This window comes from Paraburkholderia sp. BR10872 (assembly GCF_040965835.1).
In the GTDB taxonomy this organism is placed as follows: Bacteria; Pseudomonadota; Gammaproteobacteria; order Burkholderiales; family Burkholderiaceae; genus Paraburkholderia; species Paraburkholderia nodosa_A.
The window spans coordinates 56,599-114,269 of sequence record NZ_JBFRCN010000017.1 but is presented as its reverse complement, the minus strand read 5'-3'; the positions used below and the strand labels follow the sequence as shown (position 1 = coordinate 114,269).

The 57,671-nt window shown below is 63.2% G+C and carries 48 protein-coding genes, 1 tRNA gene and 1 pseudogene (1 of these 50 running past the window's edge); 33 read left to right on the top strand and 17 right to left on the bottom strand.

Translation table 11 applies throughout. The annotated features are described in order from the left end of the window. The first annotated feature begins 21 nt into the window (after positions 1-21). From rpsU to dnaG, 3 genes are all read left to right on the top strand, one after another. On the top strand, positions 22-234 hold the full coding sequence (gene rpsU / locus AB4Y43_RS15875) for a 30S ribosomal protein S21 (RefSeq protein ID WP_013434742.1): 213 nt from the start codon (positions 22-24) through the stop codon (positions 232-234). 225 nt (positions 235-459) lie between these two features. Then, positions 460-906, top strand: coding sequence for a GatB/YqeY domain-containing protein (locus AB4Y43_RS15870; RefSeq protein WP_069261329.1), 447 nt, complete (start codon positions 460-462; stop codon positions 904-906). Positions 907-1,039: 133 nt separating this feature from the next. Further along, the gene (gene dnaG, locus AB4Y43_RS15865; protein ID WP_069261328.1) at positions 1,040-2,920 is read left to right on the top strand and encodes a DNA primase; all 1,881 of its coding nucleotides are present in this window, start codon (positions 1,040-1,042) and stop codon (positions 2,918-2,920) included. Positions 2,921-2,956: 36 nt separating this feature from the next. Here the strand turns inward: dnaG and AB4Y43_RS15860 are convergent, their stop codons facing one another. After that, the gene (locus tag AB4Y43_RS15860) at positions 2,957-3,181 is read right to left on the bottom strand and encodes a hypothetical protein (RefSeq protein ID WP_256094439.1); all 225 of its coding nucleotides are present in this window, start codon (positions 3,179-3,181) and stop codon (positions 2,957-2,959) included. A 34-nt stretch (positions 3,182-3,215) separates the two neighbouring features. Between AB4Y43_RS15860 and rpoD the strand changes: the two genes are divergently transcribed. Together rpoD and AB4Y43_RS15850 are read left to right on the top strand one after the other, a co-directional pair. Then, entirely contained in the window at positions 3,216-5,471 is a 2,256-nt protein-coding gene (gene rpoD / locus AB4Y43_RS15855; RefSeq protein WP_256094438.1) for an RNA polymerase sigma factor RpoD, read from the top strand. Positions 5,472-5,637: 166 nt separating this feature from the next. Further along, positions 5,638-5,725, top strand: a tRNA-Ile gene (locus AB4Y43_RS15850). A gap of 569 nt (positions 5,726-6,294) precedes the next feature. Here AB4Y43_RS15850 and AB4Y43_RS15845 read toward each other — a convergent pair. After that, positions 6,295-6,936 (bottom strand): alpha/beta fold hydrolase, encoded by a 642-nt coding sequence (locus AB4Y43_RS15845; protein WP_256094437.1) that lies wholly within the window; start codon positions 6,934-6,936, stop codon positions 6,295-6,297. Between the two features lie 320 nt (positions 6,937-7,256). Next, positions 7,257-8,387, bottom strand: a complete 1,131-nt coding sequence (locus AB4Y43_RS15840) for an alpha/beta fold hydrolase (protein WP_368728206.1) — start codon at positions 8,385-8,387, stop codon at positions 7,257-7,259. A 324-nt stretch (positions 8,388-8,711) separates the two neighbouring features. Between AB4Y43_RS15840 and AB4Y43_RS15835 the strand changes: the two genes are divergently transcribed. Together AB4Y43_RS15835 and AB4Y43_RS15830 are read left to right on the top strand one after the other, a co-directional pair. Beyond that, entirely contained in the window at positions 8,712-9,341 is a 630-nt protein-coding gene (locus AB4Y43_RS15835; RefSeq protein WP_069261327.1) for a TetR/AcrR family transcriptional regulator, read from the top strand. A 165-nt stretch (positions 9,342-9,506) separates the two neighbouring features. Next, positions 9,507-10,107: pseudogene (locus AB4Y43_RS15830) on the top strand (DUF2867 domain-containing protein). A gap of 240 nt (positions 10,108-10,347) precedes the next feature. Here the strand turns inward: AB4Y43_RS15830 and AB4Y43_RS15825 are convergent. Further along, entirely contained in the window at positions 10,348-11,322 is a 975-nt protein-coding gene (locus AB4Y43_RS15825; protein ID WP_342947006.1) for a DMT family transporter, read from the bottom strand. Positions 11,323-11,411: 89 nt separating this feature from the next. After that, the gene (locus tag AB4Y43_RS15820; RefSeq protein ID WP_368728194.1) at positions 11,412-12,053 is read right to left on the bottom strand and encodes a TetR/AcrR family transcriptional regulator; all 642 of its coding nucleotides are present in this window, start codon (positions 12,051-12,053) and stop codon (positions 11,412-11,414) included. 1,533 nt (positions 12,054-13,586) lie between these two features. On the opposite strand from AB4Y43_RS15820, the gene AB4Y43_RS15815 reads away from it, so the two are divergent. From AB4Y43_RS15815 to AB4Y43_RS15745, 15 genes are all read left to right on the top strand, one after another. After that, positions 13,587-14,282 carry an energy transducer TonB gene (locus AB4Y43_RS15815; protein WP_368610352.1) on the top strand — a complete coding sequence of 232 codons (696 nt, stop codon included), beginning with the start codon at positions 13,587-13,589 and terminating at the stop codon, positions 14,280-14,282. Between the two features lie 75 nt (positions 14,283-14,357). Beyond that, positions 14,358-15,269: a MotA/TolQ/ExbB proton channel family protein gene (locus tag AB4Y43_RS15810; RefSeq protein ID WP_069261322.1), complete on the top strand. Its 912-nt coding sequence runs from the start codon at positions 14,358-14,360 to the stop codon at positions 15,267-15,269. 14 nt (positions 15,270-15,283) lie between these two features. Then, complete coding sequence (locus tag AB4Y43_RS15805; RefSeq protein WP_069261321.1) at positions 15,284-15,709, top strand: biopolymer transporter ExbD; 426 nt, start codon at positions 15,284-15,286, stop codon at positions 15,707-15,709. Between the two features lie 9 nt (positions 15,710-15,718). Beyond that, complete coding sequence (locus AB4Y43_RS15800) at positions 15,719-16,150, top strand: biopolymer transporter ExbD (protein WP_069261320.1); 432 nt, start codon at positions 15,719-15,721, stop codon at positions 16,148-16,150. Between the two features lie 83 nt (positions 16,151-16,233). Further along, positions 16,234-17,370, top strand: coding sequence for a tetratricopeptide repeat protein (locus AB4Y43_RS15795; protein ID WP_368728205.1), 1,137 nt, complete (start codon positions 16,234-16,236; stop codon positions 17,368-17,370). A 293-nt stretch (positions 17,371-17,663) separates the two neighbouring features. Next, positions 17,664-20,420 carry a TonB-dependent receptor plug domain-containing protein gene (locus tag AB4Y43_RS15790; RefSeq protein WP_368603336.1) on the top strand — a complete coding sequence of 919 codons (2,757 nt, stop codon included), beginning with the start codon at positions 17,664-17,666 and terminating at the stop codon, positions 20,418-20,420. Between the two features lie 232 nt (positions 20,421-20,652). Further along, a complete protein-coding gene (locus AB4Y43_RS15785) occupies positions 20,653-22,482 on the top strand; it encodes an extracellular solute-binding protein (protein WP_368728193.1) in 1,830 nt (609 codons plus the stop codon). 8 nt (positions 22,483-22,490) lie between these two features. Then, the gene (locus AB4Y43_RS15780; protein ID WP_368728192.1) at positions 22,491-23,546 is read left to right on the top strand and encodes a microcin C ABC transporter permease YejB; all 1,056 of its coding nucleotides are present in this window, start codon (positions 22,491-22,493) and stop codon (positions 23,544-23,546) included. Further along, on the top strand, positions 23,500-24,612 hold the full coding sequence (locus AB4Y43_RS15775; RefSeq protein ID WP_069261315.1) for an ABC transporter permease: 1,113 nt from the start codon (positions 23,500-23,502) through the stop codon (positions 24,610-24,612). Before AB4Y43_RS15780 ends, AB4Y43_RS15775 begins: the two co-directional genes overlap by 47 nt. Beyond that, positions 24,612-26,243 (top strand): ABC transporter ATP-binding protein, encoded by a 1,632-nt coding sequence (locus AB4Y43_RS15770; RefSeq protein ID WP_368728191.1) that lies wholly within the window; start codon positions 24,612-24,614, stop codon positions 26,241-26,243. Before AB4Y43_RS15775 ends, AB4Y43_RS15770 begins: the two co-directional genes overlap by 1 nt. Beyond that, positions 26,240-27,676: a TldD/PmbA family protein gene (locus tag AB4Y43_RS15765; RefSeq protein WP_368728190.1), complete on the top strand. Its 1,437-nt coding sequence runs from the start codon at positions 26,240-26,242 to the stop codon at positions 27,674-27,676. The genes AB4Y43_RS15770 and AB4Y43_RS15765 overlap by 4 nt, the downstream gene beginning before the upstream one ends. Next, positions 27,676-29,037 carry a metallopeptidase TldD-related protein gene (locus AB4Y43_RS15760; protein WP_368728189.1) on the top strand — a complete coding sequence of 454 codons (1,362 nt, stop codon included), beginning with the start codon at positions 27,676-27,678 and terminating at the stop codon, positions 29,035-29,037. The genes AB4Y43_RS15765 and AB4Y43_RS15760 overlap by 1 nt, the downstream gene beginning before the upstream one ends. Positions 29,038-29,081: 44 nt before the next feature. After that, positions 29,082-29,609, top strand: coding sequence for a GNAT family N-acetyltransferase (locus AB4Y43_RS15755; RefSeq protein ID WP_069261311.1), 528 nt, complete (start codon positions 29,082-29,084; stop codon positions 29,607-29,609). Between the two features lie 5 nt (positions 29,610-29,614). After that, positions 29,615-30,172 carry a GNAT family N-acetyltransferase gene (locus AB4Y43_RS15750; protein ID WP_069261310.1) on the top strand — a complete coding sequence of 186 codons (558 nt, stop codon included), beginning with the start codon at positions 29,615-29,617 and terminating at the stop codon, positions 30,170-30,172. A 16-nt stretch (positions 30,173-30,188) separates the two neighbouring features. After that, entirely contained in the window at positions 30,189-33,341 is a 3,153-nt protein-coding gene (locus AB4Y43_RS15745; protein ID WP_368728188.1) for a multidrug efflux RND transporter permease subunit, read from the top strand. Between the two features lie 71 nt (positions 33,342-33,412). Here the strand turns inward: AB4Y43_RS15745 and AB4Y43_RS15740 are convergent, their stop codons facing one another. After that, positions 33,413-33,985 carry a cupin domain-containing protein gene (locus tag AB4Y43_RS15740; protein ID WP_342947017.1) on the bottom strand — a complete coding sequence of 191 codons (573 nt, stop codon included), beginning with the start codon at positions 33,983-33,985 and terminating at the stop codon, positions 33,413-33,415. A 1,044-nt stretch (positions 33,986-35,029) separates the two neighbouring features. Here AB4Y43_RS15740 and AB4Y43_RS15735 point away from each other — a divergent pair. From AB4Y43_RS15735 to AB4Y43_RS15710, 6 genes are all read left to right on the top strand, one after another. Continuing rightward, a complete protein-coding gene (locus AB4Y43_RS15735) occupies positions 35,030-35,284 on the top strand; it encodes a hypothetical protein (protein WP_368728187.1) in 255 nt (84 codons plus the stop codon). Between the two features lie 51 nt (positions 35,285-35,335). Further along, complete coding sequence (locus AB4Y43_RS15730; RefSeq protein ID WP_368728186.1) at positions 35,336-36,334, top strand: succinylglutamate desuccinylase/aspartoacylase family protein; 999 nt, start codon at positions 35,336-35,338, stop codon at positions 36,332-36,334. Positions 36,335-36,493: 159 nt separating this feature from the next. Continuing rightward, positions 36,494-37,045 (top strand): GNAT family N-acetyltransferase, encoded by a 552-nt coding sequence (locus AB4Y43_RS15725; protein WP_368728185.1) that lies wholly within the window; start codon positions 36,494-36,496, stop codon positions 37,043-37,045. Between the two features lie 82 nt (positions 37,046-37,127). Continuing rightward, positions 37,128-38,450 (top strand): LLM class flavin-dependent oxidoreductase, encoded by a 1,323-nt coding sequence (locus AB4Y43_RS15720; protein WP_368728184.1) that lies wholly within the window; start codon positions 37,128-37,130, stop codon positions 38,448-38,450. Between the two features lie 102 nt (positions 38,451-38,552). Beyond that, on the top strand, positions 38,553-38,897 hold the full coding sequence (locus AB4Y43_RS15715) for a DUF3088 domain-containing protein (protein ID WP_069261305.1): 345 nt from the start codon (positions 38,553-38,555) through the stop codon (positions 38,895-38,897). Between the two features lie 24 nt (positions 38,898-38,921). Then, on the top strand, positions 38,922-40,574 hold the full coding sequence (locus AB4Y43_RS15710) for an ABC transporter substrate-binding protein (protein WP_368728183.1): 1,653 nt from the start codon (positions 38,922-38,924) through the stop codon (positions 40,572-40,574). Positions 40,575-40,650: 76 nt separating this feature from the next. On the opposite strand, the gene AB4Y43_RS15705 is transcribed toward AB4Y43_RS15710, so the two are convergent. From AB4Y43_RS15705 to AB4Y43_RS15660, 10 genes are all read right to left on the bottom strand, one after another. Further along, positions 40,651-41,520, bottom strand: coding sequence for a CmcJ/NvfI family oxidoreductase (locus AB4Y43_RS15705; RefSeq protein ID WP_342947023.1), 870 nt, complete (start codon positions 41,518-41,520; stop codon positions 40,651-40,653). A gap of 12 nt (positions 41,521-41,532) precedes the next feature. Continuing rightward, positions 41,533-42,306, bottom strand: a complete 774-nt coding sequence (locus AB4Y43_RS15700) for an SDR family NAD(P)-dependent oxidoreductase (RefSeq protein ID WP_368728182.1) — start codon at positions 42,304-42,306, stop codon at positions 41,533-41,535. Between the two features lie 61 nt (positions 42,307-42,367). Continuing rightward, on the bottom strand, positions 42,368-43,702 hold the full coding sequence (locus AB4Y43_RS15695; protein ID WP_368728181.1) for an LLM class flavin-dependent oxidoreductase: 1,335 nt from the start codon (positions 43,700-43,702) through the stop codon (positions 42,368-42,370). Between the two features lie 29 nt (positions 43,703-43,731). Then, positions 43,732-45,516 carry a dipeptide ABC transporter ATP-binding protein gene (locus AB4Y43_RS15690; RefSeq protein ID WP_368728180.1) on the bottom strand — a complete coding sequence of 595 codons (1,785 nt, stop codon included), beginning with the start codon at positions 45,514-45,516 and terminating at the stop codon, positions 43,732-43,734. Further along, complete coding sequence (locus tag AB4Y43_RS15685) at positions 45,513-46,382, bottom strand: ABC transporter permease (protein ID WP_368728179.1); 870 nt, start codon at positions 46,380-46,382, stop codon at positions 45,513-45,515. The genes AB4Y43_RS15690 and AB4Y43_RS15685 overlap by 4 nt, the downstream gene beginning before the upstream one ends. 15 nt (positions 46,383-46,397) lie before the next feature. After that, the gene (locus AB4Y43_RS15680; RefSeq protein ID WP_368728178.1) at positions 46,398-47,411 is read right to left on the bottom strand and encodes an ABC transporter permease; all 1,014 of its coding nucleotides are present in this window, start codon (positions 47,409-47,411) and stop codon (positions 46,398-46,400) included. Between the two features lie 50 nt (positions 47,412-47,461). Further along, positions 47,462-49,102 carry an ABC transporter substrate-binding protein gene (locus AB4Y43_RS15675; RefSeq protein ID WP_368728177.1) on the bottom strand — a complete coding sequence of 547 codons (1,641 nt, stop codon included), beginning with the start codon at positions 49,100-49,102 and terminating at the stop codon, positions 47,462-47,464. A gap of 14 nt (positions 49,103-49,116) precedes the next feature. After that, the gene (locus AB4Y43_RS15670) at positions 49,117-50,757 is read right to left on the bottom strand and encodes an ABC transporter substrate-binding protein (RefSeq protein ID WP_368728176.1); all 1,641 of its coding nucleotides are present in this window, start codon (positions 50,755-50,757) and stop codon (positions 49,117-49,119) included. Positions 50,758-50,816: 59 nt separating this feature from the next. After that, on the bottom strand, positions 50,817-51,377 hold the full coding sequence (locus AB4Y43_RS15665; RefSeq protein ID WP_368728175.1) for a GNAT family N-acetyltransferase: 561 nt from the start codon (positions 51,375-51,377) through the stop codon (positions 50,817-50,819). After that, on the bottom strand, positions 51,374-52,504 hold the full coding sequence (locus AB4Y43_RS15660; RefSeq protein WP_342947031.1) for an LLM class flavin-dependent oxidoreductase: 1,131 nt from the start codon (positions 52,502-52,504) through the stop codon (positions 51,374-51,376). Before AB4Y43_RS15660 ends, AB4Y43_RS15665 begins: the two co-directional genes overlap by 4 nt. A 229-nt stretch (positions 52,505-52,733) precedes the next feature. Between AB4Y43_RS15660 and AB4Y43_RS15655 the strand changes: the two genes are divergently transcribed. The 5 genes from AB4Y43_RS15655 (at position 52,734) to AB4Y43_RS15635 (ending at position 57,225) form a co-directional block, all read left to right on the top strand. Continuing rightward, complete coding sequence (locus AB4Y43_RS15655) at positions 52,734-54,065, top strand: NtaA/DmoA family FMN-dependent monooxygenase (RefSeq protein WP_368728174.1); 1,332 nt, start codon at positions 52,734-52,736, stop codon at positions 54,063-54,065. 144 nt (positions 54,066-54,209) lie between these two features. Beyond that, positions 54,210-54,863: a peroxiredoxin gene (locus AB4Y43_RS15650; protein ID WP_069261297.1), complete on the top strand. Its 654-nt coding sequence runs from the start codon at positions 54,210-54,212 to the stop codon at positions 54,861-54,863. 229 nt (positions 54,864-55,092) lie between these two features. Further along, entirely contained in the window at positions 55,093-55,368 is a 276-nt protein-coding gene (locus tag AB4Y43_RS15645; protein WP_368728204.1) for an ArsR/SmtB family transcription factor, read from the top strand. Between the two features lie 204 nt (positions 55,369-55,572). Next, the gene (locus AB4Y43_RS15640) at positions 55,573-56,823 is read left to right on the top strand and encodes an acyl-CoA dehydrogenase family protein (protein ID WP_069261296.1); all 1,251 of its coding nucleotides are present in this window, start codon (positions 55,573-55,575) and stop codon (positions 56,821-56,823) included. 111 nt (positions 56,824-56,934) lie between these two features. Then, positions 56,935-57,225 (top strand): LLM class flavin-dependent oxidoreductase, encoded by a 291-nt coding sequence (locus tag AB4Y43_RS15635; protein ID WP_069261295.1) that lies wholly within the window; start codon positions 56,935-56,937, stop codon positions 57,223-57,225. 299 nt (positions 57,226-57,524) lie between these two features. Here AB4Y43_RS15635 and AB4Y43_RS15630 read toward each other — a convergent pair whose 3' ends face one another. Then, positions 57,525-57,671, bottom strand: the 3' portion of a protein-coding gene (locus AB4Y43_RS15630) for a porin (RefSeq protein ID WP_368728173.1). It continues 1,083 nt past the right edge of the window; 147 of the gene's 1,230 nt are visible here — the last part of the coding sequence; its start codon lies off the right edge, out of view; it ends in the stop codon at positions 57,525-57,527.

Here is a 57,671-nt window from a genome sequence, read left to right as displayed (position 1 = left end):
CCCCCGATCCGTTATTGGAAAATGACGACCATCCGCGTAAAAGAAAACGAACCCTTTGAAGTTGCCATGCGCCGCTTCAAGCGCACGATCGAGAAGAACGGTCTCTTGACCGAGCTTCGCGCGCGCGAGTTCTACGAGAAGCCTACGGCTGAACGCAAGCGCAAGAAGGCGGCGGCGGTGAAGCGCCACTTCAAGCGTCTGCGCAGCCAGATGTTGCCGAAAAAGCTGTACTGATTCCGGCGTAGCCGTGACGCGTGCCCGCGCAGTTCCAGCGTGGGCCTCGCATCAATGTCACGGCGACGTGGACAGCCGGTCCGCGGTCTCTGGTTTCATCGCGCAACGCGGCCGCCGCTGTCCTCTGGTGTGGTCGCAACCATGTCGAATTTGCGCCAACCCGCCTGGAAGCGTTTCCAGGCGGGTTTTTGCATTCCAGCAACCCCAACGTATTTCAGGTGAGTGATGAGTCTCAAAGACCAGATCAACGACGACATGAAAACCGCGATGCGCGCGCGCGAAAGCGAGCGCCTCGCCACGATTCGTCTGCTGCTCGCCGCTATCAAGCAACGTGAAGTCGACGATCGCGTGACGCTCGACGACGCGGGCATCACGGCCGTCATCGACAAGATGATCAAGCAGCGCAAGGACTCGATCAGCCAGTTCGAGGCCGCGGGCCGCACCGATCTCGTCGAGAAGGAAGCCGCCGAGCTGGTCGTCCTGACCGCCTACATGCCCGCGCAGCTCTCGGACGCCGAGATCGCCGCCGAAGTGCAGGCCGCCGTCGCCCAGGTGGGCGCAGCCGGCCCGCAGGACATGGGCAAGGTGATGGGTGTGCTTAAGCCGAAGCTGGCCGGGCGCGCCGACATGACGGCCGTTTCCGGGCTCGTCAAAGCCGCGCTCTCGAAGTAAGCGCAACCGGCTCGCACGCGGCGCCGGCCCGGCCCAAGGGCGGACGCCGTGAGGCCCGTACGTCACGCGTATGCCGCGCGTATGTCACGTATAGGGCCGCGCGAGCCCCGGCTGCCCAAGCGCGCTCGCTTCGATGATTCCGCATTCGTTCCTGCAAGACCTGCTGAACCGCGTCGATATCGTCGACGTGGTGGGTCGCTACGTGCAGCTCAAGAAGGGCGGCGCGAACTTCATGGGCTTGTGTCCGTTCCACAACGAGAAGAGCCCTTCGTTCACGGTTAGTCCAACCAAGCAGTTTTATCACTGCTTCGGCTGTGGCGCGCACGGCACCGCCATCGGCTTCCTCATGGAGCACGCGGGACTGACGTTCCCTGAAGCCGTCGAGCAACTCGCCCAGTCGGTCGGCCTGACCGTGCCGCAAGAGCCTTCGCCCATGCGTGGCGGCGGCGGTGGGGCTGGCGCGGCGGGCGGCTATGCTCCGGCAGCCTCGAAGGCCGTCACCACCGCGCTTTCCGACGTCATGCAGACTGCCTGCGACTACTACCGCAAGCAGCTGCGCAGCGCGACCAACGCCATCCAGTACCTCAAGAAGCGCGGCCTCACCGGCGAAATCGCCGCGCGCTTCGGCCTCGGCTACGCGCCCGATGGATGGCAGAACCTCGAATCTGCGTTTACCAACTATCGCGACGATGCGCTCGTCGAGGCGGGTCTCGTCATCGTCAGCGAAAAGCAGGACGCGCAAGGCCAGTCGCGCCGCTACGACCGTTTCCGCGACCGCGTGATGTTCCCGATCCGCAACGTGAAGGGTCAGGTCATCGGCTTTGGTGGCCGTGTGCTGGATGGCGGCGAGCCCAAATATTTGAATTCCCCGGAAACGCCGCTATTTAACAAGGGCAGCGAACTGTACGGGTTGTTCGAGGCCCGCCTCGCGATCCGGGAACAGCGCTACGTTCTGGTGGTCGAGGGGTATATGGATGTCGTCGCGCTCGCTCAGCTGGGTTTCCAGAATGCCGTGGCGACGCTTGGCACCGCGTGCACGCCGATCCACGTGCAGAAGCTCATGCGTCAGACCGACACGGTGATTTTCAGCTTCGACGGCGACTCGGCGGGCCGCCGCGCGGCGCGCCGTGCGCTCGACGCTTGCCTGCCGCACGCGGCCGACAATCGCACGATCCGCTTCCTGTTCCTGCCCCAGGAGCACGACCCGGACAGCTACGTGCGCGAATTCGGCACCGAGGCGTTCTCGGAGCAGGTCGAGCGGGCCATGCCGCTGTCCCAGTTCATGCTCAACGAGGTGCTGGCGGACAAGGAACTGGACCAGCCGGAAGGGCGCGCCCGGGCGCTGTTCGACGCGAAGCCGCTGCTGCAGCAGCTGCCGGCGAACGCCCTGCGGGCGCAGATCATGCACATGTTCGCGGACCGCCTCGACGTGCCGTTCGAAGAAGTGGCGGCGCTGTGCGAAGTCGACGCGCGCATTGCCCGGGCGGCGCGCCAGGCGCCCGCACGCAAGGACCGGCACCTCGTGACCGGGATCGAGCGCAAGGCGCTGCGCAACCTCGTGATGCACCCGCGCATCGTGCTGCAACTGGAGGAAGAGGCCGAAAAGGCGTTGATCGGACTGACGCGCCACGGCGAGCTGTTCGAGGAAGTAACCACTCACGCGCGGGCGCTGGGCGAGTCGGCGGAATTTCAGCTCCTTTCGGACCTGCTGAGAAATGGGGCCAATGCTCCAACCTTCGAGGAGATTTTTCGCGAAATTCTGGACTATGATGAAAACGTTCGGGATTTGCTGATGAAAAATCCGGAAGATGGCGCTGCAGTGGAGGAGCGCCGCGAGCAGGAGCGGCTCGTGAGCGAAGAATTGACGGCGGCAATCCTGAAAATGCGGTACGACGCCTGTTGCGATCGCCTGGACGCGCTTTCGCGGCAGTCGCGACATACGCCTGAGGAACTTGCCGAATTGATGTCACTGAATCAGACGCGGGCTGACATGAAACGTCAGCTCGGTTTGTAAGGGAAGGACCGCACAGGGGGATTATTGCCCTGCGTGCTAAAATAACAGGTTTTCAGCGGTTTGTTTTTGTTTTTTCCGGGTGGGCATAATGGGTTGGGGTAATCCGTGAATGTCCAGTTTTCCAGCAAGGGGCGGAATGGCAATGGCAAAGACTACAGGCGGAAAAAAGGCAACAGGCAAGGGCTCGACGGAGCCGACCAGCAAGGTCACAACGGCCACAGTTGCCAGTTCTTCCGCCCGGTCGTCGGGCAGTGGGTCCACCAACCGTTCTGAACCGGCTACCCGGAAGAGGTCGATGACTGTTTCGGCTGCGCGAGCAGCGCCTGTCCGTGCGGCGAAAGCCGCTACGCAGCCGGCAACGAAGCGGTCCGGTTCGAGAAGTGCAAGGGAAGTGCCTGCCGTCGAGGACGATGCGGCAGAGCGCGAGGCTCAAGCATCCACGGTTCAAGAGGCTGTTGTCCAGCAGCCGCGAGTCGAGACACTAGCCGGTACGGCGAACTCCATGACGAAAAAGCTGAATGAAGTACCCGTCGATGACGACGCAAACCAGAGCGAAGACAGCACCCCCGCCGCGGGCAAGGTCGAAAAGACCACCCGTGCGCGCGACCGGCGAGCGAAGGAGAAGGCGCTGCTGAAAGACGCGTTCGCGTCGTCGCAGCCCGGCACCGTCGAGGAGCTCGAGGAGCGCCGCACGAAGCTGCGTGCGCTCATCAAGCTCGGCAAGGAGCGCGGCTTCCTCACCTATGCGGAAATCAACGATCACCTCCCGGACAACTTCACGGAAACCGAGGCGATCGAAGGCATCATCAGCACGTTCAACGACATGGGCGTGGCCGTCTACGAGCAGGCCCCCGACGCCGAAACGCTGCTGCTCAACGACAACGCGCCCAACGCTTCTTCGGACGACGAAGTGGAAGAGGAAGCGGAAGTCGCGCTTTCCACCGTCGACTCCGAATTTGGCCGCACGACCGATCCGGTGCGTATGTACATGCGCGAAATGGGCACGGTCGAGCTCCTCACGCGCGAGGGCGAAATCGAGATCGCCAAGCGCATTGAAGACGGCCTCAAGCACATGGTCATGGCGATCTCCGCCTGCCCGACCACCATTGCCGACATCCTCGCCATGGCCGAGCGCGTGGCGAACGACGAGATTCGCGTGGACGAGCTCGTCGACGGCCTGATCGATCCGAACGCCGAAGACACCGACGGCTTCAACGCGAAGGAAGCGGAAGAGATCGAAAACGAGGACGAAGAGGAAGAGGCCGAAGAGGAAGAAGAAGAGGAGGAGGAAGAGGACGACGGCGCGGCGCAGGCGACGGCCAACGCGGCGCAGCTCGAAGCCCTCAAGCGTGCCTCGCTCGAAAAGTTCGCGCTCATCAGCGAATGGTTCGACAAGATGCGCCGTGCGTTCGAGAAGGAAGGCTACAAGTCGAAGTCTTACCTCAAGGCGCAGGAAACCATCCAGAACGAGCTGATGTCGATCCGCTTCACGGCGCGTACCGTCGAGCGTCTGTGCGACACGCTGCGTGCACAGGTGGACGAAGTGCGCCAGGTCGAACGCCAGATTCTTCACACGGTCGTGGACAAGTGCGGCATGCCGCGCTCGGAGTTCATCGCGCGTTTCCCGGGCAATGAAACCGACCTCGAGTGGTCGGAGAAGATCGTCGGCGAGAGCCATGCGTATAGCGGCATCCTTTCGCGCAACATTCCGGCCATCCGCGAACAGCAGCAGCGCCTGCTCGATCTGCAGGCGCGCGTGGTGCTGCCGCTCAAGGACCTGAAGGAAACCAACCGCCAGATGGCGGCCGGCGAACTCAAGGCTCGCCAGGCGAAGCGCGAGATGACCGAGGCGAACCTGCGTCTCGTGATCTCGATTGCGAAGAAGTACACGAACCGTGGCCTGCAGTTTCTCGACCTGATCCAGGAAGGCAACATCGGCCTGATGAAGGCGGTGGACAAGTTCGAATATCGGCGCGGCTACAAGTTCTCGACCTACGCGACGTGGTGGATCCGTCAGGCCATCACGCGCTCGATCGCGGACCAGGCGCGCACGATCCGCATTCCGGTTCACATGATCGAAACGATCAACAAGATGAACCGCATTTCGCGGCAGATCCTGCAGGAAACCGGTCTCGAGCCGGATCCGGCAACGCTCGCCGAGAAGATGGAAATGCCGGAGGACAAGATCCGCAAGATCATGAAGATCGCGAAGGAGCCGATCTCCATGGAAACGCCGATCGGCGACGACGACGATTCGCATCTGGGCGACTTCATCGAGGACAACAACACGGTGGCGCCTGCCGACGCCGCGCTGCATGCCTCGATGCGCGATGTCGTGAAGGACGTGCTCGACTCGCTTACGCCGCGCGAGGCGAAGGTGCTGCGCATGCGCTTCGGCATCGAAATGAGCACCGATCACACGCTCGAAGAAGTGGGCAAGCAGTTCGACGTGACGCGCGAGCGCATTCGCCAGATCGAAGCGAAGGCGCTGCGCAAGCTGCGCCACCCGAGCCGTTCGGACAAGCTCAAGTCGTTCCTTGAAGGGAATTGAGATTGGTTGGTTTTAATGCACAGAAGTCATGTGCAAGATGGCCAGGCCGACCCGCTTTCGTGTAGTATGTCGGCCTGTCGTCGAAAAGCCCGGCCTTTGGGTAGACCGGGCTTTTTTGTTGACACGTCATCGTTGTTTCGTTTGTCGCTACGCTTCGTAGCTTCGTGGGCCGGACGCCGTGTTGGTTGCAGGCAGCGGACTCATAATCCGCCTCCGAAAGGACGTCGTGGGTTCGAACCCCACCCGGCCCACCATTCGCTATTCCATAGAACTCCAACATATTCCGATGGAGTAGCCGAAACCCTTACTGGGTGGGCTTCTCAGGCCGTCGGCTGTTCCGCTGTTTGCTGGCTTGGTCCGTTGACTCCCGCTGGTTGGTGGGGGTCACACGGTGAACGCGACGAGGTTCGGAGCGCTTACAAATTTGCTGAATACCTGCCCGCACGTCGGAAAATGATGCAGGCTTGGGCCGATCATCTCGATAAATTGGAACGTGGCGCAAGGACGACCCCAAAAGAGCACACGCGGATTTCCTTCAAGATCTCGTGACCTGACTTTGAATGACACTGCGTGAGTGGAAGGCCTGGGCACGATCATCAGCGTCGAGACGCAAGGTGGGTATGTTCTATTCGTGTAAGTTTAAATAGTATCCACACGGTTTTAATAGGAATACTTACCACATAGGTCGATTCCGCTTCGATTTCTTCGAGAAAACTTCAACCGCTCACGCAGCGCGGAGAGAGAAGCGGTGCCGTGGATTCATTTGGCCGATGACCTACCGAAGCACGCTGGGCGACGCCCGGCTGCCTGAGCAATATGGAATTCAGCCGAGGGCTGACTCGACCAGCCAACGACGTGCAAGCTCGGTGCAGAGCGACGGCCGCTCGAGGGTTGGGAAGTGTCCGCAACCTTCGAGCGACACAAAGCGGGCGTGCGGAATCAACGTGGCAATGCGACGGCCGACGCTGACTGGAACGAAACGGTCAGCGTCCCCCCATACGAGCAGTGTTGGTATCCTGCTCGCTGCAAGCGTCGGCCAATGATCTGAACGAGTCAACGTAGCATCCGACTGGCGTGCGAATACTTCGGCCCCCGTGTCGCGGGCCATCTGAACGAACGCAGCCCTCGAAACAACGTCCTGAGAAGGAATCGCATGCTCGGCGAACTCCGCGATTACGCGCTCATGTTCGCCGGAACGAATTCTCTGGCTTGTTGCACGAGCCACATCCGGATTCGGGTGAACGCCTGGTTGGCAGTTCATTAGCCAGATTCCGTGGACACGATCTGGACACCGTGCCAGCACCTCCATTGCAAGGCACCCACCATAGGCTGTGCCAGCGAGGATGAATGGGCCTTTTGTGGAAGCCAAAAGGCTCTCCGCACTTTCGGCAAAAGTCGATTGCGTGAGTACGCAAACAGACGCTGATACAAGATCCTTTAGTCCGTGGACCTGTTCGGCGTACATCCGCCCGTCGCACGGCATCGCGGGGAGAAAAATCAGCGGTAGCGGCATAGAGGGAAGACAGGTGTTTTCAGGCCCAGCGGGCGGCGCGCGTGCCGACTAGGCAGCAAAGCGATTGTCCGCGTTTTTGATCAACCTTCCAATTAGAGCAGACGCTCGCGACGGGCTGTTGCAATGACGATCTCATTGACCGTCAACGATCTATAGGTTGATGGCGAACTGCCGTTCTCGGCCGCGGCAGTTCGCCGACCGACTGTCGGCAAGCAAATGGGCGACCCGCGACCGCGGTGCGCAAAGGGCCCAGGCGGTAGCCATTCCCCAACCTAATCGCTGATGTGACCTGGCTCGCCCACTTCCTTGATGAAGGCAAGGAGGAGCTCGCTGAGCCGAACCGGCTGCTCCTGTTGGATCCAGTGACCGGCGCCGTCGATCAACTCGATGCCCCCCATTCTCGTCGCCGCCTTCGTCCTCATGAGATCGAGCGCGCCAGGCGCTGAATAGGTGCCCCAATCGCTCTTCCCGCCAATGAAAACCGACGGGACATCGATCGTCTTGCCCGAGAACAGGCGCAACTCAGCGTTCAGGTCAGAGTCGGAAAAGACGCGATAGGCCTGCAGGGCGCCTTGAAACCCCGTGCGGCCATACTCCTCCGTGTACACCCCAAGTTCCGGCTCGGTGAGCCATTTGCAGGCCATGACATCGGCGGAGGAAGGTTGGAATGGAGCGACGGTCTCGGGCATCGTCTTGCCGAGATCCATGACGTAATAGGTGGGCATCTGTGCAAGTTCTGTGGCGGTCAGCGCCTTCAACGGATGCGGCTTGTTTCCCGGCCAGTCGGCGCTTTTGACGTAGAAAAATGCTCGAAGAAACGCGTGTAAGCCCTGAGGGGGGTGCCACATGTCATGGTTCGCCTCTCGTGAACTCAGGTATTGCTGGTAATGCTCTCTCGGCGGGTCGAGTGCCGCCAGCGCGGCTGCTAACTTTTGATTGGCCGTGTTCGGTTGAACCGGCGATACCTCGCTTTCCGCAATGTCGAACGGAAGCGCCGGCGGGCCGGGGAACGGTGCGCTCATCAGCGCCACCGAGGGGAAAACATCAGGTCTGGCTAGCGCACAATAGGCCGCCACGGGCGAGCCGAGGTCGTGCCCGACAAGCATTGCCGTACGCCGATATCCCAATGCCAAAACCAGTCCGAGGGCGTCGCGAGTCATATTCAGAAGGCTGAAGGGCGCTAGCTCGGCGTCGTACTCGTTCACCCAACCGGTGGTGCGGCCAAAGCCTCGCTGGTCAGGCGCTACGACGTGGTAGCCGGCGTCAGCCAGAATTGGAATCAGGTGTCGCCAGCCGTAAGCCAGATCAGGAAAACCGTGCAGAAGCAGTGCGAGCGGCCGGCCGGGTTTGTCGTAACCGGCCTCGAGAATATGGACATCGAGGCCATTTACCCCGTGGATCATGCGCGAGCGGACCGTCTTCGGGAGCGTTCCCTCGGCATATGTCGATGTGGACAAGTCAATTCCTCCAATGGGGTTTGCGCGGGCGGGCCGAATTAAAGAGGCCGCCAGGCTGACCGCGCCCATCGCCAGGACAGCTCGTCGGGAAGGCATAAAGCCACGTGGATGCCTCATGTCGGAACGCCCCGTCCGCATGCAAGCGCTGGGTTCAGTTCCAGCGAGCGCGCCGCCGCAATCTGGGCAGGCGGCGCATGATTGAACGAGCCTTCTTGACTTGCGATTGGGTCGGGAGGCATCGGCAACTCCTGGTATGGTGATCGCCATAGTATGGCAATCACCATAGAATCAGCAAGCGAAACGTGCTATGTTCTCGGCATGCCACGTAAGACTGACGCCCGCGCCCGTGCGATTGCCACGGCCCAACGACTGTTTCGCATCCAGGGCTACACTGCGACGGGATTGACCCAGCTCCTTGAAGAAAGCGGTGCGCCTAAAGGATCGTTCTACTTTCACTTTCCACGCGGCAAGGCACAACTCGCGGAAGAAGCAATCGATGAGTACGTTGCGAATCGAATTGCTGTGTTACGGGACATCTCGGCGAATACGACGGGTGATGCCCTGAATTTTGTTCATCAGATTTTCAGGACCTTTGCGGCCGAAATGGTCGCCTCTGATTTCCAGTACGGATGTCTAATGCAAAATCTGGCGAATGAGCTGCCCGCGCTCGACGCTGACCTGACCAAACGGGTAGCGCGCGGATTTGCTGAGTCGACTGGGCTTATTGCGGAGCATTTCAGGGGATGCGGCTTCGCTCCCGAGCGCGCGTCCGCTACGGCAGCCGCATTGGTTGCAGCCCTCGAAGGCGCGCGGACGATCGCCCGGCTTGAACGCACGCCGGCTATATTCGAGGCGCTGGCAGAGGTCAGTGCCCAAAGGTGGGCTGGGCCGGAGGGGTGATCCGGTCCAGTGTTCTCGGTCGGACAAAATCGGCACCGAGCATCCTGTGAAGACCGTCGGTCTTTCGCCAATGTCCGTTCGCAGACGAGCAGCCACCGCAGGAACGTCTTGGCATTGTCCATTGCCGGACCGCACAACCGGTTTGGCTTCGGCTTAAGCAGGCATATGCCGTGCCAATTTTCTCGACTGTGTTCGCTTGGGACGTGCAGCGGCAGCCGGGGCAATTTGAACGCCTGGAGAATGGCCATGCAGACGAATTCGAAGAAGGCCGAACAGGTCGGCCTCCCGGCGACCTCACGGCTGAGCCGGTCGTACGGCAAGGCTGATTTTGCCGACGCATTTTCGGTGGACTTGCCAGGGACTGCCTGCAACGACGCAGAGTCTCTCGCTCGACACATCTTTGCCGAGCAACCCGAGTGGATCGCGACGCTGCAGGGAGTTCGCGACATTGCCGTATGGCCATTCGGACTTAAAAGAACGGTCGATCTGAAAATCGCGAAGGGAGACCGGCTTAGTATTTTCCGTGTTCGAACGGCACAAAGACGAGATCATTCTGGGCGAGAACGACACGCATCTTGATTTCCGTGTGTCGGTTCTCGTGCAGCCTGCATCTGAGGGCCGGCCCCAGCGGCTGATAGTCACTACGCTTGTCTTCTACAATCGTTTGCTGGGTCGGGCCTATCTCGGCCTTATCGCTCCTTTCCACCGCCTCGTCGTGCGAGCCTCGCTCGACCGGGCACAGCGGATCGGATGGCCCGGCCGGTAGCGGCGATTCACCAACGCCCTTCCAGCGGGCCGTAGATGACCAGATCTCAAAGTGGCGGGCTCCTGAGAGCGGTCAGGACCAGGCGTAGCTGTCCATTTTGACCTGTTCAGTCACGCTATCGCACCTTCACTTGCAGCCACTCATGCCCGACAGGGCCGCCGAGGCTGTTCCAGACGCAGTACCAGCTAAATACGCCATTGATCCGTTCTGCCGTCGCCATGTGCATCGTGGAGTATCCGATCATGCTGCAGCCGACGCCGTCATCCTTAACGAGCGGTGACGCAAATAAACGTTGTTCATGATTAGCGCGACGGCAGTCAATGTTGCGCCCCCGATCTGGGCCGACATCGGCACTACTCCGGTCAGCGCGGACACGACGAATGCGGTAATCGGTACGACGTCCATGAACAGCACGCCGTTCATCGGACCCAGGATCCGGTTTCCGGAGACCCAGAACAAGATCGCGCCGAACCCAGCGACGGGCCCCATGTAGAGCAGATGCGGCGCAATGGAACGCAGCATCGACAACGTCGGCGCGGGCACCGCGTGCAGTGCAATCAAGATCGCGTTGACGGTAACGATCGTGGTAAGACCTAGCCAGGTCGTCATCGTCGTGTACTTCAATGCTGACCAGCGTGCGAACCGCGCCGAGCCGAACGTGTATACCACCCAACAAAACGCTCCGATCACGATCAGCCCGCTGGCAGCGTAGTGCTGGGGTCCGTGAATGGCGGCCAGCAAATCGCCGTTCGTAATCACCAGCGACACGCCTGAGAACGATGCCGCGACGAACAGAAGCGAGAGCACTGGTGGTGCGCTGCGTCGTAGCCACGAGCTAAGAAGCAAGCCCATCATCGGTTGCGTTGCCATCATGATCGACGCATCGAGCGCGCCGTCCGGCCCGGCAAGTTGCTGCCCGAGAAAAACGAACGAGCCGAAGCCGCAAAAGCCGACAGAGCCGAGCAACCACGCAGTCCCGAGCGAGTGGCCGTGGGCGGCAAACGCGCCAGCACCTTCGCGATACCGTAGCAGCATAGCGAAAGCGACCCCGGCTATCAGATAGCGCAGGGACGTAAACGTGAATGGATCGACGTGTGTCAACGCGTCAGTCATTATGGGAAACATCGCGCCCATCAGCACCGTACCCACCAGGCACAGTGCAACGCCCTTCCAGTAACGTATCGAAGATGCAGATGAAGCTGAGATTGATTTCATGACTGATCGTTCTCAAAATAGGTTAAAAAAATGCCAGCGGCCGCCGACATCCCCACAATCACCGACTCGTGCCGATGGAAACGTTCATCTCAGACCAGCGCTCGCATCGTCATGTCCACAATCGACGTGAGCGCGGATTTGTCCAAGTCGGTCTTGCCGAGCACTCGCATCCCCTGAACGATGCAGAGCAGAAACCGACCAACCTCCTCTGCGTCCAAGCGTTTATCGAATTGGCCAGCCTGCTGGCCGCGCGCGATCGCAAGACTGAACTGCGTCGCGATGCGGTGCAGCGTCGATTCGATGTGGGAACGCATGTCCTGGTCGTCCGGTAGCAACTCGATCGCCGCATTGGTGATCAAGCAGCCGTGCCGATCGAGCAGATTCGCGCTGACCAACGTGTAATGCAGCAGCGCCGCGCGCAACGCGTCAGCCGGCGGCATGTCGGCGGCCAGCCGCTCCTTCAGCCGCGCGACTGCACCTTCCGCATAGCGATCGAACGCCGCGACAAGCAAACCGTGCTTGTCGCCGAAGGTCCGGTAAAGACTGCCGCGGAACACGCCTGTAGCGTCGCACAGCGCCTCGACAGGCGTCGCGTGATAACCATGCGCCCAAAATATTCGGGCAGCAGCGTCGATCGCCTGGTCGACATCGAATTCCCGCGGTCGGCCGCGTTCCGCAGAACGTTCGGGACGGGAGCGAGCGCGAGTTCGGGAACTGTCGAAGGTAGTCATGGAGTAGATATTAGAACCAATCGTTCTCAAAATCAACCTGCAGACTCTATTCCGAAACGCTCGCTGGGCGATTGAGGATATTCAGTTTTCTGGATGAAACCTTGATCGCCGCAATCGGAAATAAGAGAGGGATACTGATGCCGGAATTGAACGGCCGAGTGCACCAGTCGTCTGGGACGCGCCTGATGCAACAGGCATAGTCGACCCGCAGCGGTCCTATAGAAACGTAGAGAGGATTGTCGCGTCCTCGCGCGAGAGCCATTCAGCTGCGGCGAAATGGGTGCTTTTGCTTACCACCCCTCCCAAAACGACTAGTTCGATTTGGAAGTCAATGCAACGTTCGCTCGACCTGTTGCAGGCGGCGCTTCCGTCTCGTCGAGATGGCATTCGAAATAGAGGAGGTGATGCCACTCGCCATGGATGGGCGAGTTACGCTGACAAGATTGACTCTACCGACGATCGTATCGTCGAGCCAAACGAGGTACTGATAGGCTCGATCTCCGACTCTATCGCTAGTTGCTGCTCTTATCGCTTCGCGAACCGCGGAAGCGCTGTAGTAGTCGCAAGGGCGAGCGTTAATCCATTGCTCGAAGTAGGCCCGGTTTTCGACCTCGAACGCAAGTAGCGCGTCGGCATCGCTCGACGTCGGGGGAGTCATCGTTGTCGTCCAACGGCTCGGGTGTGCACAAGCAGGAAATCACTCTCGGGACTAAAGCGCGGATCTGATCTTGTGCAGCGAGCTGTTGCAGGGCCCTCGGAAGTCGACGGCCTTCCGCCAGGGATAAGCCGAAATCCGCAGGCGTCGCGCCTTCAACCGGTCGTCGCACAGCGCCGACAGTGACCCTTTCTCCCGTTCCTTCGCTCCAGATAGATTTTCCAATGCAGTTCCATGACCGTCTCTCCCCAGCGGCTCAAGAACTCCAGTGTAGTCGTTGCGGTCGACTCCCCCCGATCTCGTGCGCTCCCGTGGACGCCGCTAGCGGAAATCAGAGCCGCCTGAATTAACGCTGTAAACGTGAAATGATTAAATAATGATTTTGTAATTAATGGATATTTGCACCATTGCGATGATCGACAGAAAGCGCTTGAACCACGTTGGTGCCGGAATTCGCAATTAGAGAGCAAATACTTAAACATGATATTGCTCCATCAAAAAAAGTTTTCTCACTGGCATTTTTTTTTGCTATCTTCGACTCGCTTCAACAAAACTGACACATAGATCTGGCGGTCCGAGACCCCTGATGGCGTCCAGGCGGAGGGCAAATGACGGATAGTCGGCCGCGTTGGTGCCGAAGCGAAATGTATTGGGTTAGTACAACTATCGATTGTCGATAAGCACAAGAAGCATTGCGGGTTCATGAGCGGCCAGGAAATTGCCGCGTGGGCTGCATTTTCTAATTCGTAGTGCGAATGTAATTTCGCACAAGTCGGTTTCTGCCACGCGCGACTTGTGGTCATGGCGTGACGAGGGTTTTCTGCGGCAGGATTGGGGCGTACTGCGCCGAGGGAGCGAAGGTGGTGATGAAAGTGCAAATGGGAGCGCCAGCCGAAGGCGTGCGCTCGGGCGGACCAGGCCGCCCACGCGAATTCGGGCGTAGGCAGCAGAACCCTGTGCGCCGCTACGGCGGAATTGGCGCGGTAATCGTATTGCACATTGTGCTCATCTACGCGTTGGTCAATGGTCTTGCAAACAAGGTCGTGCAGGTGATTCAGCATCCGATTGAAACGAAGATCATCCAGCCCGTAGCACCGCCGCCCCCCCCCCCGCTGCCTACCGTGCAGCTGCCGCCGCCGAAGTTCGCGCCTCCGCCGCCGCCTTTCGTGCCGCCTCCCGAAGTGCCGGTGCAGGCGCCACCGCAGCAGTCGATCGTGCATCAGGCTGCGCCCGTGGTCAGCGCGCCTGTCACCGCACCGCCTGCACCACCCGCGCCGCCTGCACCCGTGCAGAAGCCGGTGAGCCACGAAGTGGGCGTCGTGTGTCCAAACTCGGATGAGATCCGTTCGTCGATCCGCTATCCGAAAGAGGCACAGGACAACGGTGTGACCGGCGACGTGCTCATCGAATTCGTGGTGGATCCGCAAGGTCATGTTACGAATGAGCGAGTGGCGCAGTCGGCCAATGACGACAGTCTGGATGCCGCTGCATTCAACGCAGTCAAGAAGTTCAACTGCATTTCGCAAGGCCAGCCGGTACGCGTGCAGGTTCCGTTCTCGTTCAGTCTCAACTGACGCTCGGGCTGCATGTATCGGGTGGCGACTCATTACCCGGATTTTTAGATGTTCAACGGATGAATTGGAGCAGGCATGAAAAAGCGTTCCTACGCCGCACTCGCGGCAAGCATGTTGATCGCGGTAGCCACGGTCGATACCTTTGTCGCGCCGCAGCTTGCCAACGCGCAGGCTAGCGTCCCTGCGGCAGTCGCGTCGGCGCCCGCCACCGCAGCCGTCGCCGCACCGTCACCCGCCGCGAGCGCGGACCAGCCGGCGCCGCCCCCCGCACCGGCCACCTCGGAGACGGTCACGAACCCATACGGTCTCGGCGCGCTCTGGAAGAACGGCGACTTCGTCGCGCGCTTCGTCCTGTTGCTGCTCGTGGTGATGTCGATGGGCAGCTGGTACATCATGATCACCAAGTTCTTCGAGCAGTTCCGCGCAAACCGTCGTGCGAAGAGCGCTGACGAGCAGCTCTGGAGCGCGCCGTCGCTAGCAGAAGGCGCAAAGCAGCTCGAGGAGTCGTCGCCGTTCCGGTTCATCGCGGAAACCGCGATCGAGGCCGGCGAGCATCACGACGAAGCGCTGCTCGAGGCCGTCGATCGAAACACGTGGATCGACGTTTCGGTCGAGCGCGCCATCACCAGCGTGTCGAATCGCCTGCAGGACGGCCTGGCATTCCTCGGCACAGTGGGCTCGACCGCGCCGTTCGTCGGCCTGTTCGGTACGGTGTGGGGCATCTATCACGCGCTGACGGCCATCGGTATTGCAGGTCAAGCTTCGATCGACAAGGTCGCGGGTCCGGTCGGTGAGGCGCTCATCATGACCGCCATCGGTCTGGGCGTGGCCGTGCCGGCGGTGCTCGGCTACAACTTCCTCGTGCGACGCAACAAGGCTGTGATGGAGCGTGTCCGCGGCTTCGGCGCGCAACTGCATACGGTTTTGCTGGCTGGCGGCAAGCGCGTCGCGCGCTCCGCGCCGCGCGCCGCCGTCATGGCCGACTGAGCGAGGAGTACGCCATGGCCATGAGCGTTGGAGGCGAGGGCGATGACGACGAGGTCATCTCGTCCATTAACACGACGCCGCTCGTCGATGTGATGCTGGTATTGCTGATCATCTTTCTGATCACGATTCCCGTGGTGACGCATACAGTGCAGCTCCAGCTACCGAAGCAGACGGTGACGCCGCTGCAGACGCAGCCGAAGAGCGTCGAGATCGCGGTCAATCGCGATGGCGACTTCTTCTGGTACGAGCAGCACGTCGATGCGCCGACGCTGCTGGCACGGCTGAAGACAGTGTCCGTGCAGACGCCGCAGCCGGAAGTGCATATCCGCGGCGACCAGGCGACGCGCTATGAGGCCATCGGGCGCGTGATCACGTCGTGCGAGCGGGCGGGAATCGCCAAGGTGTCATTCATTACGGAGCCGCCGGCGCGCGGCGGTTAAGGGGCGGTTATGGGCATGAACGTATCGTCGGGCGGTGGAGCAAGCGAACCCGAAGTGATGGTGGACATCAACACGACGCCGCTGATCGACGTGATGCTGGTGTTGCTGATCATGCTGATCATCACCATTCCGATCCAGATGCACGCGGTGAAGATGAACTTGCCGGTGGGCAATCCGCCGCCGCCGGCCGTGCAGCCGGAGGTGGTGCAAATCGACATCGACTTCGACGGCGCCATGACCTGGAACGGCACACCGGTGCCCGATCAGGAGACGCTGGAGCGCAGGTTCGCGCAGGTCGCGGCCGAACCGGAGCAGGCAGAAATTCATTTGCGTCCGAACCGGCTCGCGCCATACAAGGACGTGGCCGAAGTGATGGCCGCGGCCCAGCGCGAAGGCGCAACGAAGATCGGCTTGATCGGCAACGAACAGTACATGCAGTGAGGCATTCGAAAGCGATGAGCATTTCTTATCGATTCAAGAGGACGGCGCTTGCGCTCGCGGTGAGCGCATTGTCGACGCTGGCCATGGTGCCGACAGCGGCGCGGGCGGCGGACACGCTACGTCCCGACGTGGCGAAGCCGCTGAACGATGCGCAGAACCTGTACCGCGCGCACCACTACGAGGACGCGCTCAACAAGATTGCGCAGGCCGCGGCCGTACCGAACAAGACGCCGTACGAAACGTACATGGTCGAGGAGATGCGCGGCGCCGCCGCCATGGCGGCGGGCCAGAACGGCGTTGCCGCGCAGGCGTATGAATCGCTGCTCGCGAGCGGGCAGCTCAAGGGCGAGGACGCCCAGCGCACGACGGCGGCGCTTGCGGGCATCTACTTCCAGCAGAAGAACTATGCCCAGGCGATCAAGGTCGCGCAGCGCTACCAGAAGGCTGGCGGCGGCGATCCCCAGATGGCCACGCTGCTGGTCGAGTCGTACTACCTCTCCGGCGACTACGCCAGCGCGACGCGTCTGCTGAGCGCGAGCGTCGAAGCTCAGGTGCGCGGCGGTCATACGCCGGAGGAGGCGCAACTGCAGCTGCTCGGTACCTGCGCTCAGCATGCGAACGACCAGGAAGCTTATCGCAGTGCGCTCGAAAAGCTCGTGGCTTATCACCCAAAGCAGTCATATTGGGACGACCTGCTGCACGCGATTCGCAGCAAGCCCGGCTATCTCGGCGCACTGGATCTGGACACGTATCGCCTGCGCCGCGCGACGGCCTCGCTTTCCAGCGCCGATGACTACATGGAGATGACGCAACTGGCGATCGTTGCCGGGTCTACGGCCGAAGGCAAGCAGATCATCGATCAGGGCTTTGCGTCTGGCGTGCTGGGTCACGATGCTGGAGCCGATCGCGAACGTCGCCTGCAGGCACTAGCGGCAAAGCGCGCCAATGCTGCGCCCGACCCGGCCAATCCCGTCGCACCGTTCGATGCGGCATTCAATCAGGTGTATGCGGGGCAGGCGAAGCAGGGTCTCGCGACCATGGAATCGCTCATTGTGAAGGGCGGCCTTGATCACCAGGATCTAGCGCGACTGCGCCTCGGCGAGGCTTATTTTGCCTCGGGGCAGAAAGCGCGAGCCATCCAGGCTTTCAATGCAGTACGGGGCAACGATGGCAGCGCCGATCTGGCGCAGCTCTGGGTGCTGGTGGCATCGAAGCCGTGAGTGGTTGAGCGAACCGCAACAACGCATCAAAGTTCGGTAGTTAATTAGGTATACGTAAGAAAAAAGGGGTGGCGTGGCCCGGTTTGGCTCGGCAGGGGTGGATGTGACAGAAGTGAAGCAGCACGAGGTTTTGGGGGCAAGTGGTCGGCTGTAAATGGAAGAGCCCTGGGGAGGGCGAATCCAGGTAAAAAGTGGCGCGATGCGACAGCGTCGTCAAATCTAATGCGGGGGTTCACGAGACCTTGCTTCGCATAACGAAGTAGACGTGACCGACGAGAGAGAAGGGGGAAACTGTGAAACAAAGAGCATTGGCTGTTGCCATTCGAAGAATAATCTGGGCGGAATTGGCGTTTTCAGCGGCGTTTGCGGTACCGGCGTTCGCGCAGAGCCAGCCCGTGACCAACGGCGGCGCGGCGATCGCGGCGGATAATGCAACCGCGCCAGCGTCCGCGCAGCAGTCGGGCGCGAGCGCGCAGACGGGTGCCGACAGCACGGGCGGCGCAGCCGCCACGACTGGTGACAAAGCCACCGTCAAGCAGCTGAAGAAGTTCGAAGTGACCGGTTCGCTGATCCGGCAATCGGACAAGACGGGCTTCCAGCAGGTGCAAACGATCACCACGAAGGACATTCAGAATAGCGGCGCGACGACCGTGGCCGACTATCTGCGCTCGGTTTCGGCCAACTCTGCCAATAGCTGGAGCGAAGGCCAGGCGGGCAACTTCGCGGCCGGCGCGGCGGGTATCGCGCTGCGCGGCTTGAGCGAGAAGTACACCCTCGTGCTCGTCGACGGCCAGCGCGTTGCGCCGTTCGCCTTCTATTCGAACAGCACCGACAATTTCTTCGACCTCAATACCATCCCGCTCAACGCCATCGATCGCATCGAGATCGTGAAAACCGGCGCTGTGTCGCAGTACGGCTCGGACGCCATTGCGGGCGTGGTCAACATCATCACGAAGCACGATTTCCGCGGCCTTCAACTCGACGGCAGCTACGGCAGTTCGGTGAGCGACGGTGGCGGCAACGGCACGACGAAGTTCGGCGTTCTGGCGGGCTTCGGCGACCTCAATGCGGACCGCTTCAACGTAACCGCATCGGCGAGCGTCTATCACTCGGCGGGCTCGACGCTGGCCGACCGCGATTCCACGTCGGCGCAGGACTTCACGAACAAGCCGGGCGGCCTCTCGCTGCTCGCGCCGTCCTATTGGCAAACGGGGCCCAACACCGCACAGGCGTTGAGCGGGTGCCCATACGGCGGCTCCGTCCATCCTGCCGGCAGCAATTTCCTGGGCGCGGCTGCTGGGCTGGGCGGCACGGTGTGCGCGTTCAACACCGCCAACGGCATGTCGATCGCGCCGGAGACGACGCGCGCGAGCGCAAAGGTCCACGCCGACTTCAAGGTCGACGACACGACCACCGCCTTTGCCGATCTGTGGGAAAGCTACACCCAGACGACCACGAACGACGGTCTCTGGAACAACATCGTCGGCAGCCCGCAAACGCCGACGCTCACCTATACTCCGGGCGTCGGTCTGACGCCGTTCAACAACGTCGTTCCCGCAAGCAACCCGTACAACCCGTATGGCGTGGACACGCCGCTCACCTATTCGTTTCCGCGTACCGTGGCAGAAGAGACGTACGCGAACTTCTGGCGTGCGTCCACGGGCATTCGCGGTTCGTTCTCGGTGCCGAAGTATGGGGACTGGGACTGGTCGACTGCTTATAGCCACTCGCAGAGCAACGTTTCGAACACCTACACGAATCAGCTCAACGCTGCGACGCTCAATAACATCTACCAGAACGGCACATTCAACTTTGCCAATCCGTCGTCGACGCCGAACGGCCTGAACGGCCTGTACATGGATGCGAACAACCAGGGCATATCGAAGCTCGATACGGTTGACGCAACGCTCGCCACGCCGAATCTGTACCATCTGCCAACGGGCGATATCGGTGTCGGCTTCGGCGCCCAGTTCCTGCACCAGAGCGAAGTCATCAACCCGGGCGCGGAGTTTTCCCAGGGCCTCGTGGCGAACCCGATGCTGCAGACCGTCAACGGCCAGCGCAATGTCGCGGCGGTGTACTACCAGGTCGACGTGCCCATCGTCCACAACCTGACGTTCAGTCAGTCGGGCCGCTACGACCACTACAGCGACTTCGGGGGCGCGTTCTCGCCGCGCTTCGCCCTGCGCTATCAGCCCGTCAAGGAGCTGACGATGTACGGCTCCTATAACCGCGGCTTCCGCGCGCCGACATTCGTCGAAAACAGCACTTCGCAGACGCTCGGTATCCAGCAGTCGGCCACCGGCACGGTCACCACGATCACCGAGGGCAATCCGAACCTGCAGCCTGAACGCACGCGCAACATCAACCTCGGCTTCCAGACTTCGCCCACGCGCACGACCGATTTCGGCTTCGACTGGTACAAGATCCGTGTCGATCACGTCATCGGCGAGGCGGCTTCGCCGTCGCAGGTCGTGACGAATGCGCAAGGCCAGGTGGTTTATGAAGTGTTCCCGTACGAGAACCTCGGCTACCTCGACACAAACGGCTTCGAAGGCACCTTCCGCCAGGCGTTGCCGACGAAGGCGGGCACGTTCACGCTGACGGCCGACTGGGCGTACGTGAAGGACTTCACGCTCGGGCAGTCCACGGGTCCCATCAACGGTGCGGGCAACAACTTCACGATCACGCAGCCGTTCGGCGGCAGCTTCCCGCGCTGGAAGGGCAATACGACGCTCGACTGGGCCTATCACGGCTGGAATGCGGCGCTCACGTGGATGTACACGGGACCGTACGCACAGACGCTTTCGGTGGCTGCGCCCACGCCGGTTGCCGACAAGGTAGGTTCGTATAGCCAGTTCAACCTGATGGTCACCTACACGGGCATCAAGCACTGGACGATCTACGGCGGCATCAACAACATCTTCAACCGCACGCCTCCGTTCGATCCGATCTTTGCCAGCAGCGCGCTCGACCAGACGGGCTACGACACGTCGCTGTACAACTATATCGGCCGTTTCGCGCAGATCGGAGCGACGTACAAGTTCTGAGCGATCGGTGCAACGTAGTGAGTAGTCGATGAGGCAGGCGGCCAAGGCCGCCGGCCTCGAATGTTTCCTGTAGTGGCGAGCGACGGCGGCAAACCCCTGCCACGTCGGACAGACGAACCGTGCATCGGCCAGACGCCGGTGTGCGTCCTCATGCAGACAGACGATGAGATTGAAGAAGTTGAGCTTGTCACGATTGTCGCCGCATTGGTCAGGTGCGGTTTGCGCACTGGTCATGGCAGTGGGAGTGGGTGCGCTTGCCGGGGTGCCGGCACGAGCGGCTACGGCGCTCGCGCAGTACGATCAGCCGAAGTATCCCGCCGGCTTCACCCATTTTGACTACGCGGATCCCGATGCGCCGTCGAACGGCGTCCTGAGTTTCGAAAACTACAATGAGTACCAAAGTTACGATTCGCTGAATCCTTTCCTCGTGCGAGGCGCACCCGCGCCGGACATCCAGAATCTGATGTTCGACACGCTGATGCAGCGCAGCTGGGACGAACTGGCGTCCGAATATCCGCTGATCGCCGATCGCGTTGACGTCGCGGCCGACCAGGCTTCGGCGACGTTCCATATCAACCCGGCTGCGCGCTTCTCGAACGGCGATCCAATAACGGCCACCGATGTCAAATACTCGTTCGATACGCTCACGAGCCCTCAGGCTTCGCCGCTCTTCAATGCGCAGTTTTCGGTGATCAAGAAGGCGGTCGTGGTGAGCGCCTCGACAATCCGTTTCGAGTTCCGTCGAGCGGAGCGTGACGCGCCGCTCATTGCAGGCGACTTGCCTATCTTCTCGCCCAAGTGGGGGATGAAACCGGACGGCACGCGCGTTCCGTTCGACCAGTTGTCGAACGAACCGCCCATTGCGAGCGGCGCGTATCTGATCGCCGAACGCAAGAACGACAAGCAGATTGCGTATCGCCGCAATCCCGCGTATTGGGCGGTCAATCTGCCCACGCGCCGCGGCATGCACCACTTCGAGCGCATCACGTTCAAACTCTACCTCGACCTGTACACGCAACTCGAGGCGTTCAAGGCCGGCGATGCCGATGTGCACGTGGAAGACAGCGCGACCCAATGGGCGCGCAAGTACGTGGGCAAGAACTTCCGTAACGGCACGCTCAAGCAGACCAATTTCCCGGACGGTCCCGCACAGATGCAGGGCATGCTATTCAATCTGCGCAAGCCGATGTTCCAGGACGTACGCGTGCGCCATGCGCTTTCTCTCGCGTTCGACTACGACTGGATGAACCGCATGATGTTCTACGGTCAGTACCTGCGCCTGCACAGCTATTTCGAGGCGAGCCCGTTCGGCGCGACCGGCACGCCGGGCGAGAAGGAGTTGAAGCTGCTCGAACCGTGGCGCGCGAGCCTGCCGCCGGAAGTGTTCGGGCCGATGATCAAGCAGCCAACGACGCTGCCGCCCGATTCGCTGCGCGGCAATCTGCGTGAGGCGCGCGATCTCCTTGCGCAGGCGGGTTGGCATTATCGTGACGGCGCGCTGCGCAATGCCGCGGGCGAGCCCATGAACATCGAAATCCTGGACGACCAGCCGGGCATGGACCGCGTGATCCTCCCCTACACGCAGGCCCTCGCGACGCTCGGCATCAGTGCGCATCTGCGCGAAATCGACAGTGCGCTGTACCAGAAGCGCCTGGACAATTTCGACTACGACATGACCACCTGGCTCTACAGCCCGGTGACGATTCCCGGCGCGGAGCTTGAACGCCGCTTTGGCAGCGCGGCTGCCTCGCAGGTGGGCTCGGAGAACTATCCGGGCGTGCGCTCGCCGGCCGTCGACGCGCTCGTGAAGGCGGTGCAAGCCGCGAACACGCTCGACGATCTCGAAGCGGCAACGCGTGCCCTCGATCGTGTGTTGCTGAACGAGTACTACCTCGTGACGGAGTACTACCCACCTAACGCGCGCATCGCATACAAGACGTCGCTCGGTTATCCGTCAGTCGTGCCCGTATCGTTCGGGTCCCAGGACTGGATCATCGACTACTGGTATCGCAAGCCGCAAAACGCGCAGGTCGCCCGGACCGCGCAAGCGACCGCCCACTGAGGACCACCATGTTCGCCTACATTTTTCGACGTCTATTGCTGATGGTGCCGACGCTGATCGGCGTCGTCACGCTCACGTTCGTCGTCACGCAGTTCGTGCCCGGCGGCCCGGTCGAGCAGATCATGGCGCAACTGCGCCATGGCAATGCGACGCGCGGCGGCGAGACCGGCGCTGGAGGAGGCGGCTATCACGGCAGCCAGGGCGTGGATCCGCAACAGATCGAGCAGATCAAGAAGGAGTTCGGCTTCGACAAGCCTCCGCTCACGCGCTATTTCCTCATGCTCAAGGACTACGCCACGTTGGATCTTGGCCAGTCGTACTACCAGCACGACAGCGTCTGGAACGTGATCCGCTCGAAGTTGCCCGTTTCGATCACGCTTGGCCTGTGGACAGTACTGCTAACTTACGTGATATCCGTGCCGCTCGGCATCGCAAAGGCGGTGCGCAACGGGTCGCGATTCGACACTGTGACGAGCGTACTCGTGCTCACCGGCTATGCCGTGCCCGGCTTCGTGCTCGGCGTGCTGCTGCTGATGCTGTTCGGTGGCGGCTCGTTCTGGCAGGTGTTCCCCATGCGGGGTCTCACGTCCGATGACTTCGCTGACCTGAGCCTCGCGGGCAAGGTGCTCGACTACCTGTGGCACATCGTCCTGCCGGTAACGGCCTCCGTGGTCGGCAACTTCGCGATCGTCACGATTCTCACGAAGAACACCTTCCTCGAAGAGATTGGCCGCCAGTATGTGCTGACCGCGCGGGCAAAGGGCGCGCCCGAGCGCGATGTGCTGTGGAAGCACGTATTGCGCAACGCGGCCATTCCGCTCGTCACGGGCTTGCCCGCCGCGTTCATTGGCGCTTTTCTCAACGGCAATCTGCTGATCGAAACGCTGTTCTCACTGGACGGCATGGGCCAGCTCTCTTACGACTCGGTTATCCGCCGCGATTACCCCGTCGTGCTTGGCTCGCTGTTTCTTTTCACGCTGATTGGCCTCGTAACCAAACTCATTGCTGACGTCTGCTATGTCCTCGTCGACCCCCGCATCCAGTTCCAACGCCTGGACGGCTGAAACCGCCGCCGTTGCGCACGCGCCGTCGGTCTCGCCCTGGCGCCGCACGTGGCAGCGCTTTCGCGCGCAGCCGCTCGGCTATTGGAGCCTTGTCATCTTCGTCACGCTGTTTGCGATCAGCATGCTCGGCGAGGTGCTCGCAAATGACCGGCCGCTCGTCGTGCGTTACGACGGTCAGTACTATTTCCCGATCGTGAAGGATTATCCGGAGACGATCTTCGGTGGCGACTTTCCGGCGAGGACCAACTACCTCGACCCGTATATCCGGCAGCGCCTCGAATCGAACGGCAATTTCGCGATCTATCCGCCCAATCATTTTCATTACGATACGATCGACTACTTCGCGGCGCGACCGTATCCGTCCGCGCCCTCGGCCACGAACTGGCTCGGCACCGATCAGTTCGGTCGCGACGTGCTTTCGCGGTTGCTCTACGGCTTCCGGCTTTCCGTGCTGATGGCCCTGGCGCTAACGGTATCCGGCGTCGCATTGGGCGTGTTGACGGGTGCGGTGCAGGGCTTCTATGGAGGACGCACCGATCTCATCGGGCAGCGGCTCATCGAAATCTGGAGTTCGATGCCGGACCTCTACCTGCTCATCATCTTCGCCTCGATCTTCGAGCCTACGCTTTGGCTGCTGTTTATCCTGCTCTCCATGTTTGGATGGCTGGTGCTTTCCGATTACGTGCGCGCTGAATTCCTGCGCAACCGCTCGCTCGACTACGTGAAGGCGGCGCGCACGATGGGTCTCTCGAACTGGCAGATCATGTGGCGCCACGTGCTGCCCAACAGCCTGACGCCGGTCATCACGTTCCTGCCTTTTCGCATGAGTGCGGCCATTCTCTCGCTCACCAGTCTGGACTTCCTCGGGCTCGGTGTGCCGCCGCCCACGCCAAGCCTTGGCGAGCTACTCCAGGAGGGCAAGAACAATCTCGAGGCATGGTGGATCTCGCTCTCGGCTTTTGCGGCGCTCGTCATTACGCTGCTGCTGCTCACGTTCATGGGCGATGCACTGCGTAACGCACTCGATACGCGCAGGCGTGGCTCGGCGTTCGGCGGAGGTAAATAATGAATCGTCCTTTGCTGGAAATCGAGCGCTTCAGCGTGCGCTTCGGCGAGAAACAGGCGGTGCGCGAACTGAGTCTCTCGATTGAGCGCGGCGAACGCGTGGCGCTCGTCGGCGAATCGGGCTCGGGCAAGAGCGTGACCGCGCTGTCGATCCTCGGCCTCGTCGAGCATGCAAGATTCACTGGGCGCATGCAGTTCGACGGCGAGGATCTGCTGCAGAAAACCGAGCAGGAGATGCGCGGCATTCGCGGAGCCGATATCGCCATGATCTTTCAGGAGCCGATGACCGCCCTGAATCCGCTGTACACGATCGGCAAGCAAATTGCCGAAAGCCTGCGTCTGCACGAGGGGCTCAGCGCCGGCGCGGCGCGTGAGCGCGGTGTCGAGTTGCTGCGGCGGACCGGCATTCCCGAACCGGAGCGCCGCATCGACAGCTTTCCGCATCAGCTGTCCGGCGGACAGCGCCAGCGTGCGATGATCGCGATGGCGCTCGCGTGCCGCCCGCGCCTCTTGCTCGCCGACGAGCCCACCACGGCGCTGGACGTGACCGTCCGCCAGCAGATCGTCGATCTGCTGATCGACCTGCAGGAGCAGGAGGCCGCAGCCCGTGGCATGGCCATATTGCTCATCACGCATGACCTGAATCTCGTGCGGCGCTTTGCGCAGCGCGTGGCGGTAATGGAAAAGGGCGTCCTCGTCGAAACGAACACGACCGCGGCGCTTTTCTCGAACCCGCAGCATCCCTACACGCAGCGCCTGCTCGATAGCGAGCCGCGTCGCGAGGTGGCGCCGGTCGCGGTGGATGCGCCGCCCATCCTCGACGTGAAAGGCCTCGCCGTGGATTACCGCACGGCGGTCAAAGGCTGGCGCTCGGTGTTCGGCAGTTCGACTTTCCGTGCCTTGCACGAAGCGAACCTGACGCTGCGGCGCGGCGAAACGCTCGGTATCGTCGGCGAGTCTGGCTCGGGCAAATCGACGCTCGCGGCCACCGTGCTCGGTCTGAAAAGCGCGGCAGCGGGCGAGATCCGCATCGACGGGGTCGCGCTCTCGGCGCAACGCAAGGCGAGGGCCCGCCGCGCACTGTACTCGCGCATGCAGGTGGTGTTTCAGGATCCATTCGGGTCGCTTTCTCCGCGCATGACGATCGAGCAGATAGTCGGAGAGGGGCTGGCCGTGCACAGACCGGAGGTTGACGGACCGGCGCGACGTATGCGTATCGCATCGCTGCTCGAGGAAGTGGGCCTGCCCGCCGATTCGATGCAGCGGTACCCCCACGAATTTTCTGGCGGACAGCGCCAGCGCATCGCCATTGCCCGTGCACTGGCGGTGGAACCGGAACTGATCGTTCTCGATGAGCCAACCAGCGCGCTCGACGTCTCGATTCAAAAACAGGTGCTCGCGCTGCTGACGAACTTGCAGAAGAAGTACAAGCTGAGTTATTTGTTCATCACGCATGATCTGGCCGTCATGCGCGCGATGGCGCATCGTGTGATCGTGATGAAAGCGGGCCGCATCGTCGAGCAGGGTGACACGCTCGACGTGCTGCACGCGCCGTCTCATCCTTACACGCAATCGCTGCTGGCGTCGTCGATGCTGGACGAGCCGGCGGTGCTACAGGAGAAGTTTGCATGATCGAAGAGCGTTGGCTGCAGGGCGCGCGCACGCTGAAGAGCAGCGCCGATTTCTGGTCGCTGCGCATGACGGGCGAAGTTGTCGAGGACCACGTGGTGCGCAACGACGTCGCGCAGCCGCTGCGTGCGGTGCGCGAGCGGGGCGCAATGCTGACGGCCTGGACCGGCGCCGGTGCCGGCTATGCGGCGACGGCCGACCTCAGTGCAGAGGGGCTCCAGCGTGCGCTCGACATCGCCACGGCGCGGGCGTTCGCATGTGCGCAAGTCTCGTTGATCGATTACCGCCGCATTGCCCGGCCCGTTGCGAGCGGCAGCTATGCTTCGCCGAACATCGACACGCCGCTCCCCACCCGCCGTGAGTGGCTCAGCCAACTCGCGCACGAATGCGCGTCGGCGAACCTCGACTCGCGCATCGTCGAGCGCGTGGCGAGCATGCACGTCGCGCACACGGATCAACTCTATCTCACGAGCGACGGTGTGAGCATCGAGCAGCGCTTTCGCTACCTCATGCCAGGGCTGAGCGTGGCCGCGCATGCGAACGGCGACACGCAGGTGCGAACACTTGCCGGCGACCACGGCGCGCTCGGGCAGGGAGGTCTGGAGATACTCGCACGGCACGGCTTCAATGGCGCTGGCGCCCGTGTGGCGAACGAGGCGCTGCAACTGCTCGCGGCGCCGAATTGCCCGTCGGGCACGCGCGACCTGCTGCTGATGCCGGACCAGATGATGTTGCAGATTCACGAATCGATCGGTCATCCACTCGAACTGGACCGGATTCTCGGCGACGAGCGCAACTTCGCTGGCTGGAGCTTCGTGAAGCCGGAGATGTTCGGCAGCTATCAGTACGGCTCCCCGTTGCTGAATGTGACGTTCGATCCGGAGCTGCGCGAAGAAGCCGCTACCTACGCGTTCGACGACGAAGGCAGTTCGGCGAGCAAGCAATACCTGATCCGCAACGGGGTGCTGGAGCGGCCGCTCGGTGGGGCACTCTCGCAGCAGCGCGCCGGGCTGCCGGGGGTCGCGAACTCGCGCGCGGCCAACTGGAATCGCCCGCCTATCGACCGCATGGCGAACCTGAACATCGAGCCCGGTACCGAAACACTCGCCGCGATGATCGCAAGCATCGACAACGGCATTCTGATGACTTCGAATACGTCCTGGTCGATTGACGACCATCGCAACAAGTTCCAGTTCGGTTGCGAATATGGCCGGCTCATCGAGAACGGCAAGCTCACGCAGGTCGTCAAGCGGCCTAATTATCGCGGCATTTCGGCGAGCTTCTGGCGCAGTCTCGTCGCCGTAGGCGACGCGAGCACCCGAGAGGTCTACGGCACGCCTTATTGCGGCAAGGGAGAGCCCGCGCAGGTCATTCGTGTGGGGCACGCGTCACCGGCGTGCGTCTTCAGCAACGTAGACGTTTTTGGAGGCGCCTGATGAGCGACGTACTCTTTGCAAGCGAGCGTGTGGCGGTAGATTGGCACTCGCATTTCATGATGCTCGCCGATGCGATCGACGGGTTGTTGCTGGCTGGTGAAACGGCGCTCACTTCCTTTGCCGGAGAGCAATCGGATTTCATTCGTTTCAACGGCGGCAAAGTCCGGCAAATGGGACTCGTCTCCCAAGGCAAGCTCACGCTTCGGATGATCGATGGCGCGCGCCAGGCGTATTCCACGCTCGACATCTGCGGCAACGCTGATCAGGATCTGCGCGATGTGGGCGCGACGTTGCAAACGCTTCGCTCGGACCTGCGTGATGCCCCTGATGATCCCCATCTGCTCTACGACACGACAGCGTGGCAGCGTTCGACGCGGCGCACGGGACGGCTGCGGGATCCGCATGCCCTCATCCATGTGGTGGCCGAATGCGCGCGCGGGCTCGACTTCGTTGGCTTCTACGCGGGCGGCATGCTCGCGCGCGGCTTCGCCTCCAGTTGCGGCAGCCGTGGCTGGCACGAAGTCGAAAACTTCTGCTTCAGCTGGTCGCTCTATCATCCGGGCGGCCGCGCCATCAAGACGACCTATGCGGGCGAGAACTGGGACGACGCGAAGTTTGCCAGCAAGGTGCAGGAGGCGGCGGCACGCCTGCCCGTGCTGGCGCTCGCGCCGCGAGCGCTCGGGCCGGGCCGGTACCGTGCATGGCTCGCGCCAGCGGCGCTCGAAGAACTGCTGGGCGTTGCTGCGTGGGGCGGCTTTTCAGCGCGCGCGCAGGCGACGTCGCAGAGCCCGCTTTACCGGCTGCATGGCGGCGAGCTTTCGCTCGACGCGCGCATCTCGATCACTGAAGAGCTCGGACTTGGTATTACACCTGCCTTCAACGACGACGGCTATTTGCGCGAAAGCGTGCCGCTCGTGCGTGAGGGGAGGAGCGTCGCGCAATTGACAAACGCCCGGACGGCGCGCGAGTACGGCCTGCTCCCTAACGGTGCACTGGCGAGCGAGGCGCCGTCGTCGCTTTCGATGCCGGGCGGCGACCTCGCGGACGCGGATGTGCTCGCGGCGCTGGGCACGGGTCTGTACGTCGGCAACCTCTGGTACGTGAACTTCTCGGATCGCATGGGCTGCCGCCTGACCGGCATGACGCGTTTTGCGACGTTCTGGGTGGAGGAGGGGCGTGTCGTTGCGCCGGTAGACGCGATGCGCTTCGACGACAGTCTGTACGGCCTGCTGGGCGAGCGCCTCGAGCGTCTCGGTGCGCAGCCCGAACTGCGCCTGTCCGAAGACACGTGGGGTCAACGCGCGACAGGCGGCATGCAGCTTCCCGGGGTGCTGGTGAAGTCGTTTGAACTGACGCTGTAGCCTGCCTGACCGTCCCTGACGTCTCAAACAAGAAGGAAACAACAATGCAGTCGCGCTTACCCGAGGGGCTCGTCGTGCGCGCATTGCGCCCCGGCGATGCCGAAGCGTTGCATGCGCTGGGGCACAGCCCGTCAATAGTGCGGGGCAATGCAGAGCCACCGTATAGTTCGGTCGCACAGACCCGTGAGTGGATCGCGAACGTGGTATCGCCGGCCGTCATCATCGGCGCGTTGGTGGGCGAGACTATCGTGGGCGAAGCTGAACTGCATCCGCAGAAGTTGCGCCGCGCGCACGTCGGCGAGATCGGCATAAACGTACACGACGATTGGCAGCGTCGGGGCGTCGGAACGTTCCTCATGGAGCAAATCCTCGACTTCGCCGACAACTGGCTGGGCCTACGGCGGCTCCAACTTCACGTCTACACCGACAATGCTGCCGCGATCGCGCTCTACCGAAAGTGCGGTTTCGAAGTCGAGGCGCGTTTGCGCGGCGCAGTATTGCGCGAAGGAATACTCGCCGACTTCTTCTTGATGGCGCGCCTGCACGATCCGCTGCCCCTCACCCCGGAGTGATCCCCATGCACGTCCCGACACCATCGCCCGCGTTCGCGTCACCCGGTACTATCCGCGTGCGCACCTGCGAGCCCGCCGATTTCGAGGCGATCGCCGACTTGATGAATCAGCCAGGTGTGCGCCACGGCACGCTATTGAGCGGGTGGCGCACCCCCGAATCCTTGCGTGCGTGGTATGAGAGCCGGGCGCCCGGCTGCATCACGATTTGCGCCGATATCGACGGACGCGTGGTGGGACAATCGCAGCTCGATGTCGCGAAGGCGCGCCGCGCACACTGCGCTTGCGTGGGCTTCGGCGTGCACGACGCCTGGCAGCGTCGTGGCGTGGGCAGCGCGCTGATGGCGGCGATCGTCGCCTGTGCCGACCATTCGCTGGGCCTGCGCAGGCTCGAACTCGAAGTGTTCGCCGACAATGAAGCCGCGATCGCGCTCTATCGCAAGTTCGGCTTCGTCGTAGAGGGCCGCTCGCGCGGTGCCGCAATGCGCGCCGGCGTACTTGCCGATACGCTTCATATGGCGCGCTACGCGGAAGCACCACCGTTCGCTTCCCCCTTGTTCCCCTAACCGTACCGGCGAGCGCGTGCCCTTCTTTTTTATCGACAGGCCGGTCTTCGCATGGGTCATCGCGCTCGCGATAATGGTCGCGGGCGTGCTCGCGATTCCCATGTTGCCGGTCGCACAGTATCCGCAGCTCTCGCCGCCGCGCATCGTCATCAGCGCGGAATATCCGGGTGCGTCGGCGGAGGAGGTGGGCAACAACGTCGCGAGCGTGATCGAGGAGAGCCTCGATGGCGCCGAAGGCCTGCAGTATTACGAAACGACGAGCGATGCGCTGGGGGACCTGGAAATCGACGTGACCTTCACGTCGGATACCAATCCCGACATCGCGCTCGTGGACGTGCAGAACCGTCTGAAGCAGGTCGAGGCGCGGTTGCCGCAGCAAGTGGTGCAGCAGGGCATCGATGTGGAGAAGGCGTCGAATACGTTCCTGATGCTCGTCGCGCTCACGTCCACCGACGGCACGCGCGATTCCGCACAACTCAGTGACTACCTGAACCGCTTCATCCTTCGCGACCTCAAGCGTGCACCGGGCGTTGGCGCGGCGGAGCTCTGGGACGCCGACGAGGCCATGCGCGTCTGGCTCGATCCGGTGAAGCTGCGCGAATACGGCCTCACGGCGGCCGAGGTCAACGCGGCCATTGCCGCGCAGAACTCGCCGGTGACAGCGGGCACGCTCGGGAACGCGCCGTTCGTGAACGGGCAGCAAATCACCGAGTCGGTGAGCGTGAAGGGGCAACTCGAAACGCCCGACGAGTTCGGACAAATCGTGCTGAAGGCTAAGCCGGATGGCTCGCTCGTGCGCTTGCGCGACATCGCGCGCGTGGAACTGGGCCGCGCCGACTACTCGTTCTACTCGCGCCTGAACGGCAGATCGGCGGCGACCGTGGGCATCCATCTCGGCCCACGCGGCAACGCGCTGGAAACTTCGAACAGGATCCGTGCGCGTCTCGCGGAGCTGTCCAGACGTCTTCCTCCGGGCGTAGCGATCGAAATTCCATTCGATACCGCATACTTCGTGCGCGTGGCGATTCACGAAGTGGTGATCACGCTCATCGAAGCCGTGGTGCTCGTATTCGCGGTGATGTGGCTATTCCTGCGCGACCTGCGCTCCACGCTCGTGCCCACGGTGGTGATCCCCGTCACGCTCATGGGCGCATTCGTGGCACTGTATTGGGCCGGGATGTCGATCAACGTGTTCACCATGTTCGGCCTCGTGCTCGCTATCGGCATACTCGTGGACGATGCGATCGTTGTCGTGGAGAGCGTGCAACGCATGATGCACGAGCGCGGGCTTGCACCGCGCGAAGCCACGCGCGCCGCGATGAAGCGCATTGGCGGTGCGATCGTCGGTGTGACGGCGGTGCTCACCGCCGTATTCGTGCCGATGCTGTTCTTTAACGGCAATGTAGGCGGCATCTATCGGCAGTTCGCAGTGACGATGATCGCGTCGATGCTGTGTTCGTCGTTCATGGCGCTCACGCTAACGCCGGCCCTTTGTGCGAGTCTGCTAAGGGTGCCGAAGCGAACGCCGAAGCCCAAGCGCGGTTTGACGGCGCAAGCGGCGCGGGCCTCGCGCGGCTACCGGGCGGTCGTGGCTGCGCTACTGCGGCGCGGCCCGCGTGTGCTAGCGATCTACGTGGTGCTGTGCGCGGTTGGGGCGCTGTTGTACTGGAAGCTGCCGCAGGGCTTCCTGCCGAGTGAGGACGAGGGGCAGTTGCAGGTGATGATTCAGTTGCCCGCGGGCGCCACGCAGACCCGCACGCTCGACGTGGTAAAGCGCGTGGAATCGATCCTCGGCAAGCAGCAGGCCGTCGGCAACGTAACGAGCGTGGTGGGCTGGAGCTTCGCAGGCAGCGGGCAGAACGTGGCGATGGCGTTCGTCGAACTCAAGCCGTGGGGTCGGCGCGGCAAGGACGAGATAGACGCACAGGCTGTGCGCGACACGCTAAACGAGCAATTCGGCACCATCCTCGACGGCGACGTGCAGGCTATGCTGCCTTCCGCGGTGCCGGGCATCGGCCACTCCGAGGGCTTTACGTACCGGCTGGAGGATCGCGGGGGCGTCGGCATGGACGGATTGAAGGCCGCGCGTGACCAACTGATCGACGCGGCCGGCAAGAGCCGCATGGTGGCGCAGGTCCACTCGGAGGACCTGCCTGACGGGCCGCGCGTGGAACTCGAAGTCGACCGCGATAAGGCCTACGCATATGGCGTGTCGTTCGACCGCATCGCGGACGTGCTGGGCAGCACGTTCGGCTCCAGTTATGTCGACGACTTTCCAGCAGGGGGGCGCATGCGCCGCGTCATCGTCGCCGCCGACGCACCTACGCGCATGAACGCCAGCCAGCTGCTCGACCTGCCTGTGCAAAATACATTCGGCGGGTCCGTGGCGATGTCGTCGATCGCGGCCACGCACTGGACGCTCGGCCCCGTGATGCTGAGCCGCTACAACGGTTATCCGTCGCTCGACGTGACGGGGCGCGCGGCGCCGGGCCATAGCTCGGGTGAAGCGATGGCCGAAATGGCGCGGCTCGCGCTTGCTCTGCCCGAAGGCGTGTATGGCGAATGGACCGACGCCGCGTTCGAAGAAGTCCAGGCGGCTCGCCAGACTCCGCTCCTCATCGGCCTCTCGCTGCTAGCGGTGTTCATGGTGCTGGCGGCGCTCTACGAGAGTTGGATCACGCCGCTTTCCGTGCTGCTGGTCGTTCCGCTCGGTGCGCTCGGCGCAGTGAGCGCGATGCTCCTGCGCGGGCTGCCCAACGACATTTACTTCAAGGTCGGAATGGTGACCGTAATCGGCCTTGCGGCGAAGAACGCCATCCTGATCGTGCAGGCCGCGAGCGTGCGCCGCACGGGCGGGTTGCCGCTGCGCGCCGCAGTTGTGGGCGCGAGCGTCGAACGGCTGCGGCCTATCGTGATGACTTCTGCGGCGTTCGTGCTCGGCGTGCTGCCGCTCGCGTTCTCGCGGGGCGGCGGCGCGCAAGGCCGGCACGCCATCGGTACGGGAGTCCTGGGCGGCGTGATTGCGGCGACGCTGCTTGGAATCGTGTTCACACCATTGCTCTACTACGCGGTGGTATCGCGGGTGGCGGCGAAACCTGTGCATCGGGTACCGCGGCGCCGAAGCGAGCACACAGCGCAGGCTAAAGAGGCCGAAACGGAGGCGCCCTGACCCCCCATGCCCCTATGGCTGATTGGCCGCCGCGCAGCAGGCGGATGGTCCAATGCGCGGGTGGGCGGAAATCAGAACAGACGCGGCGTGCCCACCCAGAGCAGTACGGTTTCCTGATCAGACGTATTGCTCCAGGCGTGCGGCACTGTCGATTCGTAGTGCGCGCTGTCGCCCGCGCGGACCACGAATGTCTGTCCTTCCAGCGTGAGGGTCATTTCACCGGAGAGCACATGCAGGAATTCTTCACCCGCGTGCGTGGTGACTTCGCTGGAGCGCTCGCCGGGCGGCATGCGCACGAGAATGGCTTCGAGCTGGCGACCGCCGGACGGATTGGTCAGGCGTGCGTAAAGGTCGGCAGAATTGGCAAAGCCGAAAAATTTCAGATCCTGCCCACGGCACACGCAGCCCGCTTCGGTGGGCGCGTCGACGAAATAGCTTACCGGCACGCCCAGCGCCTTCGCGATGCTCACGAGCGAGGTGATCGAGGGGGTGGCGCGATCGCGTTCAACCTGAGAGAGAAACGGCTTTGAGAGCTGCGCAGCGCTGGCGATGTCATCGAGCGTACGGCCCTGTCTCTGGCGCAGTCCGCGAATCTTGCTGCCTACGGAAACTACGCTCAGTGATTCAATGGGTTTCGAAACCATGACGGAATATTGTTGTCTGTTGAATATGTTTTAATCCGAAAACCGGACTGGGCGAAAGCCCGATCTTGTCGTGCACTTTGGGTCTCCATTCATTTCCATTGCTCCGGCACGGTCTATATCCCGCGATTTCAGAGACAAACCGGCCGACAAGTAATGGAATATGCCGATTACCGCCGGGATTGCAATTCGAATTCCCCCTGCGTACTTCGGCGATCATGCCTTGACGCCAGTTGACGGAAGCGCCGTTGCCGTGGCGCGCCGTCTGCGGCTCATAAACGATAGCATGAAAGCCGCAGCGTACCACTGTTCTGCAACGTGCTAAAAAGAATCCGTCATTTCAAGCGTCCTTTCGATTCTCGTTTCCGATTATGGAGGAATGCTGAAGGAGTGGCGCCATGGAAAAGCGCTTTGTTCGCTTGCGGTTAATCGCAAGCCGTGAGATGGTGGATCACGAGCACCGGGTCGGCGATGCGTGGGATCAGTCGCGGTGAAGGCATGTGCGGGCTCAGCGTCCGTCGATCGACGCGGCGATGCGGTCGGAGAGGCCTATCTGACTCGCAGGGCAGGTGAGCCGATGTGGGCTACCGACCGTGCATCGAACCGGTGCGTCGCGCTCGACGTAACCGTCCTTCTATCCGGGGGATTCGCTATTAGGGACAATCACAGAAGTCGTTTCGCAACGACCCTATGCGATTCATGCGAGGACTACGACAGGTCGCTGCGCTGCGTCCGGGGCGGCGAGCTGTCGGTCATGTCTGAACGGGCTCGCGAATCAGCTTGACGACTGTGCAGATAACGTCCAATGAGCAACGCGAGAATATTTATTCCGCTTCTTACGTTCTGAGCGATTCTTGGTTCCGTATCGCGGTTGTGTTTCCTATGCTGGCAGACTCGACGAGTCTGATGTGTCCTGCACCCGCGCTCGCCGCCGCGAGGACCCCGCCGGACTCGCCTGCGCCGTGTGCTGCTTGATCGCCAGATAAGTGCCGTTAGCTGGCCGCGGGAATCCGGCGAACGCAGTTGCTTTTGGAGGTGGATTTCATCATGCCCGAGGAATATCGCTTCGATGTCTTTGGCCGGGCTATAGCCGTCGCACGCAAAGCCGAGGTATGGACGGTCTTCGATATTGGCGAGGAAGGCAAACGTCGCCGAGCCGACATCCATATCCCAGCCTTCATCGCTGCGGATGAATTGCTGCAATATCTCGACGACATCTTTCACGAAAGCGCGACCCCAGCGCGACCGTGTGTAAGGGTGCTTCCTGACGGGAGACGGGATCTGCCGCCCTCCGCGGAGTGAAGTCGTCTCCGCCATAACGTCCATTCGCCCACGCGCCACGGAGCATTATGCATGGTCAATCCAATTCGCAGCGAAATCGATCTCGAGGCGCAAGGCCTTCATGTTGGCTATCTGCGACTGCCGCATTCTGTTCATCGCTCGGCGTACGGCTGGATTCCGATACCAATCGGTTCCGTGCGCAACGGCGAAGGGCCCGTCGTGCTGCTCATGGCCGGCAATCACGGGGACGAGTACGAGGGACAGGTGCTCGTTTCGCAATTGCTGCGCGAAATCGACCCACAATGGATACATGGACAACTCATTTTCCTGCCGATGGCCAACTTTCCAGCAGCCGAGGCTGGAACACGCACGTCGCCGCTAGACGGCGGCAACCTGAACCGCACGTTCCCGGGCAATCCACTAGGTACGCCGACCGAGATGATCGCCGACTACATCGAGAACACCTTGCTCGCGCGTGCGCAATATCTCGTGGATCTGCATTCAGGCGGTAGTTCGTTGCTCTATCACGGTGCGAATATGCTCGCGATCGAGCCGCGCGACGAAGAAGAAGGCCGGCAGTTGCGGGCACTCCTTGGCGCATTTGGCTTGCCGCGCGCCTTTCTTCACGCGCCCAATCCGGTCCATTCGGCGACGGCTGCACGCCGTCAGGGTGCCATGTCGATCGTCACCGAGCTTGGCGGTGCCGGCGTCGTTCAGCGGGGTCTCCTGCACGAAGCGCGGCAAGGGCTGCTGCACCTGCTTGGCGCGATTGGCGTGCTGGCCGGGCCACTCGTGCCGCCGCAACCGCCAGGCCAAACGCGGTTTTATCGCGTGGCTGCGCAGCACTATGTCTACGCGTATGAACGCGGCGTGTACGAGCCGCTCGTGGACCTCGGCGAACACGTGCACGCGGGGCAGCCTGCGGCGCGTATTCACTTTCCCGAAACGCCTCTGCGCGAGCCGCTGACGGTGGCGTTTGCGGCCTCGGGCGAGGTGGTGTGTCAACGGGCGGTTGCCTCGGTGCAGCGCGGCGATTGCCTCTTTCATCTGGCCGAGCCCGACGAGCCGTGAAGCGGAGAAGCGAGACGCACGGGTCTGTGCTGGACGAACGAAAATGCCTCACAGACGCGATTCATCTGGATAACGATATTCGAATTGCTTGGTTATATGGCGCATGCGGTGGGGGTAATCTGGCAGCCGGATCTGCCGTCCCACGGGAACGCCGCAACGATGACCTACCGCATTATCGATACCTCGCCGCTCGAAGCCGTTGCAAAGCCGCTGATCGACGGCCTGCAATGGGAATATGCAACACGCTACCGCGATCACCGCGCCGACAGCGAGGCTTCGGCCGCGCAGGAGCTGGCGCGTTATCCGGCCGCGCTGTTCGCGCCGCCCGAGGGTGCCTTCATCGTGCTCGTGCGCGACGGCGAGACCGTTGGCGGCGGGGCCTTCAAGCGCTACGACGCTCAGACAGCGGAGTTCAAGCGTGTCTGGACACGCGCCGACCAGCGCCGCCAGGGTCTTGCACGCCGCATCGTCGAAGAACTCGAGGCGCGCGCGTTGAGCCAGGGGTATTGCCGTGTTTATCTCACCACCGGCTTCAAGCAGCCGGAAGCCTGGGGCTTATACATTGATTCAGGCTACGTCCCCTTGTTCGATCGCTCGATTGCGCCAGAAGTCCACGTGCGTCTGCCCTTCGCCAAGGACCTGCGGAAGCCGTTTTCCACGGATGCGCTCGACGACCTGCGCCCGCGTGAACCGCTAGGCGAGCATCGTTGATTGCGCGGCGGGCGGCGGCCACGCTTCGTTCGACGCCGCGTGTGCTGACTGCTTCATGCCACTCTGATGATCGGACACGAATATGACCCAGCGTAATCTCACCTTCGGCATCATGCTGCACGGCCCCGGCGGCCACATGAACGCATGGAAGCACCCCAGTAATCCGGTGGATGCCAGCGTCAACCTGGACTTCATTACCGGAATTGCCCAGAAGGCCGAGGCCAACGGCCTGGCGTTCGCCTTCGTGGCAGATGGCCTCTACATCAACGAAAAGTCGATTCCGCATTTTCTAAACCGCTTCGAGCCGATCTCCGTGCTTTCGGCGCTGGCGACTGCGACGTCGAAGATCGGGCTCGCAGGCACGATCTCGACTTCATACAGCCATCCGTTCACGGTGGCGCGGCAACTCGCCTCGCTCGACCTCATCAGCGGCGGCCGCGCGGGCTGGAATGTGGTGACGTCCCCGCTGGAGGGCTCGGCGAAGAACTACGGCGGCGAGCACCCCAATCACGCGCTGCGCTACGAGATTGCCGACGAATACCTGGACGTCGTGCAGGGGCTCTGGGATAGTTGGGACGACGACGCATTCGTGCGCGAGCGCGAAACCGGGCGCTTTTTCGATCGCGAGAAACTTCACACGCTCGACCACAAGGGCCGCTTCTTCGAAGTGGCCGGGCCGCTCAACATTCAGCGCTCGCCGCAGGGCCAGCCCGTGATTTTTCAGGCCGGCTCGTCGGACGCCGGCATCGATCTCGCCGGCAAATACGCCGACGCCGTGTTCACACATTCGCCCTCGCTCGAAGAGACACGCGAGTTCGCCGGGCGCGTGCGCCGCAGCGCCGTGGCCCACGGGCGCGCCCCGAGCGATGTGAAGATCTTTCCCGGTATCGGCCCAATCGTCGCCACGACGCACGACGAAGCCGAAGAGAAGTACCGCCTGATCCGCGACTTGCTGAGCGTCGACGAGGCGCTCGCCTACCTTGGCCGCTACTTCGATCATCACGACTTCACGCAATATCCGCTCGATGCGTCGTTTCCGGAGCTTGGCGACCTCGGCAAGAACAGCTTTCGCTCGACCACGGACCGCATCAAGGCCGACGCGCGCCGCAACGGCTCGACGCTGCGCGAAGTCGCGCTGGCCGTCGCCACGCCAAAGACGCATTTCCTCGGCACAGGCGAGCAGGTTGCCGACGAACTGATCCGATGGCTGGACGCCGGCGCCGCCGATGGCTTCATCCTCGGTTTTCCGGTGCAGGCGGAGGGCCTCGACGACTTTGTCAGACACGTGATTCCGGTGCTCGAAGCACGTGGCCGATACAGCCGGCGCCTTAGCGGGGAGACGCTGCGAGACCACCTTGGCTTGCCGCGACGGATTAGCCGTTACGCGCTCGCCTCGACGCGCTGACTCAACGGCGCGGCTGGCTCGATTCATGGATGGCAGCCGCGCGCGGACGAACACGACAACCCTTGGACATTTTCCCTTTCAAAAGCGGAGCGTAAGTACACCATGAGTCGAGACTTGCTGCTGTTGCTGCAACCTGGCTTTACCGACCCTGCCCATCCCGGCGAGCGTTTCATCTGTCCGCACGGCGCGCCAATAGAAGGATTGCTTGCGAGCGACCCCGAGCGCGTCGCGCGCATCGACGTAAAGCGGCTGCCGTTCGCGCGCCCGCGTGCGGTGGTGATCGAGGTGCTCGACGAGGCGCATCAGGGGCTGCCCGTGCTCGTGCTCGGCGACGAGCATGCGGTTCCCGAAGACGTGCAAACGGTGAACGGCCGTCACTTCGTGACCGACACGAACCGGATTCTCGCGCTGCTTGCCGAACGGCACGGCTTTCCCAGGGTGCATTGAGCGGCGTTCGTACAACACAACACCATGCCACTTCGTCTTTTTGCCGCCATCCCCTCGCGCACGCGGCGCCACGCGCTGGCTCTCGCCATATCGCTTTGCAACGCCGCGGCGCTCCTCCTTTTGCCTCATGCGGCGCAAGCCACGCCCAAAGGGACACTGGTTTTCTGCAGCGAAGGCAGCCCGGCGGGATTCGACCCGGGGCAGCACACCACCAGCACCGATTTCGATGCGAGCACGAATACGGTCTACAACGAGCTGGTGCAGTTCCGCAACGGCACACTCGATCTCGAGCCCGCGCTCGCAACAAGCTGGGAGAGTTCAGCGGATCAACGCACCTACACGTTTCATTTGCGCCACGGTGTGAAATTTCAGACGACCTCGTGGTTTCATCCCACGCGGGACTTCAACGCGGATGATGTGATTTTCACCTTCACGCGCATGCTCGATCCGCAGATGCCGTTTCGCAAGGCGTATCCGACGAGTTTTCCCTATTTCAGCGATCTCGGGTTCGACAAGAATATCGCGCGCATCGAAAAAGTCGATGATTACACAGTGCGCTTCGACCTCAAGACGCCCGACGTGATCTTCGTGCGCAACCTTGCCATGAGCTTCGCGTCGATCCTCTCAGCCGAGTACGCCGCGCAGCTGAGTACGCAGCACCGCGAGGCCGATATCAACCAGTTGCCCGTGGGGACCGGTCCGTTCGCGTTCCGTTCGTACCAGAAGGACGCACTGATCCGCTACGACGCCAATCCCGACTATTGGCGAACGCAGGACGTCAAGCTCGCACACCTCGTATTCGCAATCACGCCCGATCCGGCGGTCCGCATCCAGAAGCTCGCGAGCGGCGAGTGCCACGTATCGGTGTTTCCGCGTCCGGCTGATCTGGAGGTCGTCAAGCGCAATCCGACGCTCAAGGTCGTTTCCGGCGTCGGCTTCAACGTGGGCTTTGTGGCGTACAACACGCAGCATCCGCCACTGGATCGCGTGGAAGTGCGCAGGGCGCTCGACATGGCGATCGACAAGCCCGCCATTATTCAGGCCGTGTTCGCAGGCAACGCGAAGATTGCGACGAACCCGATGCCGCCTGCCCAATGGTCCTACAACAATGCGCTCAAGGACGCGCCGTATGATCCTGCGAAGGCACGCGCACTGCTTGCGCAGGCAGGGCTGGCGAATGGCTTCGAGATTACGCTTTGGGCCATGCCGGTGCAGCGCCCCTATAACCCGAACGCACAACTGATGGCGCAGCTCATCCAGCAGGACTGGGAGAAGATCGGCGTTCACGCGCGGATCGTGAGCTATGAGTGGGGCGAGTACAACCGCCGCGCCAAGCAGGACGGCGAACACGACGCGTTGCTCTACGGCTGGTCGGGCGACAACGGCGACCCGGACAATTGGCTAGGCGCGCTGCTCGGCTGCGATGCGGTGCATGGCAGCAACGTCTCGAAGTGGTGCGACCCGTCGTTCAACTCGCTCATCGAAAAGGCGCGTGCGGATGGGAATGTGAGCGAGCGTGCGGCGCTTTATGAGCGCGCCCAGGTCGTCTTCAAGGAACAGGTGCCATTTACGCCGATCGCGCACTCGATCGTCTCGCTGCCAGCTTCGAAGCGCGTTGACGGGCTCGTGTTCTCGCCGTTGGGCAGCCACCGTTTCGACGGCGTGTCGTTGCAATAGGTACTAGTGAGGGTGGCGAGTCGGCCGCGTGTCTTCGGTGGCCACAGACGAATGGCGCGACTCGCAGCGCCATTCGTCAATGCGTGTCTGAGCCCGCGGGCCAGAACAGAAGCGCGCGCAATTCGATACTGCGCCGCGCCGCCGCGTCCGCACGACTGGTGGGGTCCTCGAAAGCGGTGTGAGCGGTGAGCCGCGCCGTGCCGTCCTCCAGAGAATCGTAGATTTTCAGCAGTAGTACTTCGTCGGGGCGCAGACGGGGAAAGAAGTACCAGCGATGCTGCGGGTTCGCGAGAAACGAATAGGTCTCGCCGGTCTTGTCGCGGTAGAGAAGGTCGGTCGGCACGAGATCGCCGGCCGCGATCGAGCGCGCGTCGCACAGCGCGAGCGGCAGTTGTTCCACCACGCTGAGCGGCCGCCACAGGTTGACGATCGCAAAGCGATGCCCCAGCCGCCGTTGCGCTTCTTCGGCATCGAGATGATCGCGCACCCGGCGCGGTCCGGACACGAAAGTCTGATCGTTATGCACGCGCCGCACGGGCTCGCGAAGCGTGGCGTTGCCGCGCGAACCGCTCGCGCTGTCACGCAGCGTGTGGTCGAAAATGACGACCTTTTCGGCTCCCGTGATGTCGCGCAGCAACGCCTCGGCCTCGGGGCGATACACGAGGCGGATCAGGCTTTCGTCGCTGTAGTCGCTCACTGCGCTCCGATGCGAAACGAGCTGAAAGCCATTGCGGTCGAGCGAGATTTCGCCGGCCTCTGCAAGCGGACGCGCGTTACGTATCGTCACGCGGCGTGGGTCGAGCGTGCCCGAACTCCATGCCGTTCCCTCCGGCGGCTCGAACGTGTAATTGACCGGCCGGGCGTTGCCCGGCGCGAGATAGTTGAGTTCCGCCTCGACGGCAGACGTTCGCGAAAGAGGCGAGGGGACCGATAGCACTGTGCTCATAAGTCATCCTGATCAAAACGGTTCGCGCCACGGGCGCAGATCCAGCTCTTGTGTCCAGGCGCTGCGGGCCTGGCGGTGCAACTGCCAATAGCTTTCGGCGATAGCTTCGGGTTGCAGCAGACCGTCCGGCCCTGCGTCTTGAGCGCGCTGGGGCGCGGCGCTTCGCAGCCGTTCGCCGTCGATCCCGCCGTCGATGACGACGTGCGCCACGTGCACGCCTCGCGGTCCGAATTCGCGCGCGAGACTTTGGGCCAGCGAGCGCAGGCCCGCTTTCGCCGCTGCGAACGCGGCGAACGGCGGCCGCCCGCGCAGCGACGCGGTCGCGCCGGTAAAGATGAGGCTGCCGGCGCCCGAGGGGTTCGTCGCGGCGTCCGGGGCGTCCAGCAGAAGGGGCAAGGCGGCGCGGGCAAACACGAAGCCACCTAGCACGTTTGTGCGCCACGCGGACTCGAACTGCGCGACTTCGAGTTCGAGCGTTGGCGCGCGTACGGCGTTGCCCGCGTTGAAAATCGCGCTGCGCAGAATTCTGTGACTCGTCAGAAGTTGCGCGATGCGCGCGAGATCCTGCTCGTTTGCCACGTCGCCGGGTGCTGCGTGGGCGCGGCCGCCTTGCGCGCGTATTTCCGCGGCGAGCGCTTCCACACGCGGCGCCGTGCGTCCGGTCAGCACGACCGTGTAACCTGCTCGGGCGAAGTGGCGCCCGAGCGCCGCGCCCAGGCCGGCGCTCGCGCCCACCCCGGCAATCCATGCGACCGAAGCAGGAAGAGAAGAGGAAACGTCGCTCATGATTCTTTCACGCTAGTCACCACGCGCGCTTTTGGAAAAGAATGAAACTTCATATGGTTATTCATGCGGTCAGCGCATAGCGGTTCACGGGATAGTCGAGCCCAAGATGCTCGCGCAGCGTCGTGCCTGCATAGTCGCGCCGGTAGGCACCACGCTCCTGCAGGATCGGCACCACCTTACGCGCGAATTCGGTGAACGCGAGCGGTGTACCGCCGCGCACGATGAAGCCATCGGTCGCGCGCGCTTCGACCCAAGCCTGCAAGCCATCGGCGACCTGTTCGGGCGTACCGAGAAAGCTGGGCCTGGGCGTTGCGGCTTCCAACGCGACCTCGCGCAGCGTCAACCGGCGCTCGGCCGCGTTGCGCTTGATCGCGTCGGTCGTGCTGCGGAACTGGTTGCTGCCCAGTTCGCCGATGTCGGGAAATGGAGCGTCGAGCGGGTACTGCGAGAAATCGTGGTGATCGAAGTAGCGGCCAAGGTAGTCGAGCGCATTCTCGATCGTCACGAGCCGTGCGGTTTCGCGATACTGGTCCTCGGCCTGCACGGCCGAATCCGCCACGATCACGCTGATGCCCTGGAAGATCTTCAGGCTGCCGGCTGCGCGGCCGAGGGCGGCGAGCCGCTTCTGGACGTCGCCATAGAAGGCCTGTGCAAGCCCGATCGTTTCCTGGCGCGTGTAGATCGCGTCCGCATGGCTCGCCGCAACCGCCTTTCCGTCGTCGGAAGCGCCCGCCTGGAACAGGATCGGGCGGCCCTGGCGCGAGCGGCCGATATTGAGCGGCCCGGCCACCGAAAAGAACTCGCCCGCGTGATCGAGCGCATGCAGCTTGTCCGGATCGAAGAACACGCCGCTCGCCTTGTCGCGAACGAAGGCGTCGTCCTCCCACGAATCCCACAACCCCTTCGTCACGTCCAGAAACTCGGAGGCGATCCGGTAGCGCAGTGCATGTTCTGGGTGTTTGTCACGCGAGAAATTCTTCGCGGAGCCTTCCAGCGGGGAGGTCACCACATTCCAGCCCGCGCGGCCGTCGCTCAGGTGATCGAGGCTCGAAAACTGGCGCGCGACGGTGAACGGATCGCTGTACGAAGTCGAGAGCGTGCCAACGAGGCCGATGCGCGTGGTCGCGAACGCGAGCGCCGAAAGTAGCGTGAGCGGCTCGAAGCGGTTCAGGAAGTGGGGGATCGACTTCGCGTTAATGTGCAGCCCGTCGGCGACGAACAGCAGATCGAATTTCGCGTTCTCGGCCTCGCGCGCCAGCTCGCGAACGAAGTTCACGTTGATGCTGGCATCGGCGATCGCATCGGGATGCCGCCATGCGGACATGTTGCCCGAAGCGCCCTGGATGATCGCGCCGAGGTGAATCTGACGTTGGGGATTTGTGGTCGATTGGCTCATGGTGTGCAAGATAGAGGGCGTGTGGGACGTCACGCGGAAGTGGCCGGCTGGCCCTGCTGAGCCGACTTGGGCAGCTTTGGCAGCGCATCGAGCAGCGAGGCGGTATAGGCATGCGTTGGCGCAGTGAATACCTGCCCGACAGGTCCGCTCTCGACCAGGCGGCCGCGCCGCATCACGAGCACGCGGTCGGCAACGTGATGAACCACGCCGAGGTCGTGCGAAATGAACAGCATGGCCGTGCCGTGCTCAGACTGCATGTCGGCGAGCAGGTCGAGCACCTGCGCCTGGATCGATACGTCGAGCGCGCTCACCGGTTCGTCGGCAACGAGCAGCGCCGGGTTCGGCGCGAATGCGCGCGCAATCGCCACGCGTTGGCGCTGGCCGCCGGAGAGTTCGCGCGGGTAGCGGTCGTAGCAGCCCGCCCCGAGCCGCACCTCGTCGAGCAGTTGCAGCACACGGCGTCGCCGCGCGTCGCCGCGAATGCCGACCGCGTCGAGACTCTCGCCGATGAGCTGGCCGACCGTATAACGCGGGTCGAAGGAGCTATAGGGGTCCTGCGCAATGAGCTGCAGGCCGGCCCGCCGATGTCGCCGAGCGGATTCGGGCACGCCGCTCCAGAGCTGGCCGTCGAGCGTCACGCGGCCGCTGTCGGGAGTGGTCAGGCCCAGCACGATGCGCGCGACCGTCGACTTGCCCGAGCCGGATTCGCCGACGATGCCGAGCGTTTCGCCCTTGGCGAGCGAAAACGACACGTCGTCGACAGCGGGGGGCGCGGTATCGTCGCCGCCGTAGCGCTTCGTGACCGCTTCGACCGATAGCACACGGACGTCATCGACGATCTGCTTCGCGGGCAGCGCAACCCGCGTGTCGCCCGTGGCGGCGCTAGCTCCCGCATCGCCCGAGAGCCGGTAGCCTCGCGACGCGGGCACGGGGATCGCGGCGAGCAACTGCCGCGTATAGGGATGCGCGGGGCGCCCCAGCACGTCGCGCGTCGGCCCTTCTTCGACGATACGGCCCGCGCGCATGACGAGCACGCGGTCTGCCAGTTCCGCGACCACGGCGAGATCGTGGCTGATGAGGAGCAGCGCGTCGCCGGCGTCGCGGCGGGCGCGCAACAGCGAGAGGATTTGACGCTGCACGGTCATGTCGAGCGCCGTGGTGGGCTCGTCGGCGATCAGCAGCGAAGCGCCGCCCGCGATGGCCGTGCCGATCAGTACGCGCTGCCGCAAGCCGCCCGACAGTTGATGCGGGTATTGCGGCAGCCGGCGCTCGGGTTCGTCGATGCCTACCGCCCGCAGGATCTCGACGCTGCGGTGGTGGATGTCGCGCGAGCGCACATTGTGCAGCGATTCGGCTACGAGGTTGCGCACGCGCCATAGCGGATCGAGCGAGACCAGTGCGTCCTGGAGCACGTAGCCGATGCGGTGGCCGCGTATGCCGCGCCAGTCGCGCTCGCGGTAGCGGCGTGCGTCCTCGCCCGCGATCTCGAAGCGCTCGGCCTGTGTTTGCGCCTTCGGGCCGTTCAGTCCGACGAGGCTGCGTGCGGTGACGGATTTGCCGGAGCCCGATTCGCCGACGAGCGCGACGCACTCGCCCGCATGCACGCTCAGGCTCAGTGATTCGACGGCGGGGCGCGCGGCGTGCCGCTCATGAAACGTGATGCTAAGGTTTTCGATACGCACGAGCGGTTCGCCCGGCGGCGCGGTGAACGGATGAATCACGGCGGGTAGCGGGACCGGCGCTGAGGGGCTGCCTTCCGTGGCGGACCCAACGCGCACTCGGGCGGCGAGATTGGCAGTGGCGGCGGCTGTCATGCGACCTCCCGGCGTTCGAAACGCGTCTGCCAGTAGCCGCCGAGCGCGTTCACAGCAATGACGGCGGCCGTGATCGCCACGCCGGGCCAGACCGCGATCCACCATGCGTTGTACAGATAGTTGCGGCCCTCGGCGAGCATCAGTCCCCACTCGGCCGTGGGCGGCTGCGGCCCCATGCCGAGAAAGCTCAGGCCCGATGTGCCGATGATCGTGGTGCCCAGGCCGATCGTGGCAAGCACGGGCACCTGGGCAATGGCGTGCGGCAACACGTGCCGCCAGACCAGCACGGCCGGCGCGAGACCGAACGTGCGCGCCTGCTCCACATACCCCGATTCGGCGACGACGAAGGTCTGCGCGCGCACGACGCGCGCAAAGCGCGGAATCGAGGCGACGCCAAGCGCGAAGACGAGATTGACCGCGCCGGGGCCCGTGAACGAGATCAGCATGAGCGCAAGCAGGAGGTCCGGAAAGGCGGACACCACGTCGAGAAAGCGCGTGATCAGTTCGTCGAGCCAGCCGCGCGCAAGGCCGGCGATCAGCCCAAGCACGGTGCCTGCAAGCGTCGCGATGGCGATCGCCGCCGCGCTGATCGAGAGCGAGTAGCGTGCGCCGTAGACGACGCGCGCAAAGATGTCGCGGCCCAGCTGGTCGGTGCCTAGCCAATGCTCGGTGCTGGCGCTGAGCTGCGCGGAGACTGGGTCCGCCGCGAGCGGATCATAGCGGGTCAGCCATTCGGGCGCGGCGACGGCGATGACGTTGAGAAGGAGCCAGAGCGCCGCAAGCGCAAGGCCGGGATGACGCCATATCCAGCTGGCGGCACGCCAACCCGGGCGCGCCCGCCATGGCAGGTCGAGAGGAACTGACATCGTGAAGCCTCCGGTTCAGCGCCGCGCGCGCGGGTCGCGCAGGCGCGGATCGATCAAGAGATAGAGCAGGTCGACGGCGGTGCTCAGGACGACGTAGATCGCTGCGGAGAGGATCGCAATCGCGAGGATCACGGGCATGTCCTTCGCGAGCACGGCATCGACGGTCACCTTGCCGAGCCCCGGGCGCCCGAACACCTGCTCGGTGATGACCGCGCCGCTCAACAAGCCGCCCACGAGCCAGCCGGCGAGCGTGACTGCCGGCAACGCGGCGTGCCGCAGCGCATGGCGCAGGCGCAGCGCGAAGCCGCCAATGCCCCACGCGCGCACGGTCAGCGCGTACGGCTCGTCGAGCGCGTGCTCGATGCCCTTGCGCAATACGCGGCCAATCACCGCGCCTTGCGCGAGCCCCAGCGAGAGCGCCGGCAGCACGAGCGAGGAGAAGCCGCGGTCGCCGGCCACGGGGAAGAGCTTGAGCGTGAAACTGAACACGAACAGCAGCATGATGCCGAGCCAGAATGAGGGCGTCGAAGCGAGCAGCAGCTCCACGCCCGAGGCGGCGCGGGCGCCGAAGCGGCGCCCCGCAGTCAGCACCGCGAGCCCCACGGCGAACACGACCGCGACGACCAGCGCGGCGCTGGTAAGCTTGAGCGTGGGCCAGAGCTGGCCGATCACGAGCGGGGCGACGTCGGTGTTCAGGACGTACGAACGGCCGAAGTCGCCGTGCAGTACACGCCACAGGTAGTGCAGATATTGCAGGGATACGGGCTCGTCGAGGCCCCATTCCTTGCGGATCGCGGCTTCAATTTCGGGCGTGTTCAGTTGCTCGCCGATCAGGATGCTGACGATATCGCCGGGCGCGAGATGCACGGCGACGAACGACAGCGTGATCGCGGCCCACAACACCAGCACGCCGGTCACGAGCCGCGTCGCGACCGGCGAGCGCAACCACGTGCGGCGCACGCGCGTGAGCGGCGCCGTCGGGCGGGGTACGCTCTCGTCGGGCAGCGGTAAGGGAGTCGGGTGGGTCATGGTCGAAAGTTCTCCTGCTGGCGAAGCCGGTGCGCGCCGCACGTCTCGCGTCAGCGCGAATCGAGGCAGACGTCGTAAGGCGCTTCCGGCATCTGCTTGAAGCTGCGGAACGCCAGGCCGCGCACGCGCGTGCTGGCGGCGATCTCGTCCTCGGGTTGATAGAGCGGAATTGCGTAGGCCTCGTCGACGATCACCGTGTGTTGCAGTCGCGCGTAGATGCGCTCGCGCGCCGCGTCGTCGCGCGTCTGCGCGGCTTCGTTCAGCCACGCGAGCAGGCGCGGGTCCGCCGTGCGGCTGTAATTGATCACGCCGCCGCGGTCGATGGGCAGGTAGTGGTTTTCTGTATCGATTCCGTCGGTATCGGTGTTCGAGTTGGGTATGGCGCCGAACTTGCCGGTCTTGCGCACGTCGGCATAGGTGCCCGCGTCGACATAGCGGATTTTCAGCTCGACGCCGAGCCGCTGGCGCGCCTGCGCCTGGAGTCCCTGCAACAGCACATCGCGCTGGTCGCGCACGGTGGCGATCGCCTGCACGACGTTGATCGACAGCCGCCGCCCGTCCTTCGTGCGGTAGCCGCCGGTGTCGCGCCCGGTCCAGCCCGCTTCGTCGAGCAGCGCGTTGGCAAGCTTCGGATTGTTGCCGTAGCTGTGCTCGATGCTGCGGTCATACAGCGGATCGACCGGTGAGGTGATGCCCCAGGCGCGTGTGCGCTTGCCGCGATAGATCGCGGCGACGAGAGTGTCGAGATCGAACGCTTGCAACAGCGCACGGCGCACCCGCACGTCCTGGGTGGGACCGTAGGCCACGTTCAGATAGAGCGAGTACGGCGAGCCCGTGTTCAGCGCATGGAGGTAGCGCAGGTCCGGCTGCTTTTCGAGCAATGTGGCGTCGTTGCCCGAAATGCCCTCGATCACGTCGGCCTGGCCGGACAGCAGCGCGCCGGTGCGCACCGACGACTCGGGCAGGAAGCGGTAGACCACTCGGTCGAGGTATGCCGTGCCCTGATGGGTCGTCGTAGCTGGCGGCCATTTATAATCGGGATTCCGAACGAAATTGGCTTCCTGTCCCTTGCGCCAGGCCGTGAGAATAAACGGTCCGGTGCCCGCGACTTCGCGTCCGCCCGATTTCAGTTGCGGCGAGGCGTAGGCGGCGGGCGAGATGAGCTTGAGCCCAGCGGCGAATGAGAGGAACGGCACGTAGGGTTCGTTCAACGTGAGCTGGACGGTGCGCGCATCGACGGCACGCGCGCCGGCGAGGCGCGACGCGATTCCGCAATAGCTCGAACCGGCGCAGTAAGACGGGTCGCGCACCTCGAGAAAGTTCTTCGCGACCGCTGCGGCATCGAGCGGCTGGCCGTCGGTGAACTTCACGCCGTCGCGCAGTGTAAACGTCAGCGTCTTGCCGTCCGGCGAGACCGTGTAGCCAGTCGCGAGCCATGGGACATAGGTGCCATCGGGCTTGCGCGCGAGCAGCGACTCGAAGCTCGCGCGCAGGATCAGTTCCGCTTTCGCCTGTCCGTTCAGTTGCGGATTGAAGGTCGTCGGCTCGGTCTCGATGCCCCACGTCAGCGTGCCGCAGGAAGCGGGCGCGGCGCTGACGCCGCCAGTGGCCGTTGCCGCAAGCGCGATTCCCCCGGCGGCGACCCTGCGCCGCCAGCGCGCGGACCTGGCCATGGCGAGAGGCGTTGACATCGACATCGTCATGGTTAGCGTTTGATCCACACGTCATAGGGGTTTTCGGGCATCTGCGCATACGAGCGGAAGCCGAGGCCCTGGACCGTCTTCGTGGCGGCGATCTGGTCTTCCGGCTCGTAGAGCAGCACGGCGAACGCCTGCTGGTCGATCGCGAAGTGCTGCAACTGGCCGTACAGCGCCTTGCGCTCGGTGGCGTTCTGCGTCTGCGCAGCGGCCTGCAGCCAGCGACTCAGTTCCGGTGCCGACGCGCGGCTGTAATTGAGCGCGCCGCCGTGATCGACGGGCAGGTAGTGGCCTTCGATATCGATCCCGTCCGGCGGTGTGTTCGAGTTCGCGATCGACCCGAACTTGCCGCTCTTGCGCGCATCCGCATAGGTGCCGTCGTCGACGTACTGCACCTTCAGATCGACGCCGAGCCGCTGACGCGCCTGCGCCTGCAACGCCTGCAGCAGCACGTCGCGCTGGTCGCGCACGGTCGCCTGTGCCTGGATTACCGCGATGGTGAGACGCTCGCCGTTTTTCGCGCGGTAGCCGGCGCTGTCGCGCGCGGTCCAGCCCGCTGCGTCCAGCAGCGCATTGGCGAGCTTCGGATTGTTGCCGTAGCTCTTTTCGATGCTGTGGTCGTAGAGCGGATCGATCGGCGAGGTGATGCCCCATGCGCGCGTGCGTTCGCCGCGGTAGACCGACTGGACGATGCCGCTTACGTCGAGTCCTTCGAGCAACGCGCGGCGCACATTGGCGTCCTGCGCCGCGCCGTAGGTGACGTTCAGGAACAGCGAGTAGGGCGTCCCGGTGTTCAGCGCATGCTGATACGTGAGGTCGGGATTGCTGCGGATCAGCCCCGCGTCGTTGCCCGACACGCCTTCGATCACGTCGACCTGCCCGGACAGCAGCGCGCCCGTTCGAACCGACGATTCAGGCAGGAAGCGATAAACCACGCGGTCAAGATACGCCGGCCCCTGATGGCCGCTGGTTGTCGGCGCCCAGCGATAATCGGGATTCCTGTCGAACTCGATCTCCTGCCCCTTCACGTAGCGGCGCAGGATGAATGGGCCCGTTCCTGCGATGTCGGTGCCGCCCGACTTGAGGCTCGACTTGTCGAACGCGTTCGGCGAGAGGAGCGGGAGGGAGCCGGCAAAGGTCAGGAACGGCGCGTACGGCGCGTCGAGCGTGATCTCGACCGTGTGCGCGTCGGGTGTCTTGACGTCGGCAACGTGCGAAATCAGGCGCGCGAGGTTGCTGCCGCCGGAGTAGGAGAGGTCGCGCGCATAGAGGAAGTTGCGGGCCACGGCCTTCGAGTCGAACGGTGCGCCGTCCGTGAACTTGACACCGTCGCGCAGCGTGAAGGTATAAGTCTTGCCGTCGGGCGAGACCTTGTAGCCGGCGGCGAGCCACGGCACGAAGCTGCCGTCGGGCTTTTGCGCCAGCAGGCTTTCGTAAGCGTTGCGCAGCAGCAGCACGACCTTGTCCTGGCCGTTCAGTTGCGGATTGAGCGTGCGCGGCTCGGTTTCCACGCCCCACGTCAGCGTGCCGCCGGTGACCGGTTGGCCTGCCGCGAGCGTCGGATGCGGCAGCGCGAGGGCGAGCAGGACCGCCGCCGCCGCGGTTCGGCGCGAGGTGCAAGAGGCTTGCGCCGGGAATGAAAACGTCATCGGTGAGTACCTTGAGCAGTGGGTCGGTCGATCAGGGGAAGGCGGTTGCGCGCGGGCTATCATGCGGCTTGGGGATCGCGTGCGCCGGCTGCAACCGGCTCGCTGTAAAGCTCGGGAATAAGGATCTTGCGCAGCCAGACCAGCGGCGTGCCGAGCGCGTTGGTCGAGCGATGAAAAGGCTCATAGCCGTGACGCTCGTAAAACGGGGCGAGCCAGGGGTGATTGACGGCGGTCGCGAGCCACGTTGCGGGCGCCTTGACCTGCGCGCGCAGAAACTGCTTTTCGACATGATCGAGCAGCACGTTGCCAAGGCCCTGGCGCTTGAACGCGGGCGCGACGGCAAACCAGTGCAGGAACGGCCAGGGTGCGAGCCGGTTGCCTTCGGGCGACCAGGGAAAGCGCACGGTCAGCGTCGCGGCAAGCGCTGTGCCGCCGCCGACCACTTCGCGCTCGAGCACGAACGTCGTCTGGCTTGCGACCGCCTGCGCCACGCGCCCGACCGGTGAGCGCGTGATCGTGAAGTGAACGCCTTCGCGCGCAAGCGGTGCGTAGGCCTGCTGTAGCAGGTCGTAGAGGGCCGGCACATCGTCCTGGCCCGCAATGCGGATCTTGTCGGTCATTGTTCTGTCACGGCGAGCGAAGGGTGAATGCCGGGGGCGGAGGATGGGCTCGCGTGTGGAAGAGGAATGTTGCCGTCTGCAAGCAGTCCGAGCGACGCTATGCGGCGTGTAGCGTCGATGATCGGCGTGTCCACGACGAATTCGTCAATGCCATGGCGGCGATGCAGTGCGTCGAGTTCGCGCAGCACGTCCTCGCGCGTGCCGTGCACGATGCGCGTTTCGCGTTGTTCAATGCGGTGCGCACCGCCGCCCGATTGGCGCACGAATGCGTGCGCCTGCTCGAGGCTCGCGACGTTGACCGCGGCACCCTCGCCAACCTGCACACGAAAGCGCTGGAAGCCGCTTGCGAGCTGCGCGGCGTCGGCCGCCGTTTCGGCCACGACGATCGAAATCGCGAGCAGCGGCGCACGGCCGCCCGATAGCGAGCGGTAAGCGTCGAATGCGCGCTCGAGATCGCTGGTCGCCGCGTTGATATGCGCAGCGTAGACAAAGTCCCAGCCAAGGCGAGCCGCGAGCGTCGCGCTTTCGGCGCTCGCGCCGAGCAAGAAGGGTTGCACGGGAGCGGGCGGCAATGGCGTCGCGCGCAGCGCTTTCTCGTCGCTCTCGCCATTCGCCTCATCGGCTTCGCCCGAAGCCGGTGCCTTGGCATCGAACAGATACCGCTTGAGTTCGAAAGCAAGTTCGGCGAAATCCGGGCGGCGGCCTGCATCGAAGGCGTGTTGCAGTGCGCGCGTCGACAAGGGCAGTCCACCGGGCGCCTTGCCAACGCCGAGGTCGACACGGCCTGGTGCAAGCGAAGCCAGCAGGTTGAAATTTTCCGCGATCTTGTACGGGCTGTAATGCTGCAGCATCACGCCGCCCGATCCAACGCGGATGCGGCGCGTCTGCGCAAGCACATAAGCCACGAGGATTTCGGGCGACGGGCACGCAAGTCCCGCGGAGTTGTGATGCTCGGCGAGCCAGTAACGGTGATAGCCCCACGCCTCGGCGGCTTGTGCCAGAAAGACGCTGCGCGCGAGCGCGTCGGCGGCGGTTTCGCCGGCCGCAATCGGGCTCTTGTCGAGAACGCTCAGGCGGAAAGCGGGTTCGCGCTGTGCAGGATCGGAGTGGCTCGTGGGTAGTGTCATGCTGAGGGAGAGCGGGCATCGATCGCAGCCGCCCAGTCAATTTCGGTGCACAAAATTATTTTTCTTCGCAAACCGAACGGTCAAACAATGAAGAGGAATATGGAAAGCCGAAAATATTTGTTCGATTGGAGGGGGGTGATTGCACACTATGTCCGATTGCCGCGTGACGGACATCGGTGTCGTCACGCCGGCGCAAAACATCAATTGAACGGATAGACAGGACGGCATCATGAGCGGCGCGCGTAGACGGCTGAAGACATTGGTGGGCGCGGCGAGCGTGCTGTATGCGAGCGGCGATACCGACGCGGCACAGGGCATACGCCGTGCGGCGGCGCTTGCACGCAAGGCGGAAGCGCACAAGGTCACAGGCCTCTTTACGGCTGATCTCTTGCAGGCGGATGCGGCCGGTCTTGCCGGCATCACCGGCAGCCAGGAACCGATCGTCGCGCTCGCGGCATTGAGCCAGGCCACCTCGCGGATCGGCCTCGTCGCAACGGTCTCGACGACCTACCATCATCCCTACAACCTCGCGCGGCTGATCGGCACACTCGATCACGTGAGCGGCGGCCGCGCGGCGTGGAATGCCGTGACGTCGTCGGTGGGCGAAGAAAATTTCGGCGATGGCGCGCTGCCCGACCCCGAGCGCCGCTATGCGCGCGCCACCGAATTCGTCGAAGTGGTTCAGGCTCTGTTCGATGCGAACCATCCTGGGGCGACGCGGCGTTCGGCAAGTGGCGGCGTGGCTGTCGATCCTGCCAGGCTGGGTCCGATCCACTATCGCGGAGAATACTTCCAGGTGGAGGGGCCGCTCAACGTTCCGCCTCCGCCCCAGCGCATTCCGGTCCAGTTTCAGGCGGGTCAGTCGGCGAGCGGCGTCACGCTCGGCGCGCGCTATGCCGAGGTGGTCTACACGTCGCAACCGACGCTCGACGATGCGCGTGCTTTCGTCACCGAACTGCGCCGTCAGGCGATTGGTTTTGGGCGTGCGAACCGGCTGCCGTTCGTGATGAACTCATTTCATTCGGTGATCGGCGAATCGGATGCGGACGTCGCGCGACGGCTGCGCGACAAGCACGAGCGCATCGACTACGAGCAGGGACGGCTCAAGCTCGCCGACATGCTGGGCGGCGGCATCGATCTCCGCGATCTGCCGCTCGACGAGCCGCTGCCGGAGTCCTTGCTGCCGACGATCGACAGCGTGCATCGGCGGCGAGGGCGGGTTGCGATCTTCCTGGCTTACGCGCGGCAGCGGCTCAGCTTGCGCGAGCTGATCATCCGCGCGCAGGAAACCGGCCACTGGTTCGTTGCCGGGACGCCCGAACAGCTCGCCGACGCGATCGAAGAGCGCTATCGTGCCGGCTTCGTCGATGTGCTCTCGTTGCATGGTCTTGGCCAGCCGGATCAGGAGGACCTGTTGCTCAACGGGCTGCTGCCGGAGTTGCGCCGGCGCGAACTGATCGATGCCGACTATGTGGGCGAAGACTTCCGCTCGAATCTGGAATTGCCGCCGCTGCAGGCATGGTCCGGCGGAAACGGCCTGCGGGCGGCGAACGAAGGCTAACCAGCGCTTCGTCATTCCTCGTTGTGCTAAGCATCCCAGAATTTCTTCTATAGCCTGGCCTGTCCCTTCTTTGTAATTCGGCGGGGGAAACACTACTACAGTGAAAGATGCCGTTTGCATTCTCCCACCCAAAGGAGCCAGGCCATGTCCATCCGCATAGGCGACGAAGCCCCCGATTTCACTGCACAAACGACTGAAGGACCGATCCGCTTCCACGAGTGGATCGGAGGCCAGTGGGCGATCCTGTTTTCGCACCCGAAAGATTTCACGCCGGTATGCACAACCGAGCTGGGCTATATGGCCAAGCTCAAGCCCGAGTTCGACAAGCGCGGGACCAAGGTGATCGGGCTCAGTATCGATCCGGTCGACGACCACCACAAATGGGCGAAGGATATCGAAGAGACGCAGGGCACCGCGGTCAACTATCCGATGATTGGCGACGCGGACCTCGCAGTTGCAAAGCTCTACGACATGATCCATCCCAACGCGAGCGGCGGCCCGCGCACCGCGGTCGACAATGCGACCATCCGCGCCGTGTTTATCGTTGGACCAGACAAGAAGATCAAGGCGACGTTCACCTACCCGATGAGCGCCGGGCGCAACTTCGACGAGGTTTTGCGGCTGCTCGACGCCCTCCAGCTCAACGCGAAGCATACGGTCGCCACCCCGGTGAACTGGAAGCCGGGCGATGATGTGATCATTCCCACCTCCGTCTCGGATGAGGATGCAAAGAAAAAATATCCAGAGGGCTTCAAGACGCTGAAGCCCTGGCTGCGGACGGTCGCGCAGCCCAAATAGGTACGCTTCGGCGCCACGGGCAGGCGGTATTACGGCGCTGTGACTCACGACGCGAGAACGTATGCGAACCTGCATCGTCGGCTCCGCGCGACGCAATGTTTTTGACAGCGCTTGAGAATTCTCGAAGGTTCTCGAGGCGCTCGCCGATATCGTCGGCACGCTCAAGGGCGTGCTCTTCCCGATGTGCCTCGGGCCGCCCAATTTGCGCCAGGAAGCCGAGAACTTGTACATCGGGCATGCACTCGATGCCTCGCGCCACGCGCTGCGCCATCAAAGCGCGCGCCCGCAAGGCGAGCTAGCCGTTGGCGAACTCGAGGCACAACTCAACATCCGTCAGCCGGCGCTGCCCCAGCAGTTGGCGATGCTTCGTGAGAACGGTCTCGTGAGCGCACGACGCGATGGCAAGAACATCTTTTACACGGTAGCGAGTGCGCAGGCGCTTGCTGTCATGGCCGTGCTTTATCAGCAATTCTGTACGGATACCCGTGACGATCCGGCTCGCTGATCGCTTCACGGCGCGGCCGTCGACGAGAGCGAGCGACTTACACGCTGTGAATTGTTATGGCGCATGAAGTGACGCTGTAACACGCGAGCATATTCCGATGCATCACGATTGCGTAAGCTGCGATAAAGAAAGCACCTTTCATTCGTTGCTAGCTCAACGACAGGGACCGTATCCTCGTCAGGATTGTTCATCACCGAATATGCAATGACGCCTCCACTCCTGACCGACGAGCAACTCGACGAACGCTTCGAGCCGATCTATGACCGCATTGCGCAGGGCGCGATCGAACGCGAACAGCAACGCGCGCTCGCCCATGAACCCGTGCGATGGTTGAAGGACGCGGGCTTCACGGCGCTACGCGTGCCGCGCCGCTATGGCGGAGGCGGTGTCACGCTGCCGCAATTCTTTCGCCAGTTGAGCAAGCTGGGCGCGGCCGATTCGAATCTGCCGCAAATCCTGCGCGCGCATTTCGGTTTCATCGAATACCGCCTGGAAGATCGCGATGAAGCCCAGCGCGCGCGCTGGTTCGAACGCATCGCCGCCGGCGAGACGCTGGGCGCGGCGACTTCCGAGCGCACGGACAAGACGCATAACTCGGCGGTGCTGCGGCGCGACGCTTCGACCGGTGCGTTGCTTCTCGATGGCGAGAAGTATTACAGCACGGGGGCGCTTTATGCCGACTGGCTGAGCGTCGCGGCACACGACGACGAGTCGGATCTCACGCTCGTCATTGCGGCGAACAGCCCGGGCGTGAGCCGGCTGGACGACTGGGATGGCTTCGGCCAGCGCCTCACCGCGAGCGGCACCACGCGTTTCGAGAGCGTGCCGGTTACACCGGACGCGATCATTTCGCGCTATCGCGCTTCGGAGCCTCGCCGCAACTCGTCGCTCACCGCGTTCTATCAAACCGTTCATCTAGCCACGCTGGCAGGTATCGTGCAGGCGGTCTTGCGCGACAGCGTCGAGTTCGTGCAGGGACGCACGCGGACCTTCGGCGTGGCCGGACAATCGAGCCCGCGCGACAACCCGCTGGTGCATCGTGTGGTCGGCAGGCTCGCCAGCCTCGGCTACTCGACGCGAGCCATCGTCGATGCGGTGGCGCACGGGCTCGAACGCCTGCACGAACGTCGCGCAGAAGGTGAGGCGACCACTGACGAGTACATCGCGCTCGACATCGAAGCGTATGAGGCGCAGCAGATCGTCATCGAGCAGACGCTCGAGGCGACCACGCTGATGTTCGAAGTCGGCGGTGCGTCGGCGACCAGCGAAGCCCGGCGCTTCGATCGCCATTGGCGCAATGCACGCACGATCGCCTCGCACAATCCGGCGGGGCAGCGCGAAGCCGCAATCGGCAACTTCCATCTGAACGCGGCGCCGCCCGAGGAACGTTTCAGCCTTCCGCACGCGCGGCAAGCCGTCCCGGACGAAGCGGCGCAGAGCGTCGCGCAGGCATAGTCCGCATCCCCGCGCGCCCGGACGCTTGCCGCCGACCGCGGCGCCTGCCAACGCGATTCATCAGCACTGGAAAGCACCACGGCAGAGCCGATCATCCTGAACGCGTTCACGATGAACACGGCGTCGCATCTGAATTACGGTCTGTGGCGACATCCCGACGACGACGAGACCGGGCGCTACACGCACGTCGACCACTGGACCGACCTCGCAAAGTTGCTCGACGAAGGCGGCTTAGACACATTGTTCATCGCGTATGCCCTGCGTCTGCTCGACGTCTACGGCGGCAGTGCCGAGACGTCGCTGCGTACGGGTGCGCAATTGCCCGTCAACGACCTCGGTTGTCGAAGGCACGTGCGGCGCTGGCGGAATGCGCGGCGGACGGTCCGAAAACAAAGAGGCTAGATTTGCTGAAGGCACTACACAACCCATGTGTCGTGCGATCAATATGAGCGGTTTCTATGAATGCTTAACACGTACGGGCCTCAGTCAGGCAGACGGACCGCACCCGCTTCGGTGGATCCGATAGCGCTTCTCCTTGCCCGGACACCGGATGAAAGGCCGCTCCGTCGCGCGGGGCTCAACGCGCAGCAGGCAGCGTTAAACCAATGGGCCATCACTGGAATGATTCACAACGCTACATATTCATCGAAATAATCGTGCCGCCGCCTTCGAACTGACAGGGCAGCGGCCCGTGTCGCTGCTTAGAACAGGTGCTTGATACCGGCCGAGACCGCGACCTGATTCGACGTCGTCGAGGGTGACAGATAGCCGATGTCCGCGACGGCGTGGCGGCCCCACGAGTCGACGCCGCTGGCGTGCTGGTACGCCGCCGTCGCATACAGTTCGGT

Excerpts from the sequence above, each read along its gene's own strand:
- AB4Y43_RS15730 (WP_368728186.1), top strand. The coding sequence starts at position 35,336 with ATGGTCAATCCAATTCGCAGCGAAATCGATCTCGAGGCGCAAGGCCTT.
- AB4Y43_RS15775 (WP_069261315.1), top strand. The coding sequence starts at position 23,500 with ATGTCCTCGTCGACCCCCGCATCCAGTTCCAACGCCTGGACGGCTGAA.
- AB4Y43_RS15750 (WP_069261310.1), top strand. The coding sequence starts at position 29,615 with ATGCACGTCCCGACACCATCGCCCGCGTTCGCGTCACCCGGTACTATC.
- AB4Y43_RS15765 (WP_368728190.1), top strand. The coding sequence starts at position 26,240 with ATGATCGAAGAGCGTTGGCTGCAGGGCGCGCGCACGCTGAAGAGCAGC.
- AB4Y43_RS15655 (WP_368728174.1), top strand. The coding sequence starts at position 52,734 with ATGAGCGGCGCGCGTAGACGGCTGAAGACATTGGTGGGCGCGGCGAGC.
- AB4Y43_RS15840 (WP_368728206.1), bottom strand. The coding sequence starts at position 8,387 with ATGATCCACGGGGTAAATGGCCTCGATGTCCATATTCTCGAGGCCGGT.
- AB4Y43_RS15870 (WP_069261329.1), top strand. The coding sequence starts at position 460 with ATGAGTCTCAAAGACCAGATCAACGACGACATGAAAACCGCGATGCGC.
- AB4Y43_RS15650 (WP_069261297.1), top strand. The coding sequence starts at position 54,210 with ATGTCCATCCGCATAGGCGACGAAGCCCCCGATTTCACTGCACAAACG.
- AB4Y43_RS15695 (WP_368728181.1), bottom strand. The coding sequence starts at position 43,702 with ATGAGCCAATCGACCACAAATCCCCAACGTCAGATTCACCTCGGCGCG.
- AB4Y43_RS15740 (WP_342947017.1), bottom strand. The coding sequence starts at position 33,985 with ATGGTTTCGAAACCCATTGAATCACTGAGCGTAGTTTCCGTAGGCAGC.
- AB4Y43_RS15845 (WP_256094437.1), bottom strand. The coding sequence starts at position 6,936 with ATGTACGCCGAACAGGTCCACGGACTAAAGGATCTTGTATCAGCGTCT.
- AB4Y43_RS15770 (WP_368728191.1), top strand. The coding sequence starts at position 24,612 with ATGAATCGTCCTTTGCTGGAAATCGAGCGCTTCAGCGTGCGCTTCGGC.
- dnaG (WP_069261328.1), top strand. The coding sequence starts at position 1,040 with ATGATTCCGCATTCGTTCCTGCAAGACCTGCTGAACCGCGTCGATATC.
- AB4Y43_RS15805 (WP_069261321.1), top strand. The coding sequence starts at position 15,284 with ATGGCCATGAGCGTTGGAGGCGAGGGCGATGACGACGAGGTCATCTCG.
- AB4Y43_RS15705 (WP_342947023.1), bottom strand. The coding sequence starts at position 41,520 with ATGAGCACAGTGCTATCGGTCCCCTCGCCTCTTTCGCGAACGTCTGCC.
- AB4Y43_RS15640 (WP_069261296.1), top strand. The coding sequence starts at position 55,573 with ATGACGCCTCCACTCCTGACCGACGAGCAACTCGACGAACGCTTCGAG.
- AB4Y43_RS15700 (WP_368728182.1), bottom strand. The coding sequence starts at position 42,306 with ATGAGCGACGTTTCCTCTTCTCTTCCTGCTTCGGTCGCATGGATTGCC.
- rpoD (WP_256094438.1), top strand. The coding sequence starts at position 3,216 with ATGACTGTTTCGGCTGCGCGAGCAGCGCCTGTCCGTGCGGCGAAAGCC.
- AB4Y43_RS15660 (WP_342947031.1), bottom strand. The coding sequence starts at position 52,504 with ATGACACTACCCACGAGCCACTCCGATCCTGCACAGCGCGAACCCGCT.
- AB4Y43_RS15720 (WP_368728184.1), top strand. The coding sequence starts at position 37,128 with ATGACCCAGCGTAATCTCACCTTCGGCATCATGCTGCACGGCCCCGGC.
- AB4Y43_RS15795 (WP_368728205.1), top strand. The coding sequence starts at position 16,234 with ATGGTGCCGACAGCGGCGCGGGCGGCGGACACGCTACGTCCCGACGTG.
- AB4Y43_RS15780 (WP_368728192.1), top strand. The coding sequence starts at position 22,491 with ATGTTCGCCTACATTTTTCGACGTCTATTGCTGATGGTGCCGACGCTG.
- AB4Y43_RS15760 (WP_368728189.1), top strand. The coding sequence starts at position 27,676 with ATGAGCGACGTACTCTTTGCAAGCGAGCGTGTGGCGGTAGATTGGCAC.
- AB4Y43_RS15810 (WP_069261322.1), top strand. The coding sequence starts at position 14,358 with ATGAAAAAGCGTTCCTACGCCGCACTCGCGGCAAGCATGTTGATCGCG.
- AB4Y43_RS15670 (WP_368728176.1), bottom strand. The coding sequence starts at position 50,757 with ATGACGTTTTCATTCCCGGCGCAAGCCTCTTGCACCTCGCGCCGAACC.
- AB4Y43_RS15690 (WP_368728180.1), bottom strand. The coding sequence starts at position 45,516 with ATGACAGCCGCCGCCACTGCCAATCTCGCCGCCCGAGTGCGCGTTGGG.
- AB4Y43_RS15685 (WP_368728179.1), bottom strand. The coding sequence starts at position 46,382 with ATGTCAGTTCCTCTCGACCTGCCATGGCGGGCGCGCCCGGGTTGGCGT.
- AB4Y43_RS15785 (WP_368728193.1), top strand. The coding sequence starts at position 20,653 with ATGGCAGTGGGAGTGGGTGCGCTTGCCGGGGTGCCGGCACGAGCGGCT.
- AB4Y43_RS15675 (WP_368728177.1), bottom strand. The coding sequence starts at position 49,102 with ATGTCAACGCCTCTCGCCATGGCCAGGTCCGCGCGCTGGCGGCGCAGG.
- AB4Y43_RS15665 (WP_368728175.1), bottom strand. The coding sequence starts at position 51,377 with ATGACCGACAAGATCCGCATTGCGGGCCAGGACGATGTGCCGGCCCTC.
- AB4Y43_RS15820 (WP_368728194.1), bottom strand. The coding sequence starts at position 12,053 with ATGACTACCTTCGACAGTTCCCGAACTCGCGCTCGCTCCCGTCCCGAA.
- AB4Y43_RS15680 (WP_368728178.1), bottom strand. The coding sequence starts at position 47,411 with ATGACCCACCCGACTCCCTTACCGCTGCCCGACGAGAGCGTACCCCGC.
- AB4Y43_RS15715 (WP_069261305.1), top strand. The coding sequence starts at position 38,553 with ATGAGTCGAGACTTGCTGCTGTTGCTGCAACCTGGCTTTACCGACCCT.
- AB4Y43_RS15735 (WP_368728187.1), top strand. The coding sequence starts at position 35,030 with ATGCCCGAGGAATATCGCTTCGATGTCTTTGGCCGGGCTATAGCCGTC.
- AB4Y43_RS15835 (WP_069261327.1), top strand. The coding sequence starts at position 8,712 with ATGGCAATCACCATAGAATCAGCAAGCGAAACGTGCTATGTTCTCGGC.
- AB4Y43_RS15755 (WP_069261311.1), top strand. The coding sequence starts at position 29,082 with ATGCAGTCGCGCTTACCCGAGGGGCTCGTCGTGCGCGCATTGCGCCCC.
- AB4Y43_RS15825 (WP_342947006.1), bottom strand. The coding sequence starts at position 11,322 with ATGAAATCAATCTCAGCTTCATCTGCATCTTCGATACGTTACTGGAAG.
- AB4Y43_RS15635 (WP_069261295.1), top strand. The coding sequence starts at position 56,935 with ATGAACACGGCGTCGCATCTGAATTACGGTCTGTGGCGACATCCCGAC.
- rpsU (WP_013434742.1), top strand. The coding sequence starts at position 22 with ATGACGACCATCCGCGTAAAAGAAAACGAACCCTTTGAAGTTGCCATG.
- AB4Y43_RS15725 (WP_368728185.1), top strand. The coding sequence starts at position 36,494 with ATGACCTACCGCATTATCGATACCTCGCCGCTCGAAGCCGTTGCAAAG.
- AB4Y43_RS15815 (WP_368610352.1), top strand. The coding sequence starts at position 13,587 with ATGGGAGCGCCAGCCGAAGGCGTGCGCTCGGGCGGACCAGGCCGCCCA.
- AB4Y43_RS15800 (WP_069261320.1), top strand. The coding sequence starts at position 15,719 with ATGGGCATGAACGTATCGTCGGGCGGTGGAGCAAGCGAACCCGAAGTG.
- AB4Y43_RS15710 (WP_368728183.1), top strand. The coding sequence starts at position 38,922 with ATGCCACTTCGTCTTTTTGCCGCCATCCCCTCGCGCACGCGGCGCCAC.